At 58.2% G+C, this 57,671-nt stretch carries 47 protein-coding genes and 4 pseudogenes (2 of these 51 running past the window's edge); 30 read left to right on the top strand and 21 right to left on the bottom strand.

The genetic code is table 11. The features are described 5' to 3' along the window. On the bottom strand, nt 1–694 hold the 5' portion of the coding sequence (locus R1T40_RS03600; RefSeq protein WP_317385902.1) for an ABC transporter substrate-binding protein. It extends 560 nt beyond the left edge of the window; only the first 694 of its 1,254 coding nucleotides appear in the window; the start codon lies at nt 692–694; the stop codon falls past the left edge of the window. A 140-nt stretch (nt 695–834) separates the two neighbouring features. Between R1T40_RS03600 and R1T40_RS03595 the strand changes: the two genes are divergently transcribed. Beyond that, nucleotides 835–1,626 (top strand): IclR family transcriptional regulator, encoded by a 792-nt coding sequence (locus R1T40_RS03595; RefSeq protein ID WP_317385901.1) that lies wholly within the window; start codon nt 835–837, stop codon nt 1,624–1,626. Nucleotides 1,627–1,681: 55 nt separating this feature from the next. After that, nucleotides 1,682–2,740: an ABC transporter ATP-binding protein gene (locus tag R1T40_RS03590; RefSeq protein ID WP_317385900.1), complete on the top strand. Its 1,059-nt coding sequence runs from the start codon at nt 1,682–1,684 to the stop codon at nt 2,738–2,740. Between the two features lie 365 nt (nt 2,741–3,105). Here the strand turns inward: R1T40_RS03590 and R1T40_RS03585 are convergent, their stop codons facing one another. Further along, complete coding sequence (locus R1T40_RS03585; protein ID WP_106164468.1) at nt 3,106–3,765, bottom strand: GntR family transcriptional regulator; 660 nt, start codon at nt 3,763–3,765, stop codon at nt 3,106–3,108. A gap of 185 nt (nt 3,766–3,950) precedes the next feature. Between R1T40_RS03585 and R1T40_RS03580 the strand changes: the two genes are divergently transcribed. From R1T40_RS03580 to R1T40_RS03570, 3 genes are all read left to right on the top strand, one after another. Continuing rightward, complete coding sequence (locus R1T40_RS03580; RefSeq protein ID WP_317385899.1) at nt 3,951–4,760, top strand: substrate-binding periplasmic protein; 810 nt, start codon at nt 3,951–3,953, stop codon at nt 4,758–4,760. A gap of 83 nt (nt 4,761–4,843) precedes the next feature. Next, nucleotides 4,844–5,515: an amino acid ABC transporter permease gene (locus tag R1T40_RS03575; protein WP_317385898.1), complete on the top strand. Its 672-nt coding sequence runs from the start codon at nt 4,844–4,846 to the stop codon at nt 5,513–5,515. Between the two features lie 67 nt (nt 5,516–5,582). Then, nucleotides 5,583–6,722, top strand: a complete 1,140-nt coding sequence (locus R1T40_RS03570) for an aminotransferase class V-fold PLP-dependent enzyme (protein WP_317385897.1) — start codon at nt 5,583–5,585, stop codon at nt 6,720–6,722. Between the two features lie 549 nt (nt 6,723–7,271). Here R1T40_RS03570 and R1T40_RS03565 read toward each other — a convergent pair. The 5 genes and pseudogenes from R1T40_RS03565 to R1T40_RS03545 all read right to left on the bottom strand — a co-directional run bounded on the left by R1T40_RS03565 (nt 7,272) and on the right by R1T40_RS03545 (nt 13,004). Next, nucleotides 7,272–8,030 (bottom strand): annotated as a pseudogene (locus R1T40_RS03565) (IS5 family transposase). A gap of 88 nt (nt 8,031–8,118) precedes the next feature. Then, nucleotides 8,119–8,887 (bottom strand): IS5 family transposase gene (locus R1T40_RS03560; RefSeq protein WP_394805034.1). Its coding sequence is split into 2 segments (ribosomal slippage): nt 8,119–8,568 and nt 8,570–8,887, totalling 768 coding nucleotides; the frame shifts between segments, so codons are not numbered across the junction. Between the two features lie 305 nt (nt 8,888–9,192). After that, nucleotides 9,193–10,716: an aldehyde dehydrogenase gene (adh, locus tag R1T40_RS03555; RefSeq protein ID WP_317385896.1), complete on the bottom strand. Its 1,524-nt coding sequence runs from the start codon at nt 10,714–10,716 to the stop codon at nt 9,193–9,195. Nucleotides 10,717–10,845: 129 nt separating this feature from the next. Further along, nucleotides 10,846–11,805, bottom strand: coding sequence for a GAF domain-containing protein (locus tag R1T40_RS03550; protein WP_317385895.1), 960 nt, complete (start codon nt 11,803–11,805; stop codon nt 10,846–10,848). A gap of 229 nt (nt 11,806–12,034) precedes the next feature. Beyond that, nucleotides 12,035–13,004: pseudogene (locus tag R1T40_RS03545) on the bottom strand (IS5 family transposase). Between the two features lie 61 nt (nt 13,005–13,065). Between R1T40_RS03545 and R1T40_RS03540 the strand changes: the two are divergent. Next, nucleotides 13,066–13,537 (top strand): annotated as a pseudogene (locus tag R1T40_RS03540) (IS110 family RNA-guided transposase); the annotation flags it as partial. Between the two features lie 885 nt (nt 13,538–14,422). Here R1T40_RS03540 and R1T40_RS03535 read toward each other — a convergent pair. Next, nucleotides 14,423–15,295, bottom strand: a complete 873-nt coding sequence (locus R1T40_RS03535) for a LysR substrate-binding domain-containing protein (protein WP_317385894.1) — start codon at nt 15,293–15,295, stop codon at nt 14,423–14,425. A gap of 105 nt (nt 15,296–15,400) precedes the next feature. Between R1T40_RS03535 and R1T40_RS03530 the strand changes: the two genes are divergently transcribed. The 7 genes from R1T40_RS03530 to R1T40_RS03500 are packed head-to-tail and all read left to right on the top strand — an operon-like array spanning nt 15,401 to nt 22,260. Then, complete coding sequence (locus R1T40_RS03530; RefSeq protein WP_317385893.1) at nt 15,401–16,516, top strand: polyamine ABC transporter substrate-binding protein; 1,116 nt, start codon at nt 15,401–15,403, stop codon at nt 16,514–16,516. 57 nt (nt 16,517–16,573) lie between these two features. After that, nucleotides 16,574–17,461 (top strand): ABC transporter permease, encoded by an 888-nt coding sequence (locus R1T40_RS03525; RefSeq protein ID WP_317385892.1) that lies wholly within the window; start codon nt 16,574–16,576, stop codon nt 17,459–17,461. 3 nt (nt 17,462–17,464) lie between these two features. Next, nucleotides 17,465–18,286, top strand: a complete 822-nt coding sequence (locus tag R1T40_RS03520; RefSeq protein ID WP_106165570.1) for an ABC transporter permease — start codon at nt 17,465–17,467, stop codon at nt 18,284–18,286. Beyond that, nucleotides 18,283–19,401 carry an ABC transporter ATP-binding protein gene (locus tag R1T40_RS03515; RefSeq protein WP_317385891.1) on the top strand — a complete coding sequence of 373 codons (1,119 nt, stop codon included), beginning with the start codon at nt 18,283–18,285 and terminating at the stop codon, nt 19,399–19,401. Before R1T40_RS03520 ends, R1T40_RS03515 begins: the two co-directional genes overlap by 4 nt. Further along, complete coding sequence (locus tag R1T40_RS03510) at nt 19,398–20,666, top strand: amidase family protein (RefSeq protein WP_317385890.1); 1,269 nt, start codon at nt 19,398–19,400, stop codon at nt 20,664–20,666. The genes R1T40_RS03515 and R1T40_RS03510 overlap by 4 nt, the downstream gene beginning before the upstream one ends. Next, complete coding sequence (locus R1T40_RS03505) at nt 20,663–21,556, top strand: polysaccharide deacetylase family protein (RefSeq protein ID WP_317385889.1); 894 nt, start codon at nt 20,663–20,665, stop codon at nt 21,554–21,556. The genes R1T40_RS03510 and R1T40_RS03505 overlap by 4 nt, the downstream gene beginning before the upstream one ends. 2 nt (nt 21,557–21,558) lie before the next feature. Next, on the top strand, nt 21,559–22,260 hold the full coding sequence (locus tag R1T40_RS03500; RefSeq protein ID WP_317385888.1) for an urea carboxylase-associated family protein: 702 nt from the start codon (nt 21,559–21,561) through the stop codon (nt 22,258–22,260). Nucleotides 22,261–22,334: 74 nt separating this feature from the next. On the opposite strand, the gene R1T40_RS03495 is transcribed toward R1T40_RS03500, so the two are convergent. Then, nucleotides 22,335–23,003, bottom strand: a complete 669-nt coding sequence (locus R1T40_RS03495) for an FMN-dependent NADH-azoreductase (protein ID WP_317385887.1) — start codon at nt 23,001–23,003, stop codon at nt 22,335–22,337. Between the two features lie 133 nt (nt 23,004–23,136). Between R1T40_RS03495 and R1T40_RS03490 the strand changes: the two genes are divergently transcribed. Further along, nucleotides 23,137–24,021, top strand: coding sequence for a LysR substrate-binding domain-containing protein (locus R1T40_RS03490; protein WP_317385886.1), 885 nt, complete (start codon nt 23,137–23,139; stop codon nt 24,019–24,021). A 241-nt stretch (nt 24,022–24,262) separates the two neighbouring features. Here the strand turns inward: R1T40_RS03490 and R1T40_RS03485 are convergent, their stop codons facing one another. Further along, nucleotides 24,263–25,231, bottom strand: a complete 969-nt coding sequence (locus tag R1T40_RS03485) for an IS5 family transposase (protein WP_317385885.1) — start codon at nt 25,229–25,231, stop codon at nt 24,263–24,265. A gap of 284 nt (nt 25,232–25,515) precedes the next feature. On the opposite strand from R1T40_RS03485, the gene R1T40_RS03480 reads away from it, so the two are divergent. The 5 genes from R1T40_RS03480 to R1T40_RS03460 all read left to right on the top strand — a co-directional run bounded on the left by R1T40_RS03480 (nt 25,516) and on the right by R1T40_RS03460 (nt 30,966). Continuing rightward, nucleotides 25,516–27,564 carry a type VI secretion system Vgr family protein gene (locus R1T40_RS03480; RefSeq protein ID WP_317385884.1) on the top strand — a complete coding sequence of 683 codons (2,049 nt, stop codon included), beginning with the start codon at nt 25,516–25,518 and terminating at the stop codon, nt 27,562–27,564. 46 nt (nt 27,565–27,610) lie between these two features. Then, nucleotides 27,611–27,868: a PAAR domain-containing protein gene (locus tag R1T40_RS03475; RefSeq protein ID WP_317385883.1), complete on the top strand. Its 258-nt coding sequence runs from the start codon at nt 27,611–27,613 to the stop codon at nt 27,866–27,868. Nucleotides 27,869–28,220: 352 nt separating this feature from the next. After that, nucleotides 28,221–28,976 (top strand): GAD-like domain-containing protein, encoded by a 756-nt coding sequence (locus R1T40_RS03470; RefSeq protein WP_317385882.1) that lies wholly within the window; start codon nt 28,221–28,223, stop codon nt 28,974–28,976. After that, nucleotides 28,973–29,554, top strand: coding sequence for a hypothetical protein (locus R1T40_RS03465; RefSeq protein ID WP_317385881.1), 582 nt, complete (start codon nt 28,973–28,975; stop codon nt 29,552–29,554). Before R1T40_RS03470 ends, R1T40_RS03465 begins: the two co-directional genes overlap by 4 nt. Before the next feature lie 8 nt (nt 29,555–29,562). Further along, on the top strand, nt 29,563–30,966 hold the full coding sequence (locus R1T40_RS03460; RefSeq protein ID WP_317385880.1) for a T6SS phospholipase effector Tle1-like catalytic domain-containing protein: 1,404 nt from the start codon (nt 29,563–29,565) through the stop codon (nt 30,964–30,966). Nucleotides 30,967–30,968: 2 nt separating this feature from the next. Here R1T40_RS03460 and R1T40_RS03455 read toward each other — a convergent pair whose 3' ends face one another. Continuing rightward, complete coding sequence (locus tag R1T40_RS03455; RefSeq protein ID WP_317385879.1) at nt 30,969–32,066, bottom strand: DUF4123 domain-containing protein; 1,098 nt, start codon at nt 32,064–32,066, stop codon at nt 30,969–30,971. A gap of 334 nt (nt 32,067–32,400) precedes the next feature. Here R1T40_RS03455 and R1T40_RS03450 point away from each other — a divergent pair. Both R1T40_RS03450 and R1T40_RS03445 read left to right on the top strand, forming a co-directional pair. After that, nucleotides 32,401–33,370, top strand: a pseudogene (locus R1T40_RS03450) (IS5 family transposase). 432 nt (nt 33,371–33,802) lie between these two features. After that, a complete protein-coding gene (locus R1T40_RS03445; protein WP_317385878.1) occupies nt 33,803–33,952 on the top strand; it encodes a hypothetical protein in 150 nt (49 codons plus the stop codon). Nucleotides 33,953–34,198: 246 nt separating this feature from the next. Here the strand turns inward: R1T40_RS03445 and R1T40_RS03440 are convergent, their stop codons facing one another. Then, nucleotides 34,199–35,530, bottom strand: coding sequence for an aminotransferase-like domain-containing protein (locus tag R1T40_RS03440; RefSeq protein ID WP_317385877.1), 1,332 nt, complete (start codon nt 35,528–35,530; stop codon nt 34,199–34,201). A 91-nt stretch (nt 35,531–35,621) separates the two neighbouring features. Between R1T40_RS03440 and R1T40_RS03435 the strand changes: the two genes are divergently transcribed. The 3 genes from R1T40_RS03435 (at nt 35,622) to R1T40_RS03425 (ending at nt 38,531) form a co-directional block, all read left to right on the top strand. Further along, nucleotides 35,622–36,827, top strand: a complete 1,206-nt coding sequence (locus R1T40_RS03435; RefSeq protein WP_317385876.1) for an MFS transporter — start codon at nt 35,622–35,624, stop codon at nt 36,825–36,827. Between the two features lie 363 nt (nt 36,828–37,190). After that, nucleotides 37,191–37,865: a hypothetical protein gene (locus tag R1T40_RS03430; RefSeq protein WP_133166787.1), complete on the top strand. Its 675-nt coding sequence runs from the start codon at nt 37,191–37,193 to the stop codon at nt 37,863–37,865. A 402-nt stretch (nt 37,866–38,267) separates the two neighbouring features. Beyond that, nucleotides 38,268–38,531 carry an ASCH domain-containing protein gene (locus tag R1T40_RS03425; RefSeq protein WP_317385875.1) on the top strand — a complete coding sequence of 88 codons (264 nt, stop codon included), beginning with the start codon at nt 38,268–38,270 and terminating at the stop codon, nt 38,529–38,531. A gap of 668 nt (nt 38,532–39,199) precedes the next feature. Here R1T40_RS03425 and R1T40_RS03420 read toward each other — a convergent pair. Continuing rightward, nucleotides 39,200–39,805: a hypothetical protein gene (locus tag R1T40_RS03420; RefSeq protein WP_317385874.1), complete on the bottom strand. Its 606-nt coding sequence runs from the start codon at nt 39,803–39,805 to the stop codon at nt 39,200–39,202. A gap of 829 nt (nt 39,806–40,634) precedes the next feature. Between R1T40_RS03420 and R1T40_RS03415 the strand changes: the two genes are divergently transcribed. Next, the gene (locus R1T40_RS03415) at nt 40,635–40,868 is read left to right on the top strand and encodes a hypothetical protein (RefSeq protein WP_133166738.1); all 234 of its coding nucleotides are present in this window, start codon (nt 40,635–40,637) and stop codon (nt 40,866–40,868) included. Between the two features lie 27 nt (nt 40,869–40,895). Here the strand turns inward: R1T40_RS03415 and R1T40_RS03410 are convergent, their stop codons facing one another. Together R1T40_RS03410 and R1T40_RS03405 are read right to left on the bottom strand one after the other, a co-directional pair. Further along, on the bottom strand, nt 40,896–42,641 hold the full coding sequence (locus R1T40_RS03410) for a type I secretion protein (RefSeq protein WP_317385873.1): 1,746 nt from the start codon (nt 42,639–42,641) through the stop codon (nt 40,896–40,898). Between the two features lie 1,089 nt (nt 42,642–43,730). Then, nucleotides 43,731–44,500, bottom strand: a protein-coding gene (locus R1T40_RS03405) for an IS5 family transposase (protein WP_317385872.1) whose coding sequence is annotated in 2 segments (ribosomal slippage) — nt 43,731–44,164 and nt 44,164–44,500 — 771 coding nt in all. Because the reading frame shifts where the segments join, the coding sequence is not laid out codon by codon here. A 392-nt stretch (nt 44,501–44,892) separates the two neighbouring features. On the opposite strand from R1T40_RS03405, the gene R1T40_RS03400 reads away from it, so the two are divergent. After that, nucleotides 44,893–45,303, top strand: a complete 411-nt coding sequence (locus tag R1T40_RS03400; RefSeq protein ID WP_317385871.1) for a GFA family protein — start codon at nt 44,893–44,895, stop codon at nt 45,301–45,303. A gap of 501 nt (nt 45,304–45,804) precedes the next feature. Here R1T40_RS03400 and R1T40_RS03395 read toward each other — a convergent pair. Continuing rightward, complete coding sequence (locus tag R1T40_RS03395; RefSeq protein WP_317385870.1) at nt 45,805–46,368, bottom strand: dihydrofolate reductase family protein; 564 nt, start codon at nt 46,366–46,368, stop codon at nt 45,805–45,807. A 770-nt stretch (nt 46,369–47,138) separates the two neighbouring features. Here R1T40_RS03395 and R1T40_RS03390 point away from each other — a divergent pair. The 3 genes from R1T40_RS03390 (at nt 47,139) to R1T40_RS03380 (ending at nt 50,619) form a co-directional block, all read left to right on the top strand. Then, complete coding sequence (locus R1T40_RS03390) at nt 47,139–48,362, top strand: DUF4123 domain-containing protein (protein WP_317385869.1); 1,224 nt, start codon at nt 47,139–47,141, stop codon at nt 48,360–48,362. A gap of 134 nt (nt 48,363–48,496) precedes the next feature. Further along, nucleotides 48,497–49,831, top strand: a complete 1,335-nt coding sequence (locus R1T40_RS03385) for a hypothetical protein (RefSeq protein ID WP_317385868.1) — start codon at nt 48,497–48,499, stop codon at nt 49,829–49,831. Further along, on the top strand, nt 49,831–50,619 hold the full coding sequence (locus R1T40_RS03380) for a hypothetical protein (protein WP_317385867.1): 789 nt from the start codon (nt 49,831–49,833) through the stop codon (nt 50,617–50,619). Before R1T40_RS03385 ends, R1T40_RS03380 begins: the two co-directional genes overlap by 1 nt. Nucleotides 50,620–51,048: 429 nt before the next feature. On the opposite strand, the gene R1T40_RS03375 is transcribed toward R1T40_RS03380, so the two are convergent. Both R1T40_RS03375 and R1T40_RS03370 read right to left on the bottom strand, forming a co-directional pair. Next, a complete protein-coding gene (locus R1T40_RS03375; protein ID WP_317385866.1) occupies nt 51,049–51,174 on the bottom strand; it encodes a hypothetical protein in 126 nt (41 codons plus the stop codon). A gap of 388 nt (nt 51,175–51,562) precedes the next feature. Beyond that, nucleotides 51,563–53,860 carry an adenosylcobalamin-dependent ribonucleoside-diphosphate reductase gene (locus R1T40_RS03370; RefSeq protein WP_317385865.1) on the bottom strand — a complete coding sequence of 766 codons (2,298 nt, stop codon included), beginning with the start codon at nt 53,858–53,860 and terminating at the stop codon, nt 51,563–51,565. Nucleotides 53,861–54,047: 187 nt separating this feature from the next. On the opposite strand from R1T40_RS03370, the gene R1T40_RS03365 reads away from it, so the two are divergent. Further along, nucleotides 54,048–54,479: a DUF1489 family protein gene (locus R1T40_RS03365; RefSeq protein WP_317385864.1), complete on the top strand. Its 432-nt coding sequence runs from the start codon at nt 54,048–54,050 to the stop codon at nt 54,477–54,479. 141 nt (nt 54,480–54,620) lie between these two features. Here R1T40_RS03365 and hisG read toward each other — a convergent pair whose 3' ends face one another. The 3 genes in view from hisG to hisS are tightly spaced (at most 2 nt apart) and all read right to left on the bottom strand, a layout consistent with a single transcriptional unit that may run on beyond the window. Beyond that, a complete protein-coding gene (hisG, locus tag R1T40_RS03360; protein WP_106165150.1) occupies nt 54,621–55,313 on the bottom strand; it encodes an ATP phosphoribosyltransferase in 693 nt (230 codons plus the stop codon). Continuing rightward, nucleotides 55,310–56,401: an ATP phosphoribosyltransferase regulatory subunit gene (locus R1T40_RS03355; RefSeq protein ID WP_317385863.1), complete on the bottom strand. Its 1,092-nt coding sequence runs from the start codon at nt 56,399–56,401 to the stop codon at nt 55,310–55,312. The genes hisG and R1T40_RS03355 overlap by 4 nt, the downstream gene beginning before the upstream one ends. 2 nt (nt 56,402–56,403) lie before the next feature. Continuing rightward, on the bottom strand, nt 56,404–57,671 hold the 3' portion of the coding sequence (gene hisS, locus R1T40_RS03350) for a histidine--tRNA ligase (RefSeq protein ID WP_317385862.1). 247 nt of this gene lie beyond the right edge of the window; 1,268 of the gene's 1,515 nt are visible here — the last part of the coding sequence; the start codon falls outside the window, past its right edge; its stop codon occupies nt 56,404–56,406.

Here is a 57,671-nt window from a genome sequence, read left to right as displayed (position 1 = left end):
CGCGCCAATTTGCGAAGGTCTGCTTCACACGATCATCGGTCCATTCAACGTCACCGTTGGTCAGCGCCATATGGAAGTCATATCCATTGGTGCGCATGTTCAGATAATCAAACCAGCCACCAGCGGTCCAAAGAAACTTGCTGCCGATGGTGAAGCACTTGCGGCCCGAGTCGAGGATCTTCTGGCAATTCGACTTGAAGGATTCCCAGTCCTTGGGCTCTTCCAGCCCCAGCTCGTCATAGATATCTTCGCGGTAGTAAACGCCCCACTGATAGTAGGTATACGGCACGCCCCACTGCTTCCCATCGAGCGTCATCGCGCCCTTGGTGGAGGCAAGATTGTCAGCAATCGCAGGCTCCGCCCAGAGATCAGAGACATCCTCGAACAGACCGGCCGACACATAGGGGCGCATACGGTTTGCCGCATACCAATTGGCCACGTCCGGCGCATTCGCGGTCAGGAAGTTACGGATCTGTGTCTTATAGGCCTCGCGGTCGATCACGGTCAGTTCGACCGACAGATCCGGATGCAGCGCGTCGAAATCAGATGCCAGCTTCTCCATCACCGCGCGTGGTGCCGGGTTCGACATATCCGAGAAAATCTTGAGCGTCCCGCTCAACTCCGAGGCCTGAGCAGACGCGGTCAAACCAACGACCATCGCAAGTCCTGCGGCCGTTCCCTTCAGCAAGTTCATGGTATCCTCCCTTATTGACTGTCGGTCTTCGGTCTCACATAGTGGAACCCGTTTCCAACTATTGAAACCATGAGAGATTCTAGCTATGAATGTCAACAGTCTCTTCACCCCAGGGTCCTGAGACGTAAGGGAGGACAGCAATGGCAACGCCGGATGCGCCGCAGCGCGGCAACGACGGAACCGTCGGAAAAGCCTTGGAAGTTTTGGATCAGGTCGCGGAATATGGACGTCCAGTGCGCTTTGGAGAATTGCTCGCAGCCTCGCCCCACCCCAAGGCCACGCTCTACCGTCTAATCCAGACGCTGACGAATCAGGGCATGCTGCGCTTCGATGAAGTTCAGCAGACCTATTCACCCGGCCTGCGCTTGGTGCGGCTCGCGCACGCAGCATGGCGGCAAAGCTCGCTCGCGCCGGTCGCCCGCCCGTATCTCGATGCGCTATCGGCCGAAGTCGGAGAGACCATTCACCTCGCGCAACTGGATCATGGTCAGGTGCTGTATGTGGACAAGCGCAACGCCCGCACCCCGATCGAGATGTTCAGCCAGGCGGGCAAAATCGGCCCCGGCTATTGTACCGGTGTCGGCAAGGCGATGATCGCACATCTCGACGAAGACGCCCGCGAGGATGCCATCCGGCGGCAAGCGTTTTTCCAGCACACGCCTCACACCTTGGGTAAGGAGACCGATTTTCGCGCCGACCTCGACAACATTCGCGCGCAGGGGATCGCCTTTGACCGCGAAGAGCATGAGCCTGGCATCATTTGTATCGCCGCCCCGATCCTTTCTTCCAAGGGTCGGGTCATGGGCGGGCTTTCCATCACCTCATCCACCGAACGGCAATCGCTGGAAGGGCTCACCAAGCTGAAGCCACGGCTGCTTACGACCGCAAACGAGATCGCGGAGGCTGCTGAAAGCTGGCAGTTCCCCACCTGAAGGAGGAGTGGCGTCGGGCCAGGAAACACCGGCGCCCATAGAGAGGACAACATCCATGACAGGCGTAACACTATCCAATGCCGTGAAGAAATACGGCGAAGTACAAACCATCTTTGATGTGAACCTCGACATCGAGGACGGTGAATTCTGTGTCTTTGTCGGACCGTCGGGCTGCGGCAAATCTACCTTGTTGCGCATGGTTGCAGGCCTCGAGGAAACGACTTCAGGCAAGATCCATATTGGCAGTCGAGACGTGACCAACGTCGAAGCGGCAGAGCGCGGCGTCGCAATGGTGTTCCAGTCCTACGCGCTCTATCCCCACATGAGTGTTGAAGAAAACATGGGGTTTGGCCTCAAAATGACCGGCCATCCCAAAGAGGAAATCAAGGAAAAAGTCTCTGAGGCCTCCCGCATCCTGCAACTTGACGCATATCTGAAGCGCAAACCCAAGGCTCTGTCTGGCGGTCAGCGCCAGCGCGTCGCCATTGGCCGCGCAATCGTGCGTGGGCCCGATGTCTTTCTGTTTGACGAACCACTCTCCAATCTTGACGCGGAACTGCGCGTCGATATGCGAGTGGAAATCGCCCGCCTGCACAAGGAGATCGGCGCGACCATGATCTATGTGACGCACGATCAGGTTGAGGCGATGACACTCGCGGATAAAATCGTCGTCCTACGCGCGGGCCGGGTGGAACAAGTCGGAAAACCGATGGACCTCTATAACAACCCCGATAATCGCTTCGTCGCGGGATTTATCGGCTCTCCCAGCATGAATTTTGTCGAAGGCAAGGTGTGCGGTGGCAAGGTCGCGGTCGACGCATTTGGCGGTCGTGAGATCACCACCTCTGTGACGCTTCCCCCAGAAGGATCCAAAGTCATTGTAGGTTTGCGCCCTCAGCAAATCACTGTCAGCGCAGGAGGACCCGCGACACTGGACCTGCGCGAGCGGTTGGGCGCGGTTGCCTATGATCACCTGATCTGTGCTGAGGGCTCCAAGATCATTGTGGAAACGCGTGGCGAAGATGCGCTTGATGAAGGCGCCTCCATCAGCCTCGATTTTTCGGACGATGATGCCTTCCTATTCGACGCAAAGACAGAAATGCGGCTTCGCTAGCGCCCTGACCCGCTAATTTCGGCTGTTAGCCTCAGCAGCCGAAACCCGCCAGCACCCGGGTTATATATAGTGGGTAGAAAACGAACTGGATCGCCCCGGGCCTGTCGGAGGCCTAGCTTCTTTTCATGTGCGCATATCAAGCACGTCGAACTGTGCATACGGGTTCCCGTCAGCCTGTGCTGGCGGGATGTTTCCGATTGGGCCAAGCAGGCGTCTGTTGTTAAACCAGCTCGTCGTGCGATCACGGGCGGGAGGGACCTTGCGCATGCGGCGCGTGTAACCACATGAATTCGCAAGTAGAATCCTCCATCGGAAGACTCGTGCAACAACGCGGTCGAGCCTCCATTAAGGGCCAATGCTTGACTTCAACCGTGAGGCCCCTCCCCCTTTATGCGCAGGAAGCTGGCCTCCCCGGCAAAGACATAGCGCAGCAACAAAAGCTCGACATGCGCAGCGTTGCGACTGCAAAAAGCCTGCAGCATCTGGCGATGCAGGTCGACCAGCGTGTGATGTGCCTCCTCATCCCGCAGCGTCACCAGCCGGACAGACTGAATTTGCGCCATGTAGCGCAGAATGGTCTCCCGCAGCTCAACGTTCGGCACTGCCATGATCCAGGTGCGGCGAATGTCCTCTGAAGCGGCGTAAAGACTCTCGACATCGCCCGTCTCCAGAGTTCGTTCTGAACGGGCGACGGCCTCGGTCAGCGTTTCCAGGTCGGCCTCGGTCAGGTTGGCTGTGGCCAGCGCAGCCGCACGTGGCTCCAGCAGACGGCGCAACTCAAACATGTCGAGTATCTGGTCATACTGCAGGGTGGGCAAGGTGAAGCCTCTCGTCGTGCTTTCCAGGTAGCCCTCATGCGTCAGGCGCATCAACGCATCACGCACCGGCATCCGCGATACGTGAAACTCCTCCGCGATCGCGGTGTCAACGAGGCGATCATCATATGTGATCTCGCCCCGCTGGATACGCCCCAGATAGGTTTCGTAAATCTTGTCCTTCATGTGGCGCTTGGGTGTGTCCGCCATGATCGCCCCTAACTGTATACTAAAGTTCGGTCCTAAGTTGCAGACAACCTTAGACTTAACCCTTCTATAGCGCCAATATAAACTTTAAGCTTAAACAAAATGTTTGTATCCGTATACGAAACATGCCAACGATATCGACAACAAGACGCGAAAACGCGCTTCACCACTCAACAAGGGAAACCACAATGTCATCCACACGAAATCTGCTCACCGGCCTCGCAGTTGCGGCGCTGACTACGTTCTCCGGCGCCAGCACCATGGCTCAGGAGGCCCTTAAGATCGGAGCCTACCCGGCGAACCCGCCTTGGGAATTCAAGAACGAAGCGGGTGACTTTGAGGGGTTCGAAGTCGACATCATCAATGAGATCGCAACCCGCCTCGGCACGACGACTGAGATCGACGGCCTCGATTTTCGTGCCCTTTTCGTGGCGACAGCCTCGGGCCGTGTGGATGCCGTGATTTCCTCGCTGACGATCACCGATGAACGTCTTGAGGCGCAGTCCTTCACGCAGCCCTATTTCTCCGGCGCGCTTGGCGTGGGCACCAAGAAGGATGCAGACATCAACAGCATCGACGACATCAAGGGAAAGCGCATCGGGTCGATCGCCACGTCTTTTCCGGAAAACTGGCTGAAAGAGCGTCAGGATGAACTGGGCTACAACGCTTATTCCAGCTACGACACCACCGCGAATATGCTGACCGACCTGCGCAGTGGACGGATCGAAGCGGCGGTAAACGACATCGTCAGCCTGCGCTACGCTTTTGCGCAGCCACAGATGGATATGCTTCAGGTGTCCGCAGAGATCCCAACCGGCGACAAGTTTGCGATCATGCTTCCAAAAGACTCAGAACACTTACAAGCATTCAACGATGCCATCTCCGCCATGAAAGAAGACGGAACAATGGCCTCCCTTTATGAGAAATGGCTTGGCGTTGCCCCGGCTGCCGGCAGCGTGACCGTGAAGCCGCTGCCGATCCCCACCTCCGCCGACTGAGCTTCGCTTGAACGTGCAGGCGGTGACCATTTCCGCCTGCACGCGCAGCTGTCGACACGACCGCGACCTGATCGGAGCACACCATGGAAATCTTCGACATCTTCTTCAATCTCGACGTTATGCGCCGTGCCTTTCCCATTCTGATGCGCGGGATGTTGAACACGCTTCTCCTTGGCGCGGCAGCGATCCTGTTTGGCGGCGTGCTCGGCGTGCTGGTCTGCCTCATGCGGCTCTATGGGCCGAAGTGGCTACGCCTGCTGGCAGTGTTCTACATCGATATTTTTCGCGCCATCCCGGTCCTAGTGGTGCTGATACTTGTTTACTACGCGCTCCCCTTTGCAGGAATTGTATTTTCGTCTTTCGTGGCCGCGACCATTGCACTGGCGCTGGTCCTGGCGGCCTATACAGCCGAGGTGGTGCGCGCCGGCATCGAAGCGGTCCCGAAAGGGCAATTCGAAGCCTGCGATGCGCTTGGCCTGTCCTTCGCAACAACAATGTACAAAGTTGTCTTGCCACAGGCGTTTCGCATGATGATCCCGCCACTGGCTTCATACGGCGTTGCCATCATGAAGGACACCTCGCTGGCCTCGGTCGTGGCGATGGAAGACCTGCTAAAGCAGGCCACCGATGCCCAAGCGCTCTTCGCCAACCCGACACCGCTAGTTCTGGCAGCGCTGCTCTATGTTGCGATCCTGTGGCCGCTGGTGCGCCTGACCGGCTGGCTCGAACAACATTTCAAGCGGGGCTATCGCTGAAAAGCCCCCCTTTCGCGCGCCACCAACGGGCGCAGGCCTTTCGCCGCAAATATGAACGGAGACGACCATGTCCACACTAACGGGGAAGGGCGACGCCTATCTCCTCTACCACTCCATCGGTCAGTACGAGGGTAAGCGCGCCGATATGACCGCGGGCCTCGCGGACTTTGCAGATGTCTGGTCTGCGTCAAACGGCGATCAATGGGGCGATGTACTGGGCAAGCGCCAGCAGTTCATCGACCTTTGGGGCCAGCTGATCCATGCGCCCAAAGGCACCGTCACTACAACCGAAAGTGTCACCACGGGCCTGATGGCCGTGATTGGCGCGCTGCCTGAGGGCACACTGCGTGGCAAGAAAGTACTGGTGGCCGAGGATGGCTTTCCGTCACTGCACTTTCTGCTGACCGGGCTGTCGAAGCGCTTCGGTTTCACCCTCGCCACCGTGCCATTTCGGCAAGGAGGCCAATGGGTTGAGGCTGAGGACATCATGACGGAATGGGATGAAGATGTGGCTCTGGCGCTGCTGACCTGGATCAGTTCGACAAGTTCGCATCGCCTCGACATTCCACAGCTCGTAGCGCATGGACGATCCATGGGATCACTGATCGGGGTGGACCTTACGCAAGGTGCTGGCCTCCTGCCCTATGATGTCACCACTCCTAAAATAGATTTCGCCCTGTCGACCAGCCTGAAGTGGATGTGCGGAACCCCCGGCGCGGGTATCATCTACATGGACGAAGACCTCCTGGCGCGCAGCGAACCTGAAATGCGCGGCTGGTTCTCGCAAGAAAACCCATTCTCTTGGGCGTTGGATGCCTTCGCGTTTGCCGATGATGCGCGCCGCCTCGACAGTGGCACACCATCAAGCGTTCCAGCGATCGCGAGCCTGCCTGCGATGCAGTGGCGCATGGCACAGGACAGCGCCGTGATCGCAGAGGAGAACCGCGCGCTGACGACCCTGCTGCAAGCCGGATTGGAGGATATGGGGTTACGGCTGGCCAGCCCGTCAGACCCCGACCAGCGCGGCGGCAGCCTGATGGTCACCCTGCCCGATCACATACAGGCTTCTGGTGTGGTAGCCGCCCTGTCTGAACGGCAGATCTACGTCGACAACCGCAGCCAGATCCTTCGGATGTCTCCCGGCGTTTTGACGACGGAGGCAGGCACTGCACGTACAATCACCGCACTGCGCGAGCTAGTGAACTAAGCGACCGTGACCCAAAGCAGATCAGGCACGCAGCAACGAAGGGCTGCGTGCCCGACAGAGAGACAGAAGACCTAGCAACGACGTCGACTGGTCGGCTGAGACTGCTAGGACAACCGGTACAACAACACGCTTGGCAACATCGAGGATCGCGGCCACGCCGGGCTGTCCATTCCGGATTTAGCCCGTGGCGAGGCAATCTTGCTGACTGACAAGGCCGGGATCGGTTGTGACGAATGCCATCCGAAAGCGACACAAACCTATGGATTTTCTGAAATCTTGGCGCAAGGCCGCGCCAAGCAATCCCGACTCGAATGCCAAGCATTCCCCACCCAAACCGGGCCTTCGGTACGAGACACGCGAGGGTTCGCTGTGCGGGACGAAGGGTGAATTCTCTTCAGCAGCGCGAACGACCGCTCTGGCCCTTCCAAAGCACAAGAGCACCATGAGGAAATTAAAGCTTAAAACAAGAGCAGTTCGACCGCCCAGTATTCGAATGTCGCGACTACTTATCAGACTTCATTACAGTTCCAATCGCCTTAGGGTCAGGACTCATAGCCAGTAAATGACGAGAGCTGCGAGGGCGATGGCTGACAGGAATACCTTTGGGCACCTGCCATATCGGGTCGCCACGCGTCGCCAATCCTTCAGCCTGCCGAACATGATCTCAATACGGTTGCGACGTTTGTAGCGGTGCTTGTCGTATTTGACGGCTTTCTTTCGCTGCTTTCGACCCGGTATGCAGGCGCGTATCCCTTTGCCTTCCAATGCTTCTCTGAACCAGTCGGCATCATAACCACGGTCTCCGAGAAGCCAATCAACATCAGGCAAGCTGCTCAATAATGCCCGTGCGCCGATGTAATCGCTGACCTGCCCAGCCGTCACGAACAGGTTTAGCGGGCCGCCTTGACTGTCGCAGATAGCGTGCAGCTTTGTGTTCATGCCGTCCTTCGTCCGACCAATCAGGCGGCCGCGCCCCCCTTTTTGACGCCCAAACTGGTCGCTGTGCGGTGGGCCTTCAGGTACGTGGCATCGATCATCACAGTCTTCTCTTCGCAGTGTTCGGCGGCCAAGCCGACCATCATCCGGGCGAAAATGCCCTTGTCACTCCACCGTTTCCAACGGTTGTACAGCGTCTTGTGTGGCCCATAGACCGCGGGAGCATCGCGCCATCGTAAGGCATTGCGATTGATGAAGATCAATCCCGCTAAGGACCCGCCTATCATCCACCCTTGGCTTGCCGTGAGACTTGGGAAAGAAAGGCTCCAGACGCGCCATCTGCGCGTCGCTCAACCAGAAAAGATCAGACATGTTCACCGCTTGTTTTTTCGAACCGTGAATCACGACGCCAACAGGAAATCAATGGGTCCTGACCCTAGGGTCAGGAACTCGTTATCCTTCATAGCCAGAAGATGACGAGAGCGGCGAGAGCGATAGCTGCCAGGAACACTGTTGGTGATCTGTCGTATCGTGTTGCGACCCTTCTCCAGTCTTTCAGCCTGCCGAACATGATCTCGATCTGGTTGCGGCGTTTGTAACGGCGCTTATCGTACTTGACAGGGGTTTTACGCTGTTTGCGCCCAGGGATGCACGCCTTTATCCCCTTGTCTTCCAACGCTTCTCTGAACCAGTCAGCGTCATAGCCCCGGTCGCCCAGCAGCCATCCGACCGTCGGCAGGCTGCTGCACAGAGCCCGTGCTCCGACGTAATCGCTGACTTGGCCGGCAGTGATGAACAAGTTGAGCGGGCGACCACGGCTGTCGCAGATCGCATGCAGCTTCGTGTTCATCCCGCCTTTTGTGCGACCGATCACCCGCCCGCGCTTGTCTCCAGGTCCCCTTTTTCGCCCGTAGGCTGGAAGCCGTACGGTGCGCTTTGAGATACGTCGCATCGATCATGACAGTTTGTTCTTCGCGATGATCTGCGGCCAGACCGACCAGCATTTGTGCGAAAATGCCCTTATCGCTCCACCGCTTCCAGCGGTTGTACAACGTTTTGTGTGGGCCGTATTCCTTCGGTGCATCACGCCACCGCAAGCCATTGCGATTGATGAAGATAATGCCACTTAGGACCCGCCGGTCATCAACTCGCGGCTTGCCGTGAGACTTGGGAAAGAAGCGCTCAAGACGCGCCATCTGCGCATCGCTCAACCAGAAAAGATCAGACATCGTCACCGCCCATTTTTGATGCGGTGAATCACGCAGCCAACCGAAAATCAATGGGTCCTGAGCCTAGCTGACTTTTGATTCATTCGGTCCAACAGTCGGTATCAACTCGTAACTGTGTATTCGGCGAAATTCGTTCGAAAACACGCAATGCAGCGAAAATCGGTAACGAGTTTTTTGGGGCGCCGTCGGCGGTATTGAGATCGCTATGGTATTTCGACGAACACAGACCTTTGGGTTATGTCTGGTTTGATTATCGCGGTCTTGGTTGGCTCCCGCGCACAAGCACGGGAGCCTTCTTCGTTAACCTAGAAGAACCCAAGTTTGTTGGGGTTGTAGCTGACCAGCATGTTCTTGGTCTGCTGATAGTGGTCCAACATCATCTTGTGGTTTTCGCGTCCGATGCCGGATTGTTTGTAACCCCCAAAGGCCGCATGCGCTGGATAAGCGTGATAGTTATTCACCCAAACACGGCCTGCTTCGATTGCACGGCCCATACGGTAGCAGATATTCATATCCCGCGACCAAACGCCAGCACCAAGGCCGTACATCGTATCGTTCGCAATTGCCAAGGCTTCTGCTTCGTCCTTGAAGGTTGTAACCGAAACGACCGGGCCAAAGATTTCTTCCTGAAAGACGCGCATGGAATTGTCGCCTTTAAGAATCGTCGGCTGGATGTAGTTACCGCCTGACAATTCGCCACCAAACTCCGCAGCTGCACCGCCAATAAGAACTTCAGCGCCTTCTTCACGGCCAATGGTGAAGTAAGACAGGATTTTCTCTTGCTGGGCGGTACTGGCTTGGGCGCCAACCATCGTTTCAGGGTCACGTGGATCACCGTGCTTGATCGCTTTCACACGTTCGATGACGCGCTCCATGAAGGCCTCGTAGATGTCTTCCTGCACCAAGGCGCGTGACGGGCAGGTGCAAACTTCGCCCTGATTGAAGGCGAACAGAACGAAGCCCTCGATCGCCTTATCAAAGAACGCATCGTCTTCGCGCATGATATCGGAGAAGAAGACGTTGGGGCTTTTGCCGCCCAGCTCAAGCGTGACGGGGATCAAGTTCTCGGTCGCGGCTTGCATGATAGTGCGACCTGTTGCCGTGGACCCTGTGAACGCGATCTTCGCGATACGCTTTGACGTGGCCAATGCCGCGCCAACTTCCGCGCCATAACCGTTGACGATGTTCAGCACACCCGCCGGAAGCAGGTCATTGATCAGCTCTGCCAAGACCATAATCGCAGCTGGTGTTTGTTCCGCCGGTTTCATCAACACGCAGTTGCCCGCAGCCAGTGCTGGCGCGAGTTTCCACGCGGCCATCAGAATTGAGAAGTTCCATGGAATGATCTGGCCGACGACGCCCAGCGGTTCATGGTAGTGATAGGCCACAGTATCGGCATCAATTTCGCTCATTGAGCCTTCTTGCCCACGCAGCACACTCGCAAAATAGCGGAAATGGTCTGCGGCAAGCGGAATGTCCGCGGCCATCGTTTCGCGGATCGGCTTGCCGTTGTCCCATGTTTCGGCTTGAGCCAGCAGCTCGAGGTTGTCCTCAATCGCGTCTGCGACCTTCAGCAAAATGTTTGCACGCTCGGTTGTCGACGTCGCGCCCCACGCGGCTTTCGCCTCATGTGCAGCGTCCAATGCCAGATTGACGTCATCGGCATCGGAGCGGGCGATGTCGTTGATTTTTTCGCCGGTAATCGGTGTCACGTTTTCAAAGTAGCGTCCGTTCACAGGTGGCACGAATTTGCCGCCGATAAAGTTGTCATACTTTGTTTTGAACGGAGACGTGTATGTCCCAAACTCAGTATGTGCAAGATCTTTCATTATTTTTTCCTCCTGAATGCCCAAGCCCTCCACCTGGGCTGAGGCATAACCTGACGAGGGCTTTCGCATCCGTCAGTAGGGCACAACAGAAAGAGTGGGGGATGTGTCTCATCCCTGAGACAGATTCAGTCAGGTTTCGTGCAAGCCCAGCCGCTTCATGCGCCGATAGAGCGTCGCGCGGCCCACACCAAGCTGGCGCGCGGCCTGTGACACGTTGCCGTCGGCCCGCGCAAGCGCACGCACCACGGCGGCGCGTTCAGCGCGCTGGAACCCTGTGGGGCCGTCTTCCTGGCCCAAAATATCAGCGGCAGGACGCGCGGCAAGCGGCCCCGTTCCGGCCAATCCAAACGCGCGGCGTGCCTCGCGGGTTGCGCCAATGACAAGGTCGTGGCTGTCCACGGCCAGCAGCGTAGCAGAATCCGCTTCACTGCTTTCGGCCACGATAATGCGCGCCGCGCTGAACGCCGCCCGAAAGTTGGCCTCTTCAATCGCGCGGGCGGTTTGCGCTACTTGCGCCCCGATCAGTCGATTAAAGGCCTCGGTTTGATCCGCCCGCGCCGAGGACACATCAAGCGCGGCCACGATCTGCCCGTTCTCGTCAAAAATCGGCGCATCAATACAGCTCATCCCGGTGTTCCGGGCATGAAAATGTTCGTCCTGATGAATGATCACACGGCGACGCTCGGTCAGGCAGGTGCCAATCCCGTTGGTTCCCTCACGCTCCTCACTCCAGTTCGCGCCCGCGCTCAGGCCCCAGTTTTCAAAGGCAGGTGTGTCAGCATCCGACATGCGCTGGTCGAGGATAACGCCCTCGGTGTCCGTCATCAGAACCGCACACCCCGATTGCCCGACGAGCGAATACAACGCGTCCAATCGCGGTGCGGCGACCATCATGAACTTCTCGTAGACCTCCAACCGTTCCCGCAACGCAGCGTGTTCAATCTTGTCCGGTGCGCGTCGGTTGTTGGGGTCCAACCCGTGTTTCTGCACGGATCGATGCCAGCTCGCCGCGATTTGCGAACGTGCGGCAGCAGAAGCGGAACGTGTCGCTTCGAGAACTCGATCAGCGTGCGAAGTCTTAGGGTCCATCGGCCTTCCTATTATCGTGAAGGTGATCCTACCTTATGGCAATCGGTGCATCTGGCAAGATGATTGCAATTCCAACAAGCAGCATCAGCACAATCTGTTTGATATTGGCCGCGAAGTTGAAGGGATATTCTATTCGCGTATTGAACTGTGTTTAGTTTGTGTTTCGCCCAGAGATGGCGCTGTTGCACAAATCAGCTAACAGCCAGAGTTCCGCTTTCCCCGGACACACTTATCCTAGGGCCACGGTGACAGGTATGCCGAGGGCGGTGAAGCGGTTCATGACCGCCCCACGGATCTGAACTTCGGCGACCTGGCGGTCGAAGTCCCGTGACACTAACCTCTGGCCGAGCAGCTTCACGCAGTTCATTTTCGTCTCCACCCTGCTGCGGCGGTGATACCCGCTCCAGTTTCGCCACAGCGCCCGACCCAAGTGCTTCGATGCTCGCAGGATCTCGTTTCGCGCCCGGGCTCCGGCCGTGTCCGGCTTCCAAGGCCTCGCAGTCCGCCTCGGCGGAATGACCGCCGCCGCGCCGCGGGCCGCGATGGCATCATGGCAAGCGCGGGTGTCATTGGCACCGTCGGCGGTGACGGTGGCGATCTCCTCCTCCGCCGGGAGCTGGGCAAGCAGGTCCGGCAGCATCGGCGCGTCGCCGACGTTGCTGGAGGTGACCTCGACCGCCCGGATCTCCAATGTTTCCTCGTCGATCCCGAGGTGGATCTTGCGCCAAACCCTGCGTCGCGAGCCACCCATTGCCCGGCAACATATGCTTGCATGTGTGAGAGGGATGCTTGCGCGTGTGCCACTCGCCTTCACCTTCCACCTTGATGCCGGTACTGTCGACGAGCAGGTGAAGCGCGCCCTTGGAGCCCCGATACGGGATGCTGACGTCCAAGGCCTTTTGGCGACGCGACAGGGTGCTGAAGTTAGGCACGGACCAGCCAAGGCCGGACAGTTCCAGCAGGCTCGCAACTAACCCTGTCGCCTGGCGGAGTGGCAGCCCGAGGAGGACCTTCAGGGTCAGGCAGGCCTGGATCGCGGCGTCGCTATAGGACTGCTGGCGTCCGCGCCGCCCGGACGGCACCGCCTCCCACTGCATAGAGGGATCGAACCAGACGGTCAGCGAACCGCGCTGCCTCAGCGCCTGATTGTAGCTCTTCCAGTTGGTCGTCTTGTATGTCGTCTTCGGAGGTCTGCTCATGCTGCACAGCTAGCATGCTGGATCCACGAGATGAATCCCCAGGGATTTGCGCAACAACGCCGATGAGAGGATCAAAGCAATCTCGGCAGAGATTGAAGAGATCAGTAAGTCAGAGGAAAACAGCACGAACATAATGACCATTCCAGGGATAGGTCCACTGATCTCGACAGCTATCGTGGCTGCCATTGGCAAGGGTGAGGTCTTCGACAGAGATCGTGATTTTGCGGCCTGGCTCGGCCTCGTTCCGCGTCAGTTCAGCACCGGAGGGCGGACAATCCTTGGTCGGATCAGCAAGCGCGGCAACGGCTACCTCAGGATGCTTTTGGTGCAGGCCGCCAATGTCATATTGATGCGCCCACACCGCTGGGATGCTCTGAGCATTGGGGCCATGGCTGAGAGGCGTCAAGGCACGCATGCCCCACAACAAGGCCGCAGTCGCATTGACCAACAACAAGGCCCGCACCGCGTGGAGCATTCTGCACCACGGAACGAAGTATACGGTTCAAGGAGATGAGGCCTTGGGCGGCATCTGAAGTCCCCAAAGCCCCAAAGGTGTTCGCAAAAGAGAAAAGCATGGAACGGAGACACTACGCCCCCAGAATCTGAGAGCCCAAATGGTCGCCATCGACCTGGTCACTAATGAGATCAAGGCGCGCGCGTAACCCAAAATGGCCACGGCCCCCGAGCCGATAAACATGCCGGATACATATCAGCGACTAACGCTAGCCACGCAAATATCTCAGTTGCGAACAGCAGCCGGTACATACAGATGGGCTCGTTCCCGCCGTTGGAGGCAATTTCCACGAACGACCGCTTGGCCCCTGCCCCGCCCTACGGACGTAGCGCGGCGCTCTGGGTCAGCGATGTGACACAAAAGTCGGTTTTGCTTGGCATCTGACAGCTTGGTCCCCAGCTAGGGGCCGCGGGGTTCGAGTGGGCCGGGCGGCGCCTTCGCCGATGACCTAGATGTGCAACCCAACGTGCCCCCTGCTGCTGTCAGAGGTCCCGCACCTCGGGTAGACACAAACGCCAGTTCGGCGGCGTGCATCGCAGCATGCTCTCCCAACCGCCGCACATTGCGGCAAGCTGAGGAGTTCATATGCCGGCAGGAACGGACTCCCGCCATGGAAATCACGACAGAGGGCTTGCATCTCAGCAAGTGGATATCTTTTAGGTTCATAGGATTACGGCCAGCGGTACTGTTCTATTCAATCGTTCGAGCCAGCGCAGACGATTGCTTAAATTCTTCGAAGCTCGTCCAAGTTGTTTGATCACTACTGAACCATGTGGATCAGCGCACAATGGGGTGCGCGAACTGATTGCTATCGGGCGCGATTGTGCGCCAAATGCCCAGATCTGTGTCTAGGCATATTTGAAACCTGGAAAGATGAATGCTGTCGATGCAGAGACGATTGGGCTCATATCTGTTTGGCAGCTTGCCTAACCCAATCGGCGAATGTCTTAACGCCGTGCTTGTTGCGCGACAGCGGATTGAGCACAAGGCAATAGGCAAATCCGCGCAGCTCAGGACCAGGGATTTGCTGGTAGCGACCTGTTTGCAGACCTTTTTCGACTAACGCACTGCTGGACAAAAGCGGCCCCAGCCCCTGATCCAGCGCGTTAAAAGCCGCACTTTCATCGCTGAAACGGATAATGCGGTCCGACGGAAACGGCTCCCCAGCTTCCTTGAACCATTCTTCCCAGGTCGGGCCGCCCATATCCGGGTTGCGCCAGCGGAATCCCAGCAACCGGCTGTCCTGCAAGCCAGTTTCCGGGCGGTCAGCCAGACTGACTGGGATGTAACGATCCGAGAACAAAACCTCGACGTCCTCATTCACCGAGGCCTCCGGGCCATATCGGATCGCCAGGTCCAGCCGGTCAACCCGCAAGTCCAGAACGTCGTCATCGGTTTCGACTTCAACCCTGATCTCGCCGTGCTTTTCGAAAAACTCTGGCAGGCGCGGAACCAGCCAGCGTTCCGCGAAGGCATATGTGGTTGTGACCCGGACCAGCGATTGCTCGACGTCCTTGTCAAGCATGGCGAAGGCTTCGCCCAAGATATCAAACGCGGTCTGCAGCTTGGGGAACAACTCTTGCCCGGCGGGAGTGAGGGCGATCTGACGGGGGCGGCGCTCTACCACCTGGTAGCCAAGATAGGCTTCCAAATGTCTGATCTGGTGGCTGATGGCGGTGGCGGTGACGCTCAGCTCTTCCGCCGCCTCGGCAAAACTAAGCCTGCGGGCGACCGCTTCGAAGGCTCGAATTGCGTTTAACGGCGGTAGTTTACGCATGACGTCGCCCACTTGCGCAAAGAAAACTCAGCTTGGCCTGACGAATGGTCATTTGTTTTTGGGCCTCCTCTTTCTGAAGCTTGTGGAATGAAAAGGGAGGGAAAAATGACACATAATATTATCACCACCAGGCGGCGGTTGATCAAGGGGGCGCTTGCGGGCGCGGCCGTCATCGCCACCCCGGCCGTCCTGCGCGCACAGGGTCGCCGCGACTTGTCGATGCTCACATGGGCAGGCCATGCCGACCCCGATGTGATCGGCGCATTCGAAGAAACGCACAATGTTCGCATCCGTGCCAAGGAGTATGTTGGCGGCGATCAAATGCTTGCTCAAATGGCGCAGTCTCCGGCCGGAACCTACGATGTAATCCTGTCGGATGCGGAATACGTCGTGCAATTGCAGCAAGCGGGCTTCATTGAGCCGCTAGCGCCTGCGGACTACCCGTTCGACGACTTCTTTCCGGAGTTTCAGAATTTCCGCGGCCACTGGTTCGACGGTCAGCCCTATGCGGTCTTCCTGCGGTTCGGCTTCCTCGGGCTGTCCCATAACCGCGCCGCGATGAGCGAGGCAGAAGCCCGCAGCTATCGCACCATGTGGGGTCCGCAACACGAGGGACGCATCGGCCATTTTGACTGGCATCTACCCAACCTGGGCGCGTTGAGCCTCCTCAATGGCAACGCGTCGCCGTTTGACCTTGATGAGGCGCACTGGGCGGAACTGACCGAGACGATGATGTCGCTCCGGCCTCAGGTGCGCGGTTTTTATGATTACGGCGGGATGCTGTCGGCGCTGCGTTCGGGCGAGGTTTCCGCAATCCCCGGCATCGGCGACTGGATCACCGGCGTGCTGGCCCGCGATGGTGCGGATGTCACCACGACCATCCCCGAGGAAGGCGGCCTGCAATGGACCGAGTCGCTGTCGATCGGTGCGCAATCAGAAAACCAGGATCTGGCTCGGACATTCATCCAATACATGCTGTCGCCAGAGGGGCAGATAAAGACCGCCACGCTCAAGGCCTATCCGGCGATGATCCCGACGCGGGCGGGCTGGGCTCGGCTGAATGATGAACTGCCGGGAGAGGCGCAGCGCCAGAACATGGTGCTGAACGGACCCAATGCGCTCGATGAGATCCGCGCCGGGCGCATCCGGTTGCGGGAACTTCCGGTACAGCAATCGCTGGAAACCTGGAACGACGCCTGGACGCGTTACAAAAACGCCTGATGTCCGGTCCGGCCCCGGCGCAATCGTCGAGGCCGCAGCCTTATCGGAGATATCGACATGACTTCCTCTGCTTTCCCGGCCCGTACTTCGGGGCGCCGGCTCCACTTTCTCTTTAATCGTGCCTGGCAGGCGCTTTGGGTCCTGCCGCTGCCTGCCTGGCTGCTGCTGTTCTTTGCAGTGCCGCTTGGCTTGCTGGTGGCGATTTCATTCTGGTCCGTGGTGAACTACCGGCTGACGCCGGACGCCACGCTGTCGGCCTGGCGGTATGTTCTTGGCCTCGATTTTCTCTGGGCCAGTTTCTGGCGCAGCTACCGTCTGTCGATGGCCAGCGCGGTCGCGATTTCGCTGCTGGCCTTCCCGGCCTCCTACGCGATGGCCTTTGTCGCTGCCCCGCGCCAGCGGCTGATCCTGCTGGGGCTTGCGATTGCGCCGTTTTTCACAAGCTATCTCGTGCGCATCTATTCCTGGCAGGTCTTCCTGACAGAAGGCGGCGTGATCTCCTCCGTTGTTCAGGCGTTTGGAGGCAAGGGGGAAAGCCTTCTCAACACCTATTTCGCGCTGTTTCTCGGCCATGCAACGCTGGCGCTGCCGGTGGTCCTGATCCTGCAGACCATCGCCCTTGCCAATGTCGACCGGACCGGGATTTCGGCTGCCGCCAACCTTGGCGCCCGTCCCGGAGCCATCCTGTTCCGCATCATCCTGCCCGCAGCCCGGCCCGGGCTGACGCTGGGGCTGCTGTTTGCCTTCCTGCTGTCCTACGCGGAGTTCGTCAGCGCCTCCTATCTGGGCGGCGGCACCTTCCAAACCCTGCCGATCCTCGTGACGGACCTTGTTCGGGCCGGTCAGCAATGGCCGCGCGCCGCAGTCGTGTCGCTGCTGATGATCGCCAGCCTGTTGATCACCGCCTTTGTAACCGTCCTCTGGGCCTATCGCGAGAAAGGATAAGACATGCCTCCGCATCTGAAACACGCCTTGCCAAAAGCCTTCTGGGTTGCCGGACTCGCATTGGTTTTCCTGCTGCTCTACGCACCGATCCTGTCGGCAGTCCTGTTTTCCTTCAGCGCTGACCGCTTCCCAAGCCTCAGTATGTCTGGGTTCAGCACCAAGTGGTACGCGCAGGTCCTGACCGACCGCGCCATGCTAGAGGCCCTCAGTAACAGCCTGACGGTGGCCGGGATCACCGCGCTGATTGCCACAGCCCTAGGATTTGCCGCAGCCTATGCGGACTATCGTTTTCGGTTCTTTGGCCAGAAAGCCGTGCTGGCGCTGGCCTTGCTGCCGCCGACGGTGCCGCTGGTCATCCTGGGTTTGGCGATGCTGGCCTTCTTCTCCCGCATCGGCATTGCCGGCACGCTTGCCGCAGTGGTTGCCGCGCATGTCGTGATCGCCGCACCCTTTGCGATGGCGGTCTGCCGTCTGCGTCTGGCGCAACTGGATGAGACGCTGGAAACCGCAGCCCAGAACCTCGGTGCCCTGCCCCATTCCGCGCTCGCCCGCATCGTGCTGCCGCATACGTTGCCGGCCATCCTTGCCGCTTTCCTGATCACCTTTGCCGTGTCATTCGACGAATATGTGATCTCCTGGTTCACGGGCGGCTTGAACCAAACCATTCCCGTTGCGGTTCTGACCACGCTTCAAGGGCAGGTCGACCCCACCATCCACGTCATAGGCACATTGAGTTTTTCCGTCACCCTGACGCTGGTTCTGATCGCGCTTGCCGTGGTCCTGCGCCAGAGCGGCGGCGCCATGTCCAAGGAGGAGACATCATGACCAACACACATCTGAAACTGGCGGGGCTTGCCAAGTCCTATGGTACCTTCATCGCCGTCGAAGAATTTTCGCTGGATATTGCGCAAGGGGAGTTCATCGCAATCATGGGGCCGTCCGGCTGTGGCAAGACCACAAGCCTGCGCATGCTTGCCGGTCTTGAAACCGCAGACCGCGGAGAGATCACCCTTGCAGGCAACCGGATCGACCAACTGCCGGTCTGGGAGCGGGAAACCCCCATGGTCTGGCAAAGCCTGGCGCTGTTCCCTTTCATGACCGTGCGGGAAAACGTCGAGTTCGGACTGAAGATGCGCGGCGTTGCCGGGCCAGAACGCCGCCGCCGCGCTGACGACTGGCTGGAACGGTTGGGCATTACCACCTACGCAGACCGTAATGTCGCGCGTCTGTCAGGCGGTCAGCGCCAGCGCGTTGCCCTTGCCCGCAGCCTGGTGCTGGAACCCAAAGTGCTGCTTTTGGACGAGCCGCTTTCGGCGCTCGACGCCCATATGGCAATCAAGATGCAGGGCGAACTGAAGAAGCTCCAGCGCGAGCTCGGCATCACCTTTGTCTATGTCACCCACAGCCATTCAGAGGCGTTTTCGCTCGCTGACCGGGTTGTCATCATGAACGCCGGCAGAGTCGAACAAATTGGCAGCCCGCAGGACATCTTTCTGCGACCGCGCAGCAAATTTGTTGCTCAGTTTGTCGGCGGGATCAGCCTGCTGGAAGGAAAGGTTTCGGGCAGCGAGGGCAGCAAGCGCTTCTTGGACACACGCGACGGCAAAGTCCGGCTTTCCCACAGCAGCGGGTTGGCCGAAGGCGCAGCCGCAGACCTGGCTGTACGGGCGGACCGGATCTCCGTGACGGTTGAGCCGGGTTGGGGCGAAAACGAAATCGCCTGCACACTGGTATCAGAGGAGTTTGCCGGGGCCGTCGTCAATTTGCATCTTGAAACCGCGTCAGGTCACAGCCTTGTGGCGCAGCTTCAACAGCGGGATCTAGAGCAGTTGGACGCAAGCATCGGCGCGCGGGTCTATGCGTCCTGGCACTCCGATGACGGATTTCTTCTGGAGAGTGCGCAACAGTCGGAACCGGGCCCCAAGGTGAGAGCTGCATGAGGTCTGTTCTCGACAATACCACGGAGGCTCTGCGTCGAGCCGGGCGGGAGGGGGAGGTTTTTCTGTCCCTTTTGCCGGACCGGGCCCCCGCGGAAGCACGTCAAAGCGATGGTCGCACCGCAAGATTGGGCCCCCTCGATGGGAGCACGGTCTCTTGGAAGGATATGATCGCGATCAAGGATGTCACCCCGCGTGCCGGTTCCGCCCACTGGCGCCCCGAGGCCCCTGCCCCAGCGGATGCTGAGGTGGTAGCGCGCGCCCGCAAGGCCGGTCTGGTCAGCATCGGTGTCACCAATCAATCGGAACTGGCGTTCTCCGGCATCGGCTACAATCCACACCACGGCACTCCGCTCCTCGACGGGCGGGTGCCGGGCGGGTCCTCCTCGGGGGCTGCGGCCTCTGTCGCACGTGGGATCACCCGCCTCGCGGTCGGTACCGATACTGCGGGCTCCTGCCGGGTGCCAGCAGCGTTTCAGGGCGTGGTGGGCTTTCGGTCCACGCGCGGACGGTATCCGATGCGCGGCGTGATGCCACTCGCGCCCAGCTATGACACGGTCGGCAGCTTTGCCCGCTCGGTTGCCGATATCATCGAGTTGGATGCGATCCTGTCCGGCGACAACGCCCACCCGGACATCGCCAGCGGCCTTGCGGTGCTCAGCGACGTGCTCGACGCGAGCGATGTCTCCGCGCCGATCTCCCAGCGCTGCAAGGAGGCGGTGATAGCACTCGGACAGGCGGGTGTCCTGTTGGAGCACACCAGACAGTCGCCTTTGGATGAGGCGCTGGCGCTGATCCGCGCGGGCGGCTGGCCGGGCGCCATTGAGGCGGTCGAAACCTATGGGCATCTGCTGGAGACCGAGAACGCTCATCACATTGACCCGTTTGTCGCCGCGCGGCTGCGTGCGTCGGCCGGTCTGAACCCGGACAAGATCACGCGCGTCAAACAGGGTGCCAGAGCGTTGCGCGAAACCGTCCGGGCCTCCGGTACCATCTACCTCCTGCCGACGGTTGCCATCGAAGCCCCGCACCTGGCGCCGCTGCTGGAAGATCCCAAAACCTTTGCCGCAACAAATACTGCGGCTCTACGCCTGACCATGCCTGCGAGCCTGCTGGATTTGCCCGCCATTTCTCTACCCGTCGGGAAAACGAATGCGGGGGCTTGGGTGGGCGTGCAGCTGGTCGGTCCGCCAGACAGCGACCGCACCCTGCTTGCCACTGCGGCAATGGTCGAAACGCTGCTGATGCAAAAGGAACCCCTGACATGATACTTAATCCGATAAAATGGCCAAACGGTGCCCGCTGTGCCTGTGCGATCACGTTTGACGTGGATGCCGACAGCCTGATCCACATCGCCCGTCCGGAGGACGGGCACCGTCGCCTCTACCCGATAAGCATGGGCCGCTATGGTCCGAATTCCGGTGTGCCGCGTATTCTGGACACCTACCGGCGGTTGGGACTCAAACAGTCCTTTTTCATGCCCGGCTGGGTGATGGAACAATACCCCGAAACGGTCGAGGCGATCCTTGCCGGCGGCCATGAGATCGGCCACCACGGATACCTGCACGAAGACCCCGCCGAACAGAGCGCCGAGGAGCAGACCTATTGGTTCGAACGCGCGCTTGCGGTTCACCGGCAGATGACCGGCAGCACCCCGCGCGGCTATCGCGCCCCGGTCTATAACGTCACCCCCGAGGTGCTGTCGCTCGCGGTGAAACACGGGTTGACCTATGAAAGCTCGATGATGGCCGACGACCTGCCCTATCGGATCGATACCGCAGCCGGCTCTCTTTATGAGCTGCCGGTGCATTGGGGCAGCGATGACTGGCCGCCTTTCGCGCATTTCGACGAGATCGGCTACAAGATGCCGGTGATGTCGCCGCGCCGCGGGCTGGAGGCCTCCTTTGAGGAGTTCGAGGCGCAATACGAGGCTGGCGGGCTCTGGATCGGGATATGGCACCCCTTCCTGACCGGGCGGCTGGCCCGCTGGCGGGTGGTGGAGCAGTGGCTCGAAGAGGTGCTGTCGCGCGGCGATGTCTGGTTCGCACCGCTGGAAGAGATCGCCGCCTATGCCGCAAGCCAGGAGGCCGAAGGCGCCTGGCAGCCGCACCGTGAGCCCGCGGCGCCCTACATGCATCCCGTCCTGATGGAGAAATAAAGATGGATACCCGCGATACCCCCTTTGATGCCGCACGGCCCGACGGTGAAAACCCGAGCGCACATCAGACGCTTGCAGAGGATGGCCGCCTCAGCCCCAATACGACGTACACTATTCCCGCCCGTCAGGGCCGGGCGATGCGCGTAAAGAAGGGAGAGCTGCTGTCGGTTATCAACCGCGACGGCAGCCAGATCGGCGATTTCTGGGCCTTTGTCGAAGGTGACTGCAACGAATATCTGTCGATGGAGCACCTGCGCCCGACGCTGCGTCGCATTTCGCCACGTCCCGGCGACGCGCTGGTGACCAACCGGCGGCGCCCGATCCTGACACTGGTTGAGGACAGCTCGCCCGGCGTTCACGACACGCTTGTCGCGTCCTGCGATATTCATCGGTATGCCCAACTTGGATATCAGGGGTATCACGACAATTGCACAGACAACCTGCGCATGGCGCTGCGGGCCATCGGCCTGCGCCCGACATCGGTGCCCTGCCCGCTGAACCTCTGGATGAACACGCCTGTCATCGAAGGTGGCGCAATGGAGTGGCGGCCCCCTGTCTCGACCAAAGGGGATCATGTGCTGTTCCGCGCTGAAATGGATGCTGTGGTGGTGATTTCCTGCTGCCCGATGGACCTTCTGCCGATCAATGGCGAAGATGCTGAGCCAAGCGCGCTGGAGGTCAAGCTGCACCGGGAACCCGAATGAACCTGACCGCAAAACGAATTGGTGGCGCGGTTTTAAATCCGCGCCACCTAGTTTTACCGTTTCAAAGGGTTGTTTCAGGCCGCTTGCGCCGCCCCACCGGCCAGTTTCGCGGCCAGGTCGCGGGTACGGGCCTCAGCCGTTTCAACCGACGCCTCGTGACGCGCATCTTTGAATTCCTGATATTCGATCGCAATCGTCTCGATATCTGCCTGCGCCACGCCGAAGTAATGCGCACAGGCCGCCAGAGCCGGGTCAAGCGCGTTGAGATGCGCGCGCGGCCCACCGGGGGCAAACCCGAATTCACCACGCGACGACAGCACCACCAGCCGTTTTCCCGACAGGATCGGCTCGATCGGCGTGTCGCCGCGGGCCAGGTCAAAGGAAAAGGTCCGACCGATCCGCGCGATGTGGTCGATCCAGCCCTTCAGGGCGGTCGGCATTCCGTAGTTGTACATCGGCGCGCCCAGGACGACGATATCCGCCGCGATTACCTCGTCAACCAACTCGTCGGACAGCGCCAGACGCTCGGTCATCCACGGCTCACGCGCGTCGGACGGGGTAAAGGCCGCATGGATGAATTTGTGGTCGATCGCAGGAATCGGGTTCAGGCCGACATCCCGGGTGATCACTTTCGTGTCCGGTGCTTGCGCCAGAAAGGTCTGTGTGAACAGCCCGGTCAGATGACGTGTGAGGGAGCGTTCTTCAAGCTGGGCGCTTGCATCAATTCGCAACAGAGTGGGCATGGGCAATCTCCTGAGTATATGCACTGCGCATTGTGCCTACCAAGCGGCCAAGCCTCTGGCGAAAGCGAATTTTTCATGGTCAAGGTGAATGAAATTCACCCTAGCTCCACCCCGAACGGAAAGGATTGAACCGATGCGGCGCTTGCCTCCGCTCCACGCGCTACGTGCTTTTGAAGCCGCCGCGCGGCATCTTCATTTCGCTCGAGCCGCGGCCGAGCTTCACCTGACGCCAACCGCGATCAGCCACCAGATCCGCCAGCTGGAAGAGATCCTGGAGGTGAAACTCTTCCACCGCTACCCGCGCCCAATCCGCCTGTCGGCAGAAGGCGCGGCATTATACCCGGTACTGCGCGAGAGTTTCGACCGCATGAGCAGCGCCATCGCAGGAATTTCGCAGCAGGAGACGAACCGCCCGCTGACGGTTTCCGTCACGGTCGCGTTTGCCAGTCTCTGGCTCATGCAGCGCCTGCCCGCGTTGCGCAGTCAGACCGGATTGAACCTGAAGGTCGAGGCCGACAACCAGCCGGTAGACCTGTCCGGTAGCGATGTCGACTTTGCGGTTCGTTACGCAGTCCAGCCGCAGCCAGAAGACCATTGGCTGCCGCTGTTCGAAGACAGCCTGGTCCCGCTCTGCGCGCCGGAACTGCTGCGCCGGTCTCAGATCAACGACGACGCTGGTATTTTGCGCCTGCCGCTGATCCAGTACCGCTGGAATTGCGGCGCGGAAGCGTCGCCAAGCTGGCAGCGCTGGTCTCACGCAGCCGGGCTCGGGGCTGCGGTGCCCGAGATCGCACAGCACTTTTCCGAGGAAATCAATGCCATAGACTCGGCGCTTGCCGGTCAAGGCGTGGTACTGGCTTCCAGCGTGTTGGCTCGCGCCGCTGTCGCAGCCGGGCACTTGGTGCGCCTGTCTGACGTGGGTTTGCCTGGCAGAACTTTTTGGGCGGTGAGCCGCAGCGATCATCCGCGTTTTGCAGAAGTTGAGCACTTTGCTTCATGGGCGCGTGCTTCCGGGTAGCCGCTGCACGCGCGCAATTCCCGAATGTCCTGCCGTACCGACCGCTCCGAGGCCTCTGCTTGCGCATAGAAGTAGACGGTGTTCTCAGGCTCTGTTGACATATGAGATGACTGTCAGAACTAACGCGATTTAAAAGTACGTAATGCGATGTACCGGCTGCTTCACCCAGCAGGTTAGGCTCTGGACCGGCGCTGTTGCACAAATCAGCTAACAGCCAGAGTTCCCCTTTCCCCGAACACACTTATCCTAGGGCCACGGTGACAGGTATGCCGAGGGCGGTGAAGCGGTTCATGACCGCCGCACGGATCTGAACTTCGGCGACCTGGCGGTCGAAGTCCCGTGACACTAACCTCTGGCCGAGCAGCTTCACGCAGTTCATTTTCGTCTCCACCCTGCTGCGGCGGTGATACCCGCTCCAGTTTCGCCACAGCGCCCGACCCAAGTGCTTCGATGCTCGCAGGATCTCGTTTCGCGCCCGGGCTCCGGCCGTGTCCGGCTTCCAAGGCCTCGCAGTCCGCCTCGGCGGAATGACCGCCGCCGCGCCGCGGGCCGCGATGGCATCATGGCAAGCGCGAGTGTCATTGGCACCGTCGGCGGTGACGGTGGCGATCTCCTCCTCCGCCGGGACCTGGGCAAGCAGGTCCGGCAGCATCGGCACGTCGCCGACGTTGCTGGAGGTGACCTCGACCGCCCGGATCTCCAATGTTTCCTCGTCGATCCCGAGGTGGATCTTGCGCCAACCCTGCGTCGCGAGCCACCCATTGCCCGGCAACATATGCTTGCATGTGTGAGAGGGATGCTTGCGCGTGTGCCACTCGCCTTCACCTTCCACATTGATGCCGGTACTGTCGACGAGCAGGTGAAGCGCGCCCTTGGAGCCCCGATACGGGATGGTGACGTCCAAGGCCTTTTGGCGACGCGACAGGGTGCTGAAGTCAGGCACGGACCAGCCAAGGCCGGACAGTTCCAGCAGGCTCGCAACGAACCCTGTCGCCTGGCGGAGTGGCAGCCCGAGGAGGACCTTCAGGGTCAGGCAGGGCTGGATCGCGGCGTCGCTATAGGACTGCTGGCGTCCGCGCCGCCCGGACGGCAGCGCCTCCCACTGCATAGAGGGATCGAACCAGACGGTCAGCGAACCGCGCTGCCTCAGCGCCTGATTGTAGCTCTTCCAGTGGGTCGTCTTGTATGTCGTCTTCGGAGGTCTGCTCATGCTGCACAGCTAGCATGCTGGATCCACGAGATGAATCCCCAGGGATTTGCGCAACAACGCCATGCAGCTCGCACAATGGCTGAGTGTATGACTTTGCGGCGTCAGTCGCTACGGGTGGCTCGGTCGGAATTTTGACTCCCGTAGTCTGACCCTGACACGGTTGCAGCTATGATTTCCCTCCTGCCGCAGTTACCTAGGAATTCCCCCTCGCTTCTGCCCGCCGATCTCTTGACCCTTGTGTGGAAACCCGTAGTCTCTGGCACAACCATTAGAGGTTTTGATTGATGAACGCATTTGTACAGGACTCCCGGCTGGGGCGGCTTTCCACCGTGCTGGGGCTGGAAGCGCTGGCGCTTATGCGCTTTGACGGCACCGAGGCGTTGAATGGGCTTTTTGACTATTCAGTCGAGGCTCTGGCACCGCGCGATGATCTTGATTTCGACGCGCTGTTGGGCACCCATGCCACCGTCAGTATCAGCGGGGCCGAGGGCCTGGCGCAGTTCGACGGCATTATCACCGAGGCCCGCTGGAAAGGCCCGGGCGAGAACGGCTGGCGATATGATCTGCGCCTTAGGCCTTGGTTCTGGCTGGCCGGAAAACGGCGCAACCAGCGGATCTTTCATAACAAAACCGTAGTAGAGATTCTGCAGGAGCTGCTGGCGGACTACGGCCATCTGGGAAACCCGCATCTGGAGGTTGCTCTCAGCAACGACTACCCGGAGCTGGAATACACGGTGCAGTACCGCGAAAGCGACCTGGACTTCGCCCGCCGCCTGATGGAGCGTTTCGGGATCTCATTTCACATCCGACACGCAGAGGGCAGCCACACGCTTGTGCTGACAGATGACGTGCTGAACCACGCGGAAATCCCGCCCCGGCCCTATCACGGCGCAGCCCAGAACCACGACGTACAGGGCGAGCATTTCTGGGCCTGGGGGCCCGAGCGACGGCTGACGACAGGCGCAACCCGCCTCACTGATTACAACTTCAAGACGCCGATGGCGGCGATGGAGAGCGACCGCTTGGGCGATGCGGCCTATGCTGAGGGGCAGCTGGAGGCCTATGATTATCCCGGTGATTATCTGGATCAGGGCCGCGGCAAGACGGTGGCGCAGCTGCGCTGCGAAGAGGAGCGCGGCCATGACGCCCGCCAGTTCGCCAGCGGCGACATCACCGGCCTGCGGCCGGGCGGCGTGGTGCCGCTGGCGGCGGGCGATGCAGTACCTGGCGAGGGCGCCAAACACCTCTGCCTCTGGGCGCGTTACTCATTCGTCAGCCAGAGCTACGGCTCCAATAGTGAAAGCACCTCTCCCGACCGCCCCTTCACCGCGGATTACCGGCTGATGCCAATCACCGCTCCGATGGTGCCGCCGCGGGTAACGCAAGTGCCCGTGGTGCAGGGCCCGCAGACTGCGGTGGTGGTCGGCGAAGGCGAGATCGATTGCGACGAGCATGGTCGCATTCTAGTGCATTTCCACTGGGACCTGGAGAAGGCATACTCCATGCGCTGCCGGGTCAGCCAGAACTGGGCCAGCCAGGGCTGGGGCGGAATGGTGATCCCGCGTATAGGCATGGAAGTGGTGGTCGAGTTCTTGGAGGGCGACCCGGACAAACCGCTGGTGACCGGCTGTGTCTACAACGGACGCAACAAGCCGCCCTATCCGCTGCCCGAGCACAAGACCAAATCGGTGTTCAAGACCGACACCCACAAGGGCGGCGGTTTCAATGAGCTGACCTTCGAGGACGAGCGTGATCAGGAAAAGATCTATATGCACGGCCAGAAGGATCAGGAAATCGTCATCGAGAATGACCGCTCCAAGACCATAGGTCGCGATGAGGCCAACGCCATCGGTCGCGACCGCACCCAAAGTGTTGGGCAGGATGAAACCATGTCCGTGGGCCGCGACCAGCGCGAAACAGTAGCCCGGGACGTGCTCTACAAGGTCGGTCGCAACCAGCAGGAAGAATACGGCAAGGACCATGTGCATGTGGTGGGCAATATACACAAACAGGATATCTTTGCCGACCATCTGGTGCAGATCGGCCGCAACCACGAGGAAACGGTGTTCGGCAAATCCACCCTCAACGTGACCGAGTCGATCACCAACAACACCCGCAGCCACACTCTGATGGCATTTGAAAAATTCACCATCAAGGGACCGGGCGGCAAGATTACCATTGATTCAGGCGGGATCACGCTAGAGGCCGCCAGCATCAACCTGAAAGGTGCGGTCAGCATGGGCGGTGGCGGCAGCGCTCAGGTTCCCACCCTGCAGAACGCCGCTCGCGAGGCCCTGCCGCTGGTCGAAGAATGCGTGAAGCAAAAGGAATGAAGCAGATGGCGTGCCGGATCACAAACTTGCAACAGGAGACCGCCTCATGCAGCCTGTAGCCCGTATCGGAGACACCCACGCCTGCCCCAAATGCCGTCGATGCCAGATCGTCAGCGGCGGCAGCGCTACCGTTGACGGTCGCATTGTCGCGCGAGTCGGCGATAAAACCAGCTGCGGCGCGGTCATCACCGCCGGGTCGTCCATGTCAACCGACGACGGCCGCCCGATCGCCTACGTCGGCTCTCCCACCTCTGTCGGCGGCACAATCGCTACAGGATCGCCAAACCACAAGGTCATGCCGTGAGGGGCCCCGCTCTCCGCACCGCATCCAGCACCTCAATGAACCCGCTTGGAAGCCTGCAATGACTGGATGTAATTCTCGCCATGCTTGCAACACTTGCAGAATGGAGGCGCGGAAGAAAAACGGGAACTGGTTCGTGCCTGCAATTGATGCTCATTGCAGAAGACCCGTTTCGGACCGCTGCGGCTTAATGATCGCAATCAAACACGGCTTCAATGAAGCAACACACTGGGCACCAAGGTTAAGCCGAAAACCGCGTTTTTTGCAGCTTCACACAGCTACTTTCAAATGAGGTGTGGAGCTGGATAAGAATGCCGCGTGAGTTGCATTTCAACTACTTAAGTTAGGGAATTCATTGCGTTTCAACGGTAAAATTGATGGCCTGTCAGGCCCAGCACTGATAGCGGAAATGCTCAAGGTAAGCGGCCCGCTCAACCATGCTAACCCAATCCCGGAAGACGTCCTGGAGACCTTCAATGACCGACTGCCAGCCTTGCTTCTGGATTTTTGGGCAACGCATGGCGTGGGAATTCTAGAGACGCAGCGCTTGCAACATTGCCTGCCAGGAGAACTCGCGCCGGTGATATCTGCTTTGTTTGCCCATGACCCTGACTTCGGCGGGATCGTGCCGAAAGGTGCTGGTAATGCTACTTTGCCTGTCACTGATTGCCATGCGATCGCCTATGGGCCATTTGGAAAGCTGATCGTTTGGAGTGAGCGTCATCATCTTGTGCTGGTTGATATGAAGCTTGGCCTGGTAGACGCGCCTTTCTTCTCCCACCCGGATTGGAAGATTGAGGCTAACGAGACTCTTTTCAAATTTCTTTGGGGCCTGCCGGCCGACGCACTGGATCTGGATGACGACACTGGGCAGCCAATGTTTCTGCGCGCCAAGGAAAGGTTTGGCGCTTTGGGTCCTGGAGAGATTTACGGCACGCAACCGGCAATCTCCTTCGGCGATCCTGTCGATTTGGATCACTTGGCCCCGGTTCCTGCAAGGGACTGGATCAGTGAGCGTGCATCAGGAATGCACTTCATGCTGGCGGACATCGCAACAGGCCAGTTTGATATCCGCCCCATAGGACTGTGGAATCCAGGGGTTAAGCCATGATGAAAGTACTTCGCTTGATTTGGATAACTGGCCTCCTGCTTCTAGGCGCTTGCTTCCCGGATAAACCAGAAGGCCTTGCCATGTCCTATTCCACCTATGTGCAAAGCCCGGTCGTGATTGAAGAGTTCAAGGTAGACGGCCGACACACGCTTCAAGGGAAAAAGGTCGTACAGGGGCTTGCCGATCTACGACGCCCCCATGATCACTCGGGATGGTACATGTTGCCCAGGGATATTGATGCGAATGGTACCCTGCAAATTGAAGCGGTCTGGGTCGAGTTGCTGACCCATGAGGCTTTCCGTGCAGAAATCGTAGTGCCAGTCTTGGAACTGCAGCGCAGCGCCTCAAATTTTGCAGAAATGAAACCTGTGTTTGGCCCGGACGGGCTGATGTTGATTACTTCGGACCCGCTCCCGGAAACAGCGGTCTCAACATTAATCCACGATGTGGGGCGAGTTTGCGGCACACGGATTCCGGAACTGGATCAGGATTATACATTGGAGCCTCTGGCATTGCCGGCATTGAAAGAAACTCTGGAGTACGACCGCCCCGCTGGAGTCGGAAAAGGCTGTAAGTAGAGCAAGATATGACAACAACATCGGACTTAACGAAAGGCGCCGAAGCTGCTTCTGCGGATATGAGCGGCACCGCAGGGAACACAGTGCAAACCTGCCCGCGTGTTACCCTGGAAATCGGCGTATTTTTTGATGGAACCGGGAACAACACGGCGAATTCCATCGAGGGCGGTGACAGTGGCAGCTATGGTAATGCGCGCTCCAACGTGTCGCTTTTACATGAAATTTACAAGATTGGCGACCGCTGGACAGAACTGGCTGATTGCGGATCTCCGAAAACAAAATTTTCTCACATCTACAAAGAAGGAATCGGAACAACCTCCGGCGGCTGGGACTATAACCCCTTCACATTAACCGGTGCGGCCACAGGGATGGGGCCTGAAGGGGTAGAAGCCCGCGTCTATCAGGCCTGCCTGGACGTTGGAAAGGAGATCGATCGACTTTCACCTTTGGAAGAACCCGAGGAAATTGTGCTGGATGTTTTTGGGTTCAGCCGCGGGGCGGCAGCGGCGCGCTATTTCGTGAACTGCTTCCGGCAGGGCTACGTGGAATATGACGCCTATTATGCCAACCGAAAGCGGGCCAGGCTGCCGGAAGACCGCAATGTCCGCATTCGCTATATCGGTATCTTTGATACGGTCGCAGCCGTCGGCGACGGTAAAGATGACGACAACGGCGCTGTGAATGTGCATGTATCATCAGCGCAATGCGAGCGCATCTACCACCTGACCGCGCAGAATGAATACCGCGAGAATTTCCGCTTGAACGACAACCAGCCAGGCGGCGGAGAGGTACGGAGGCTGCCAGGGGCGCATTCCGATGTCGGTGGCGGCTACCGTGATCCGGGAGACAGAACCGTTGTTGCCCCCACCCGAACCCGAGTTTTTGGGAGCCGGGAGCAGGCAGAAACCGCGCGGTCCACTGCAATCCAGACTGCCGAATTGGCACGCAGCAGCCGTGAAGCCTTTTGGGTGTCTGAGGGGTGGATTCGCCCCAATGAGCCGCGTGGCGGCTTTGTAAACACACCCGGGCCTGTGACCATGCAAAGGGCGCATGGTGTCTTGGGAAGCAGTTTGCGGACCTATACCTTTGAAGAGGGCGAGCGGCTTGACCGCCCTTGGGTACAACCCGGCCTCTCTCGGATCCCGCTGCGCATTATGTATGAAGATGCAAAAAAAGCTGGTGTACCGCTTCTTGCTTTTCCAGCCACTGCTGCCGAATACACTGTCCCCCCTGAACTCGAAGCTCTGGCCCCAGGAATGGCGCAGGGCGGGCCAACACCACCGCCTGCGCAGACCCGCGAAATACTGCGCAACTTTGGCCATGTTTCGTCGAATTATGGCAAGATCGGCATGAGCCCCGACAAAAACTTTGAACGGGTTGTCTATCCGAACGAACCCGGGAAAGCGAAGTAAGCCTACGCCAGTTCCGTAATCTGGTCCCTGAGAACTTGCATGCGCTCGGTTTCCCCGCCCGGGGCAAGAAGTATAGCCTTTAAGCGCCCCTCGGAATCTATGGTGGAGAAGTCCGGGCCGTAAGCCAGTTCCCAAACCAGAAGCAGCAAGAGATTTGATTTCTGCCGAAAACCAAACTCCATCATGCGCGACAGGCAGCGCCGGGCAGTTTGCGGATATTGCTCCTTGTCCTCTGGCCGGATCAACTCCGCAAAATCGATTTCGACCCGGGCAACAATTTCGTCCACATCTGCATTGAGCCGTGAGCGCTGCAATAATGCAAAGTCCTGCGGTTCAAGCCTAAACGGTGCATCTATTTGGGTGGGTTGCACCAGACCTTGCGCAGGCCTGAAGATATCAAGCCCGATCCCCTCAGGCGTGCTCCATGGCACGATCACCGCAGACAATGCTTGATGTGCCCGCCTGTAAAACCATTGTGCTACCGTCTCTGGCCGTTCGGCGAGGTCTGAAAAATAACTCCGCGCTACCGCCGGTTCCCAGTAGCGGAAATAATACCATTTCCCGCTACTGTTTTGAACACGGGTGAATCTCCGCAGGTGTTGCCAGAGCGTTTCGAGCGGCAGTGGAGACCGCAGAAATAGTCCCGGTTCCGAATGCCAGAGACCGTGGCATCCTTTCGGTCCAGTAAACAAAGTGCGTGTCAGATTGTCGTCTTCTCTCAGACTGACAAGATATGGCGCAACTTCTGACAGTTCCTGTTCAGCCTGCCCTTTGAACAAACAGCGGAACTCCAGCCCTGATGCGTTAAGCCTGTCGACGAGGTTGGTGGCTTTTGCCCCGTCAAGCAGCGCGTAACTCTGCTCTGTGCCGGAATGGCCTTCTTCTTTGCTTATGGGGGATAAGCGTTTCGTTTCGAGTGGATCGAATAAGGAGGCTCGAAACGAGGGTGGAATGTTAACCTGTGGAAAAACACCCAACTGATCACCCAATGGTTCTGGCGCCACTACGGTCTCTGCAAGTAGCCCCGCCTGTTTCACCAGAGGAGTAGCGGAATTTGAAACAGTAAGTGTTTCCCAAAAATCACTATCAATATCTTGCATAGCGCCTGCAAACTGCATTTCTGAAATGCCTCACTCTTCTCACAGCCTGTGGCTTCTTACAAGTAACCTATTTTTCACAACATCTACGGCAGCACCGAAACCAACGACAGCTTTATCCTGACGCTGGGGGCGAAACAGGGAACTACCGAAGATGATGTCTGACAGATGTCAGATCAGTGGTATGCCTTCGGCGCGCGAGATCACGACACTGATGATAAGTCCGACGTGCCGCCTGGGGAGCGCGGCATTCACCCATCTTCTTAGGGTCAGGATGGCGTTGTTGCGCAAATCCCTAGGGATTCATCTCGTGGATCCAGCATGCTAGCTGTGCAGCATGAGCAGACCTCCGAAGACGACATACAAGACGACCAACTGGAAGAGCTACAATCAGGCGCTGAGGCAGCGCGGATCGCTGACCGTCTGGTTCGACCCCTCGATGCAATGGGAGGCGGTACCGTCCGGGCGGCGCGGACGCCAGCAGTCCTATAGCGACGCCGCGATCCAGGCCTGCCTGACCCTGAAGGTCCTCCTCGGGCTGCCACTCCGCCAGGCGACAGGGTTAGTTGCGAGCCTGCTGGAACTGTCCGGCCTTGGCTGGTCCGTGCCTAACTTCAGCACCCTGTCGCGTCGCCAAAAGGCCTTGGACGTCAGCATCCCGTATCGGGGCTCCAAGGGCGCGCTTCACCTGCTCGTCGACAGTACCGGCATCAAGGTGGAAGGTGAAGGCGAGTGGCACACGCGCAAGCATCCCTCTCACACATGCAAGCATATGTTGCCGGGCAATGGGTGGCTCGCGACGCAGGGTTTGGCGCAAGATCCACCTCGGGATCGACGAGGAAACATTGGAGATCCGGGCGGTCGAGGTCACCTCCAGCAACGTCGGCGACGCGCCGATGCTGCCGGACCTGCTTGCCCAGCTCCCGGCGGAGGAGGAGATCGCCACCGTCACCGCCGACGGTGCCAATGACACCCGCGCTTGCCATGATGCCATCGCGGCCCGCGGCGCGGCGGCGGTCATTCCGCCGAGGCGGACTGCGAGGCCTTGGAAGCCGGACACGGCCGGAGCCCGGGCGCGAAACGAGATCCTGCGAGCATCGAAGCACTTGGGTCGGGCGCTGTGGCGAAACTGGAGCGGGTATCACCGCCGCAGCAGGGTGGAGACGAAAATGAACTGCGTGAAGCTGCTCGGCCAGAGGTTAGTGTCACGGGACTTCGACCGCCAGGTCGCCGAAGTTCAGATCCGTGGGGCGGTCATGAACCGCTTCACCGCCCTCGGCATACCTGTCACCGTGGCCCTAGGATAAGTGTGTCCGGGGAAAGCGGAACTCTGGCTGTTAGCTGATTTGTGCAACAGCGCCCATGACAACTGTAGCTTCCCACTTCACCAGAATAGTCGGAAGTTATTCGCTTCCATCTCTTTGACTGCCCATTATTTTCGCAATAAAATCAATGACCGGTGGTTTTTGAGGTGTTGGTGTCCGGCTTTCCACTTTCACACACCCAAAGTCGCCTGTTTTCGGATAGCCGTTTGAATGTCTGGATTGGGGAAACCATGGCAACGTCGTGCAGCTATCGATGCGGATACAAGCGATTTCTGCAACATCGATTGCCGTAACTGCATAGGACCGGTTTGTCCGCTCAGCCAACCTTCAAGCCGAAATCAACCCGCGACGTTCGATGAACGTCCGCTTTTCATGCGGAGGTGCAGAGCGGTTTGTTTCAATGGTGGATACCGCATGTCGCGCATCATGGCGTCTGGCCTGGAAGAGCTGATGCGCCAGCCGACCGTTGTCGATGCAGAGGTTCTGGAAGACCGGAATTGGCTTGAACCAGGGCTCCTTGACGCACTCCTCTCGCAAGCGGCTGACGACACCGCGGCGAGGTGACTTTGCCTCGAGACCTGCGTGCGTCAGCGAAAGTCTGATTGATGCGCAGGTGGGAGACCTCAGCCGGAAGTGCCGCTGCTTCCGGCCCAGAGCTGCCTTCCACCCGCCAGGCCGCTGCCGCGCCGCAGCTTCACCAGACCGGCCATTCGTCCATCGTGCAGCATTTTCGAGGGGCGAAGGTCGGCAGAGCGGACAGAGCTGGCTTTCGCTGCGTTCGCTCGAAGGGCTACTATCGGAATTTTCCAACTATATTAAAGCCTCCTCGACGGCTTCTCGAACTGTCTGGAAAACACCCTTCAGTTCATCTTTTGGAACGCCACCGAAGGCGAGACGCAAAGCCTGAGGGACTGCAATAGTCGTTGCAAATGGCTCTGCTCCTGACGCCAAAACGCCCTGCTCCTTCAGGCGTGTGACAATGGGTTCGGATCGAACACCCTTGTCGAGAGGCAACCAAGCGAAGCCTGCGTAGCGATGCGAAAGAACGGACGATCCACCAAGAACGGTTCGGCAAAGCCGCTGGCGTTCTGCGCCGTCCCGCCGCCGGGTCTCTTCGGAACCGGCAAGCGTGCCGTCCTCCACCCAGCCCGTGACCAGACCGGAGATCAGCGCCGGGGCGTTCCAGGTTGTCGCCCTGATCGCTTCAAGCAATCTGTCTGTGTGGGTCGCGGCCGCGATCAAGTAGCCCAGGCGCAAGCCTGTCGCGAGGCTCTTGGAAAAGCCCCCAACATAGACCGTTCGCTCCGGCGCGAGAGCGATGAGGCTTGGCGGCGGATCTGGCTCCAGAAACGTGTAGGCCGCGTCTTCGATGAGTAACAGGTCGTGCGTGCGCGCGATTTCGATCAGACGCAGGCGAGTCGCCTCATTCATGACCGCACCCAATGGATTGTGGACAGTCGGCATCAGATAGACCGCCCGCAACTTGCGCGCGCGACACTGTCGTTCCAGATCGTCGGGGTCCATCACGCCGCCCCGTCCCTCAACCGGAACAATTTCGAGGCCCTGCAACGCCGCAACGGATTTGAAGCCAGGATAAGTCAGGGTGTCGGTTGCGATCCTCTCGCCGCGTTGAAAGAGGCCGAGGGCGATGGTCGCCAACCCATGCTGGCCGCCTGACGTGACCAGAAGGCATTCGGGGTCGATAGGACCAAGGGTCGAGGCAAGGCTTGCCGCAATGATCCGTCGTTCGTGCGTTCGCCCGCCGTGAGGCTGGTAACGCAGCATCGCCTCAAGGTCGCCCGCCGCCGCAAGCCGCCGCAGGCCGGCCCGCAACATATCCGCATCGGCGGCGTCCCCCGGCATGTTGAAAACCAGGTCAATGAGGCCATCGCTGGCGGTCTGTCGGACCCCTAGCGTGGGGGGTAATCCGAGATCGCGCACAAAGGTGCCACGCCCGGCTTCGCCGACGATCAAGCCCCTGCGCTCCAGCTCGCCGTAGGCACGAGTCGCCGTGGCAAGGGCTACGTTAAACTGTTCCGCAAACGCGCGGTGCGTTGGCAGCTTTGTGCCCGGAGTCAGCTTGCCCTCCTGAATCGCCGTCGAGAGCATGTCGGCAAGGCGTATGTATCGGGCTTTTCCCATGTTCTCACTGTATCTAGTACAATAGAAAAATTGTCCTGCAGACTACCTCGTGACATTCCGAACTCAAGTCAATCTTAAAGGTTCGCGCTCCATGTCCAAACTGATCCCGGTTTCACTGCTCGCCCTTGGTCTGTTCACGGTGACGTTCGCCGTAAACCTTCAGGCTCCGCTCTACGATGCCTATGCGGTCGAAAGTGATGTCGGGGCAACGGCGGTGACGGTCGCGTTCGCGGCCTATGTTGGGGGTCTCATGCCGACGCTGTTGCTGCTCGGCGGGCTTTCGGACCGGATCGGGCGACGTGTTCCGATTGCACTGGCGTTGATCCTCGGCGCCGTTGCGACGGCGCTTCTCGTACAGGTGCCAAGCTGGACAAGTCTTGTCGTCGCGCGCTCCCTGCTAGGGATCGGAACCGGTCTGGCGACGACCGCCGGGACGGCTTACATGACGGAAATTCTTGGCTCGAATCGCGCTAAGAATGCCGCCCTTATCGTTACCTCTGCCACATCGCTCGGCTTTGGCAGCGGCGCTCTGGCGACCGGTATCAGCCTCGGGGTGCAGGGGCCGACACTCTTGCCTGCCAGCTACATCGCCCTGTTCGTGGCGGCTCCGCTCATTGCGGTGATTACCCTCGGACTGCCCCGAATGGACAAGCCCCGGAGCGCGTCCCTTTTGCGCCTGCCGGTCTTTCCTTCCGGGACATGGATGTTCGGGGCCGCAATGGCGCTGGCCTGGTCCACGACCGGCATGACCATCGCGGTCGTTCCGCTGGAGCTTGCCGCGAACGACCTCGGTGGATGGACCGGACTCGTCATCTTCTTGGCAATCTTCGTGGGGTTTCTCTGCCAACCGATTGCCCGACGGATGACCAATGACCGCGCGCTCGCCCTCGGGTTCGTTCTGATCCCGCTCGGCTTCCTCGTCCTTCTGGCTGGTGTGTGGCTGAAGATTCTTGCATTCGTTCTCGTCGGCACCTGCATCACCAGCGCGGCAAGCTACGGCTTCACCTATCTCGCTTCATTGGCGGAAGTTTCGTTGCGTGCGCCGGACGACCGGGCGCGGGCGACGGCGGGTCTGTTGGCCTATGCGTATTTCGGGTTCTCACTTCCCGTGATAGCCAGCGGCGCACTGGCCGATATGCTCGGTCTCCGCTCGGCGATGGTGGTATTCGCAGCGGTCCAGATCACAGTCACGGCGATCATAGTTCTGACGTGGCTACAAAGGACCGTTACGCCCGCCGCAGCCTTCGATGCCGGAAAGTGCCGTGACGGACGCAGAGAACAGAATGCAATTACCTGACTAACGAAGTTGCCATTCGCACGGGACGCAGCATTCGGTAGAATGGGCTCACTGCCGACATTGAAGGCACGAAGCCGCGTTTGACAGCTTGAATGTCAGGTTCCGGGAAGTAGAGGCGCGGTTTGTGCATGTGCGGCAACAACAACCAACCTCACTTCGCACCGGTCACTTTGGGCTGACTGGGGGCATCTAGTAGCCGGCGCAAGCATCTGCCATGCCAAGATCTGGGTGCCGCATCGCCGCAAGGCGGCTCTGAGCCCAGTTTGACCGGATGCTGCAAAGATGCGGAATGTCCGGTATGGGTATTTCCACGGAAGAACCACTTGGTTAGAACTTTCAGCAAACAGTATAGGACCTAGGCCTGTGGACGACATACCCATCTTGATACCTGAAAGCTGCGTTAAGGAAATAAGTTCGCTGGCCGATGTATCATGGTATTTCGGTGTTTTCTTCTCGGACTTAGAAGAGCGCGGTGCAGTCTGGTCGAAATTACCGGCTGAACTGAAAGAAATCAGTGCATTGAATACTTTCTGTGGCGGGCGCCGTTCGAACGGATCAAGGACCAGTTTGCGCAACCTAGTCATGCTCGAAGGTTTGGACTTCACCCGTGCCTTCTTAACGGCGGTCAAGCGCGGCGCATCGCGTCTTGGGTGGAACATGAGCCCGAGTGTGTTTGACGCCGAACTGAATTGGTTGGACGAAGTCGGCGAAGATGCACCCCGGATACTGGACGATTACGACGTGAAAATCCCCGCTCTAGAGAGTGCAGACGACAGGTTCTTTGACGCCTTGAAGTTAGATCCAGAAGACCGGACGACATTATTAGCACCCTTGTCCAACGAGCTAAAAGAACGTTACGCCCAAGCTGAAAATAATTACAGAAACGGAGCAGACGGTCACTATAGCCGCATTTACTTGTACATTATGGCTCATCCCGCTTTGTCGATAGTACCCATGAGCGACGAACCAAACCGGATGATGAACTGGTACTCTGAAGTCGAGAAATGCGCAAAATTGATAAAGCAGACCTCTAGTTAACTTGTCCCAACGGCAGTTAAGTCCGCTTTGCCGACCTTCGTCCTCCGAAAATGCTGCGCCATGGACGAATGGCCGGTCTGGTGAAGCTGCGGCGCGGAAGCCGCGTGGTGGGTAGAAGGCGGCTCTGGGCCGGTGAGCGGCGAAGGACGGTGTGTGACCAAGCGCCATCCTGCCGCATGTCCGGTTCGCACTCTTCTCTATCATTCAGGAAACCGGTATGCCGCTCGGCAATGCTATCAAAGCGGAGGAATAAGCAGTGTCTGCCATCGAAGCCCTGAAGGATCGCTCCCGGTGCTGTGACGTTCAAGTTCGGCGATAGCTCGGCTCTGAGCAGTGCCCTCGTTTCTCTTGTTCGGTCAGGCCGAAAAGTGGCGAGTTGCGGCGCGCTCAGTGACTACGAGAATGGCGAGCCTCGTCCCCCGACGGGATATCGTTCTTGCATGGGACGGATCACCGGAGCTTGTCATTGAAACTGTAGAAGTAGTTCAGTGCAGATTCGAGGAAGTGACTGAGGCGATGGCACTTGCGGAAGGTGAGAACGACGACCTTGAAGGTTGGCGCAAGGATCACCGCGACTATTTTGAGAGGAACGGGGGCTTTTCTTCTGAGATGCAACTGCTGTGGGAACGGTTCGTCCTCTTAGAAGATTTGGCACCGAAAGGCTGATCGGCCGCTGGGTCCCGCCCTGCTTACCTTCATACTCCGAAACTGCCGCACGATTGGAGAATGTCCAGTCTCGTGAAGTTGCTCCGCAGCGCTCGGCCGGGAATCGAACGGCCGCAATGGGCCGGATGTAGCTTGCATCGGGAAGGCGATTTCCCAGTTCGCAAGGTCGACGCTCTTGACTTGCCGAAAGCAGCGTCTTTCATGCCGAGCATGAATGATCTCTCAACACATTCGCTGGATGAACTAACAATTGACGAGTCCTCGCGGCCCAAAGCTCCGAAGGCTCCAGCAGCGACAGACATGCACTGCCGCCAAGGTCGACAGCTGGCCGTCATCCACCGTCACTATCTGATGGAGATGCCCCAAATTGAAGCGGTGTTGGCGCGGATCGAGGCGGCTGGTGGAGGGATGTTGAGAGGTCGTACGCTCCCATTTTGGCTATGAGGAGACTGAATTGGCAGAGGCCATCGGATATTCCCTCGGATCGATTTGAAACCGCATCCGGATCAGCTAAGCATCGCCTGACTTAAATGCAGTGTCGGAGCGCGTTCGTCCACGCTGCAGCCGTTCGCCGGTCAAGAGCCTGGAACTTTGTTCCGGGCTCTTCCGCTTTCTTCAGGTGGATGAGCTCTCAGTCCTATCATAGTTATAGATAGTAACTTCGGAGACTAGAACTTTCTACATCCGCTTGAAGCAATCTCACCAGGTTCGACAGGGTGCCCAGGCTGCGGGTTGAGAATAACTGGCTGGATACCGGTAATATGTCGCATGCAGGCGTCGACAGAAGCCTCTGCCATCCTTCGTCCACCAACGTAGATGTCGATCCAATCGTGTCCTTGGTGCCCGGAATGGCAGGGGCCATCCTGCGGTCGATGCCCATCTCCGCAAAGATCTTCTACGATGGCATACTTTCGCAATCTTTTAATGTAGAAGCGAGTTCCGGCTGGATAATCCATGATACTACGCCCACCCTTTTTTACGTGTCCAACGGCGAGAGTAACTGGATCGGAATAGGTTCCGGCTCCTCCTGCTGAACGGTGTATCACCGGACGAGCGATCTGGGCCGAACCGCGTGGCGTGTTGTCCCAGTAGCTATAGCCCGTCAGATAGGCGTTCATCGGCGTCTCCACAGGAAGCCTTGATATGTCTCGATACCCGAGAGATGTGCTAGCTCGATTAACAACATCGAGACCGTGCGAGCGAGGTGTGCCGCAAGCAGCCAAAAGCGCCAAGCTCAAGATCGGTGCAAATTTTAATTTACGAAATGTGTTCATTGTTTACTCCTAACCGGAAGGAATGGAACTTGTGCCGTTAGCTTGATGAAGACTGCAGGCACCTCTATCGGTAAACATTCCTGGTTTCTGAGGAGCTAAGTTTCCAAATTAGATACAATGTAATTAATTTAAATTATTGAATTCGTGCATTCCATCGACTTAGCAGAAGTAGTGGCCGATGGGTTATTGAATGCGTGAAAAAAACAAAAATTCAAAATCTGGAACAATTAAAGAAGCTTGCGTATATGTGGTGCCGCCAACAACAACGCACCCCAAATGTAGAGTCACTCCATCGGTGGCATCGGTATTTGGAATGGTGATCTGATAGATAGCGCACTCGTGCCACGCAATACGTGTTTATGCGTGGCATTGGTTATTGTTTTATTTACCAGTTTCTCAAATCCTAGGCTGTGCGCTTACAGACCTGGGGACATTGATATGTGTGCAAAAACTGCCTCTGAAACCGCGAAAAAATTCTTTAGAAAAATTCTTTGGACGGGATCTAGCAGACCTACATCCGAGAGAAGTAGGCACCCTCCTCACAGAATGCGAGATCGGCGAACGCTGTTCACACTAAAGTCCGAGACACTGCAAGATCCCGAAGCCGCCAGTTCTACAAGCTCGGCTATTCTGAACTATGAGCAAGTGCTCGCTTACACTTTTCTTTACGCATCAGAACAGCTTACAGACTTTGACAAGCGACATGACCTCTCGAATGCCGTGGCCAGAGCGGACCGGCAGTCAGTGCTTCATGCTCTACTTGAAGCCTCCCTGCCCATCGGAAGCACGCAAGATCAGCAAGCCTTGTTTAATCAAGGGGTCCGTTGCGATGTATAAGTTCTATTCTGCGAGCGGAGTGATTGGCCTTTCTCGCTACGAGGATGGCCGGGATCTTCCTGAACGCTTCAATGATGGCAGTCGTGAAACCATACCTTCTGGAGGCTGGTCTTCGGAAGAATGGTTGGCAACCATGCTCACACAGCTAGTAGAAGAAGAGAATATGAACCTTGAGCAACTCATGTCACATCTAGCGACTATGGGTGTAGCCGATGATCGAGGTTAGCGGTAGCGTCGAACCTATTGAGTCCTACTAGAGCAGTAGCGCCAACAATGGCAGCAAGCCCAAAGCGATTGCAGCGATCCCCAAGCCACCATCATCATCAAAATCCTCATCTGGTTCGGGTGATGGCTCATCCACAGGTGGTACATCACCAGGACCAGACGTTAACGACTCAATGAGTGCTTCGGCGTCGTAGACCCCGTCAATCTCCCCAACCTCATCTTCGACTATACCTACGGCTTCCCAGTAGACCTCCATCTCTTCAGTCCAAGTAGGTTGAGAGACCACCACGCGCATGACTTCTAAGCTATCGAGATCGGCGTGAAGAATACCGTTATTGAATATTTCGTTCTCAATCTCTTCAGAGGTCGCCTCTTCAACGTTCGCGTTTGCATTTCTACTACCGGGTGAGTCTCCCTCGTCAACTCCGAGGTAGGTTACTGAAATGTTCTCGCCACCGCTCAACAACCCCGAAAGATCGAAGTCGTTTGACGTAACCTCTTCAGATTTCGAAGTTAAGAAGAGCACCAGTTCGTCTGGGTTTCCGAATGCATGCACATCGATTGTAGGGGAAGAGTATTCGGTTTCTGAGTTCTCCGAACCCACTAGGTCTATGGATCGATTTCCGGGCAAGCTCTCTTCCATCATCCGAAACATCTCACCGCCGACGGTGAGCTCATCGTGTTCGAATCCGGAACTTAATGCGTTTCGAGTGTTTTGAAGTAGAGGCCAAGCGTGAGCAGTGTCGACACCATGCTCAGGGAACTGCTCTAGGATTTCCAGCATTTCATGCGCTTGTCGCAACCCATAGTCGGTGTCAGGGTCAAGTGAAGGAGTGGATTTCAAATTCCACTCAGTGACATATGTGTCGAGGTCTTCGTTCCTCTCAAGCCACGTACTTTCCACAAGCCTGGTAGAAAAGTCACGCATCTCGGGGTTGAGTTCGCCTCTTGTGTAGATATGGGACGATACTCCGTCGATCTGGTCAATTTCCTGATCGTCGAACTCATTCATGATGAGCGCATTGTTAATCTTTGACCAGTTGATCTCACCGCTTGAAAAAGTGAAACCTTCGCTAAAGTCTTGACTGTATTCTTCAGACAACGCGCTCAAGACTGCCTCAGGTGTATCTAAATCGTCGTAGGAACTATCCAATCTTGCAAAGTCGAAGTTAGTTCCTGCCTGTACGACAACATCTATGTCTCCTGTGTCGAAACCCATGTCTTGAGAGTCTGACAAAGCTTGATCAATAACCGAAGACATCTCGCTAGACAGCCGGCCATACTCGACGGATGACATTTGCCCCGATCCCCAGTACTCGTTGCCGATCTCGAACGCTGCAATTTCACCGTTGCCGTGCACTCCACGTACGACATCGCGAACGAAACCATAGAGCTCCTCATGTTCAAAATCTGGTTCTCGGTCCCCATTTTCGTCAGTGGCTTCAGATAGATAAGTTCTTGTCGGGATGACAACGGTCGTCGATATTCCGAGTTCCCCTGCAGTGGTTAGCCAATCATTGAGTGGGATCAGATTCACCGGTTCGCCGTTCTCAGGATCTATGCCAGAGGAGCTATTGGGGTTCGAGATATCGAAGTACTCTTCAGTAACTGACCCTCCAGGAAAACGTACCGTTTCCACCCCCAAATCCTGGACTAACTCCCGATAAGACTGATCACCGTCTAAGGTATCCCTATGGAACAGAAAATTCCCACCAAAATTATCTTGTGTGAAATTTGATCGAAATTCTGGGTTTGCACCAAGGGCAGTCGACATTACAGTTCTCCAAGTGTGGGCATTGCTGAACCTGCGCCAAAATTGCCAACAAAATGGAAACGATAAAACTTTACTGTAATTCGGCTGCTTTAGGTTAATTAACCAGGCCTGAGGGGGTTTTTTTGTTTTTATTTGACGAGATTCGCATTCTTGAAATATAGTCGGGTTGGAAAATCTTGCCCTGACACCTGATACAATGGATATCTGAGATCAAAGGATCGCTGAAGATAAACTCAATGGAGAGTGCTCCGTACGATGGAACTGAGATACTCATCTATGTGCACAGCACCTTCAGGAGAGCCAAGTTCTTCGGTATTGGTTCCTCCAGCTCGGTTAGCATAGGGGCCCAGCATCTGACTCAATTCAATGAGGGATGCTGGGTTCTAATTGATGACACAGGCAACGTGATTGCGGGTTGCACTGTATCCAAACAGGAGCCTAGCGGATGGTTACCCTGGACAGACTGACAACTTTCGGATGTTTTGCGATATAGAATAGTGAAGCGAGCATGTCGCGTATTTGCTGAGCGGTGTGCAGCATTGCTATGGCAGAACTTGCAGTCTTGAATGTACGTACTTGGGAGATCTGCTGATTTCCTTCACGCTTGCAGCGAAGGCTTCACTGCGCCTTGTCTGAATGTCGAGTTGGAGCTGCGGACCGGTCATCCCGCTGGCCGGACTGAAGCTTGAAAGCTCAAGTTTCCGGTGGCCGCTCCGCCGCAAGTCCGGTTTGAGCCCATTGCGACTGATGCTGCACAAAGCATGGATGTCCGCTATCATGAGAGAGCCAGAAACCTTCGACAACTGGTCTGGTTTTGAACGGGGGGGGGCTGGCAGCGTCAATCGGTGTGGTTTACTGCTGTGCCAAAAACGAGGGTTGTCGGAGAGTCTGCATACCTTCTCTGCTTGAGGGCAGACTTAAATCAACGCAATGTGTCCGTCGTAAGGTTCCGCTGATCTGACGTAATTATGCTTTATGGTGGCGAACTGGCAGATCAATGGTCTTCCAAATGCACTTCAAACCTGCATATTCTCCGGTGCGAAGTACTTTAATTTTGCAAGCCTCGCTAGGGTCAGGACTCGTTATCCTTCATAGCCAGAAGATGACGAGAGCGGCGAGAGCGATAGCTGACAGGAACACTGTTGGTGATCTGTCGTATCGTGTTGCGACCCTTCTCCAGTCTTTCAGCCTGCCGAACATGATCTCGATCTGGTTGCGGCGTTTGTAACGGCGCTTGTCGTATTTGACAGGGGTTTTACGCTGTTTGCGGCCAGGGATGCACGCCTTTATCCCCTTGCCTTCCAACGCTTCTCTGAACCAGTCAGCGTCATAGCCCCGGTCACCCAGCAGCCATCCGACCGTCGGCAGGCTGCTGCACAGAGCCCGTGCTCCGACGTAATCGCTGACTTGGCCGGCAGTGATGAACAAGTTGAGCGGGCGACCACGGCTGTCGCAGATCGCATGTAGCTTCGTGTTCATCCCGCCTTTAGTGCGACCGATCACCCGCCCGCGCTTGTCTCCAGGCCCCCTTTTTTCGCCCGTAGGCTGGAAGCCGTACGGTGCGCTTTGAGATACGTCGCATCGATCATGACAGTTTGTTCTTCGCGATGATCTGCGGCCAGACCGACCAGCATTTGTGCGAAAATGCCCTTATCGCTCCACCGCTTCCAGCGGTTGTACAACGTTTTGTGTGGGCCGTATTCATTGGGTGCATCACACCACCGCAAGCCATTGCGATTGATGAAGATAATGCCACTTAGGACCCGCCGGTCATCAACTCGCGGCTTACCGTGAGACTTGGGAAAGAAGCGCTCAAGACGCGCCATCTGCGCATCGCTCAACCAGAAAAGATCAGACATCGTCACCGCCCATTTTTGATGCGGTGAATCACGCAGCCAACCGAAAATCAATGGGTCCTGACCCTAAAGGCTGGGGCAAATTACCAGTTGCCCAATGGGGCGGTTTTGGCGGTGGACGCATATTACGATGGGATCGGCGCGGCCGGTTATGAAAGCTATGGGATACAGTTCGGATTCAATCTGACGTTCTGAACGACCCACTTCCACAGCGCATTGATGGCTGGCTTGAACCGATCACTGCTGACCTGGGGCAGGTTGGTGCTGGTTTCTCGGTGCTGTGCCGCCGCATGACGGCAGTGAGTCCTTTTGACTGAGATTCAACAGCGGCTACATGAGGTTAATAAGAATGAATTTGGCTGGCGATAGGGGCTTGCCTGTTGAGAGGAGGATGAATGGCTGACAATCTGATCGCCGGAGAATGCCCTTGTGGTGCTGTGAAATTCCACATATCGGGAGCTTTCGAGAGCTTTTTCCTGTGCCACTGCTCTCGATGCCGCAAAGACAGCGGTTCGGCCCATTCTGCAAACTTGTTTTCGTCCACTGCAACACTCACCTGGGCATCAGGTGAAGAAAGCGTCAAGACGTTCCGGCTCTCCGGTTCGCGCCACACAAAGAGCTTTTGCTCTGAATGTGGGTCAGAGCTGCCTATTGCGCAGCCTGAGGTTGGTTTGCTTGTGGTTCCGGCAGGCTCTCTTGACAGCCGGATTTACATACGACCCAACGCGCACATCTGTTATTCCAGTCGCGCAAAGTGGGACAACAACCTGACCTCCATCGAAAAGATCGACGAGCTTCCCGGCTGAAGGAGCAAGCCACTGATTTAACTCGGGAGTCAGCTAGACTGCACGGATGTGAACGGCACATCCGTCCCGCATTGTGTAGGTTCACCGGCCCCGGAACCTCGCGGCCGCAACGAACGGCAGAACCGGCGGGCTGCGCCGCAGCAAAAAACCTCGGCTGGCTATGTCACATGACTGAGTTTGCAAAGGCTGCTTTCTGCGCATAGCCGACCTTGGTGCGCGGTGCAGCATGTGGGTTTCGGTTGCGAGCGCTTGAATGGCCGCTTTAGCAATGCCGAGTTCAGGACAGAGCATTTGCAGAGAAAGACCGCTGTCCGCCCCTTGGTGTCGACCGACGCGAACGGCCCCAGAGCCGCCGTTGCCCGAAGAACCAAACGCTGCGTTGCAGCTTTCCTAAAGCTGCCTTTCGACAACTGTCGCAGCAAATCCGACGGCCCAAAGTCGGCTGTGCGGACGAAGCGGACAGTCGCACTTCATGAAAGACTGTCCGCTTCTTGAGCTCGATCAGGCTTCGAACTCTTCCAGAAGATACCCATTCTGATATGTCTCAGTCCTGATCCGAGACATGCTTATGGGCCGAGCGCACGCCCCAAAGAGAGGTGTGCCGCTCCCTAGGACACACGGCGCGCGCTTGAGGATGAGCCGGTCGATCAATCCGTGGTCCAGCATCCACCCTGCGAAATCGCCACCTCCGCAAAGATACACGGGGCCACTCGCGTTGCGCGCCAATGACAAAATCGCCTCAGGTGTAGGACTGCGAAGAACTGAGATTTCGGCCTGTTCAGGTAACTCCAAAGTGTCGGAGAAAACGACTGTCCTCATATGTGGATAGGGGTTTTGACCGGGTTTAAGGCCAAAATCGTACCCGAACTCGTAGGTGTTTCGGCCCATGATTGCCGTTTTGTAGGTCTCAAGGCGCTTTAAGTAGTCGTCTACCACAGGCCCTTCAGGTGCGAATTTCGATATGTCTCCAGACAAGCCGGAGATAAAACCGTCCAGCGAAACGGCAACGTCATAAATTATGGGATGCATGAGATGCTCCTGATAAATAATTTCCCTAAAAGCCATTCGGCTTCTGAATGAGTTGGGAATTATTTGATCATTGGCAGAGCACTCCTCGGTTGAAGGTATTTTTAGAGGAAGCTGTTTGGCTGGTCAACACGCAGCCACATGTAAGCTGACCTTCGAACTCAGCGCAGCATTTGGAAGTATGGGCTCACTGCCGACTTGCGGCGGCGCGGCACCGGGTTGCTGGGATACTGCACCTGGTCTCCGCCGCCAGATGACGCCAGCCAGCGCCAATCACGACATTCGTGCAAGGCACAGTGACTGCTCCGCTGCGAGTGCGAAGCAATTTGACCCATTTCCCGAAAGCGGACTTAGAGCCAGCCGTTCAGTTCTAAGGAGTGCCATTATCCAGCCGAGCCGCCGGAAGGCATGCTATAGCGCGGCTTTCTTAAAGTTCGGAAAATCGCGGAAAAGGCTCCGAAAACTGAGTGTGAAGGGGCTCGACCCAGCCGACTTCGGTCCGGGTAGATGCGTTCCTCGCGCCTTCAAGACGAATGTGAAGTTGCTGCGGTAAGCAGCATGGCTCTCCATATCTATAGGGTACCTTGCTTGACTTCTGAGTTGAGGTTAATAGCGTGCTGCTCAACCCTTAGGTGCAGGTTAACGATTGCCCTCATGAAGGGCGCCAGTTCAGAGAGGTGATCGGCTTTCCAAAGCTCCAGTTGGTTGAAGCTTCCAGGGCAATGGCCGGCGCAAGCCGAACCTCTTTTGATGGCTCAGGCGACCGGGCGCAGGGAGATCGCTTTGTTTTTTACGGAAAGTGCCATTCAATGGACCTCTATTTAGGAATTTTCTTTTGCCTGATGTCGAACGGCTCGACCCGCAGGATCGTTGCCGGTGTACGTTCTTCAAATGCTGAGGCCGCGCAGGAATCTATATCGACACGGCTGGGAGTGCATGGCCTCGGCCCCATAACTTGCGAGACTGTGCTTGCCGAAAGCCATTGGCAACAACGTTACCCAGACGACAGGCATGCAATTCGCATGAGTGCCGCTTGCTGTGTCAAAGATCGGGTCAGTTTCCTTGAACATGCACTCGTCCTTCCTGGTCAACCAATCGGCGGTCCTGAAGCACCGGATTCACCGGCTATCCTGACGAAGCCTTTTGAAATCGAACCTCTTCGAACAGGTGACAAACGGGATTTGGACGAGCTGCTGGACCCATACTTCAAGCCAGTCGAGGGATCCGCCTACTATGCGCTGCTCGATGCAGCAATGGTTCCGAATTTACCCGACATGATTGAGGCCTCTGGCCTGGAATACCGGTGCCTGTTCAAAGGTGACGCCAGCCTTGAACTTCGCGATGTAGCGCCTTGGCTGATAAGGCTTGAGCCAGAAACAGCTTTTGCGCGCGACCTCTTCACCAAAGGCGACGCGCCCTGGATGCTCTGGGGACGTACAACAATGTTGGCTCTCCGCACGACGCATGGGATCGATCAGGTTGCCAGCCATTTCCGCCGCCTGACACGGATTCGCACCGAAACGGACGAACGGTGGCTTTTCTTTCGGTTCTATGACCCCGAAACGCTCGAAGACCTGCGTCCACTGCTTGCTGAAGATGATGCCCGCGCGCTTCTCGGATGCTATCAAATTGCCACGTTGGCGGGCTCCAGTGCTAGGCTTTATAAACTCCGTGAACCGCCGGTCCAAGGCACGAACCTGCAGCGTTCGCCATTTTTGCTGCGCGCGAATTATATGGAGGCTATGGCATCGCGCCAGAAACGCCGTTTTGCGGAAGATCTGCTGCGCGACGTGCAGGACTATGCCCGGTCGCTCTCACTGGAAGAGGCAAGGCAATTGGTGCAAGTCGCACTTGAATTCTGTGCGGGGGTCGGGCTTGAACAGAAGGACAGTATCGCCGGTTATACTATGCTGTCGGCGCGATATGGCGTTGATTTCGTGTTGAGGATGGCGACGTTTCAGCCCCTCGCAGATCCAAGGCGTTCGGAGCGTGAACGCAAGACAATTATTCACAGTGCATTGAACGAGATTTGAATATGCAGGATTTTCCTCCCTATCAGCACCCAAGATCCATGATGTCGCGGTACCCAGCCGAACCCGCGAACCAGGCGACTTGCGCCTGTGACCAAGGCAATCGGCTCTGGCTTGAGAACCATTCAGGTCAGGACATGTCCGTTGCGGTCACTGTTGGCAGCGAAACCAGCAGCATCCTGCCCCAGACGGCCAGCCAGCCAACACGTCTGGGCAACACGGTTGCGGGCAGCGGTGGTCCGCTTGATCTCACGGTCAATGGAGTCAACGCTCGCCTGTTGGATAACATCGATCCAGCCTTGTTGACGCGGCCCGAGGAGGTGCAAGTTGGCCTCATCGCCGGCAAGCGCCGCGAGCCCACACCAACCGGAACGCAAGGTCGGGGCATCCCAGTCTTGTCCGAAGGCAACGAGGCTGATCTTTCGGCGTTCCTGTCAGAGGGCGTGACGGAGGACAATACCGACATCGACATGATCATGGTTGCAGAAGCGGCAAGCGGTCCTGGCGCGGTGAGCCCCGGGCACCACACGGTTGACGCACTTTCAAGCCAGTCGCTCAATTGGCTTTCAGCGTCGCTGGCTCAGAACACAGTTGCCAGTTCGGCAAACGAGGCCGGCAATATCGCTCTCTTTGCGAGGCAAGTTAGTCAGAATAATCGCGGGCAGGTCATCGCAGCGCTAAAGGAGATCATTTTCCAGGGGAAATTTTACGTGAAGGCTATCTCTTCCTGGGGTGGGAAACACGCGATCATTTTCAAAGGCGCGCATCGGTCTCGGTCATTCCTGACCGCCATCTCCTATGGGCTGCGCAACAACAAGATGACCTATATCTCCAGCTATGCCGATGTCATGGCGGCGCCGACACATCTTGAACGTATTGGCTCGGCAGCACGTACAGCAGCGAAGGGGAATTTCATCGGCTTTGCCATCTCAGCCTCCTTTGATGTCGGCGACTTTATAACCAGCGAAGACCCGGAAAAGAACTGGGGCGATCTTTTAGGCGCGCTTGGTGCCACCTTTATCAAGGTCTGGATTGCGGGGTTTGCCGGGGTGATTTTTGCTGCGACCATTGCTGCATCCGTTGCAGCGGCTCCTGTAGCTCTTGTCGTCACGCTGGGCGTCGGAGCCTCGATAGCCGTGGGCTGGGGGCTCGATCAGCTCGACGATTACTTAGGTTTTAAAAATTGGCTTAAAGAGCTTTTCCATGATTTTGCCGCGGTCATCGGAAGACTTGCTGCAGTCACTGGAAGAGCTGCTCGCATCGCTGCTATTATGGTCGTTGAGTTTGTAGAAAAAATCGTTGTCACTGGAAAAGGCCTCATCGATTCCTGGTTTGACGAGTTTGAAAGAAGCCTGCGCAGCGACGATCCGAATGGATGGTGTGCCCTCTTTTGCTCAAATCCGCTTGATCAGGCAGATGCCTGGTCCAGAGGGCTTGGTGGTCGCGGATTTTCGCTACCGGGGAGATATTGATGAAGAACCCTGATACTGCAAAAGCACCGCATGATGTCACCAATTTTCGCGCCGGTGGATTGATGTGGCTAATATTGCCAAATCTCGTTTCCTTCTTTGCCTTGTTCGGAGGAACGACGCGCGGAGTGGTGTTTGGGTTACTGTTCTGGCTACCGGTGATACAATTCCTTCCGACTTATGTAGGTTTGGCTCGGGTAGAGAGATTCCGCCGCTCACTTGCTGTGCGTGTGTGCCTGACTGGCCTCGCTCTCCTAATTCTGGCATTTTTGTCCCTCCCGCCCTCTTATCTCGGGGCATTCGATGGTCTTTTATGGGGCATATGGTGTGCGCAGCTACTCGCCCTGGGGGCTGGTGTCGGCGTTGGGCTCATGAAACATGACACCGCCGCTCTCGCGGTGAACCTGTGCAAGCGCCACAAGATTGAGCCCGGAAGGATTGTCGAAAGAAGGAGTCCGGATGCGGTACTGGGTTACAGAAAAGCAACCGGTTTCTTGCTTTTTGACTGGCTCATGCGGATTGTCTTTTATGTCTATGCTGGCTTGTTGTTGCTGGGCATGGCACTGGGCGGTGGCGCGCCGTTGATCATCCTGAGGCTGATCGATCCCTATTTCGTAGCCGATGCGGCTCTCAGTAAGCATGTTTCCGGCATGCTTGGGCTTGGCATGGTGTTCCTGCCTCTGATTGGATACTACCTTCCCGGCCTCTGGCGGTACTGGCAAGGCATCAGGAGGATCGAACGCCAGGCCGAGGACGAGAACGGACATATGGTTTATGTTTGGAAGGAGTGATGCCCGACTGGCAGCTGACGCCGGCCTGGTTCAGGCGATGATCTGAAATCGTACCTTACAACTTAACAATGCTCTGCACCAAGACGGTCTTGACCAACGTCTGCCTTCTAGTTGCCGCACATACAAAATGATGCAACACGCTGTCCTGTGGAAATCCTGACTTTGCAAAGCTCACTATCTGCGCATCGCTGCCGTTCATCCAGGACGCAGAGAATGTCGGCTCCCCGCCCTTCGAGCCGGGGCAGATCGCCTTCCTGCGTCGGACGTGCGCGGTATCTATGGGCCGCTTGACGCCACCATTCCCTTCCCAGAGGTGCGACACTAAGTGTCTTCGCAGGTAGCGTTGAACCCACTAGCCCAGAAAGCCATCGCGACGCGTCACTCAGGTCTCAGCTCACGCTGGTGGCGGGCGAGAAGGGTGAGCAGTCTTCAGCCGGAAATCACCTTCTGGCGCTTGAGGTGGATGAGGCCCCGTTCGACCGGGTCGAGGTCAACGTCGTCTCCACAGACGCGAGCAATGGTGTCGGCGTAGACATCCGTTGCTGTGACGGGCACCTGACAATTTCTCCGGCGCTGATATCGGCTCTAGATCGTAGCGGCAGCTTGCGTCGGCTTCATGGTCTTCATCGGAGTTCTCACCGCTTCCAAGCGACCTCGTGTCCAGGGTCGCACAATCGCAAGCCAGCCCCACTGCGCCATGCTCAGGTTCATATAGGGAGGGCACAAAGGCCCTCCACCGGATCCGCGGCTTCATGCCACGAACCGCCCCCCTCCATACGGGAAAGGCGCCGGAGCAGCTGCCCCGGCGCCTCTATCACCGTTTGTCAGAGATCAGCCTAAGGGCTCCAGGCGATACGTTTCCCCCTTGACACCCCTTGCGCAGACTTATGCTTCCGTTTGCGCATTCATTTGCTTTCTCTGACTAATATCTCCCGCGGATAAATCACCCGCACTTAGAATGGCCGCAGCTGCGGCAGGTCATGCAGCCCTCAACCATCTGCATGTCATATTGACCACAACTCGGGCAGGCCTTGCCGCGCGGCTGGTTCAGGTTCACCACCTGCGCCGTCGGGTCGGTCTTCAGCCCCATGCCCTCGCCTTCGATAAAGCCCGTCTTGATCATATGCGTCTCGATCACGCCACCGATCGCAGCCAGCATGGAGGGGATGTACTTGCCCTGCATCCAGGCACCGCCCCGCGGATCAAACACGGCCTTCAGCTCCTCGACCACAAAGGACACATCGCCCCCGCGACGGAACACGGCCGAGATCATCCGGGTCAGGGCCAGCGTCCAAGCGTAGTGCTCCATGTTCTTTGAGTTGATGAAGACCTCAAACGGACGGCGGTGACCGTTGATGAGAATATCGTTGATGGTCAGATAGATCGCGTGTTCGCTGTCAGGCCACTTGAGCTTGTAGGTATGGCCTTCTAGGCTCTGCGGCCGGTCCAGCGGCTCCGACATGTAGACCACTTCAGCGCCATTGCCATCCAGACCACTTTCATGCGGCGCATCGACGCTCTCGCCCGGCGCGGTATCGGCGCTTTCGGAGACCGACAGGACAGAACCGGTGACATCATTGGGACGATAGGTGGTGCAGCCCTTGCAGCCCTGATCCCAGGCCTGCATGTAGACGTCCTTGAAGGCCTCGAAGTCGATATCCTCCGGGCAATTGATGGTCTTGGAGATGGAACTGTCGATCCATTTCTGCGCCGCCGCCTGCATCTTCACGTGATCTGCAGGCGCCAATGTCTGCGCGTTCACGAAATAGTCGGGCAGTTCGGCATCATCACCGAATTTCTCGCGATACATCTGCACCGCGTAATCCACCACTTCCTCTTCGGTGCGCGAGCCGTCCTTCTGCAGCACCTTGCGGGTGTAGGCATAGGCAAACACCGGCTCGATCCCCGAGGAGACATTGCCGGCATAGAGGCTAATGGTGCCGGTGGGCGCGATCGACGTCAACAGCGCGTTGCGGATGCCGTGCTCGCGAATGGCCTCGCGCACGTCATCGTCCATGTTCATCATGTTGCCCGACGCCAGATAGGCCTCGGCATCGAACAGCGGAAAGGCGCCTTTTTCCTTCGCGAGGTCCACCGAGGCCAGATAGGCGGCGCGGGCGATCTGGTGCAGCCAGCGCTCGGTCTGACGCGCCGCCTCGTCGGAGCCATAGCGCAGCCCCAGCATCAGGAGCGCATCCGCGAGGCCAGTCACCCCGAGGCCGATGCGACGCTTGTTCTGCGCTTCCTGTGCCTGCGCCTCCAGCGGGAACTTGGAGACATCGACCACATTGTCCATCATCCGCACGGCGGTGGCGACCAGGTCGTTCAATCCCTCCGGGTCAAGCTCGGCATTCTTGTCGAATGGGTTGGTCACCAGCCGCGCGAGGTTGATCGAGCCCAGCAGACAGGCGCCATAGGGCGGCAGCGGTTGCTCGCCACAGGGGTTGGTGGCGGCGATCTGCTCGACGTAGTTCAGGTTGTTGGCGGCGTTGATCCGGTCGATGAAGATCACCCCCGGCTCGGCATAATCATAGGTCGCCTGCATGATCTTGTTCCACAGATCCCGCGCCTGCACCGTATGATAGACCTTGCCGCCAAAGGTCAGCTCCCAGGGGCCGTCGGCCTTCACCGCATCCATAAACGGATCGGTGACCAGCACCGACATGTTGAACATGCGCAGGCGGGCGGGGTCGGACTTGGCGGTGATGAAGCTCTCGATATCCGGGTGGTCACAGCGCATGGTGGCCATCATCGCCCCGCGGCGCGAGCCCGCCGACATGATGGTACGGCACATGGCGTCCCAGACATCCATAAAGGACAATGGTCCGGACGCATCCGCCGCCACACCCTTCACATCGGCGCCGCGCGGCCGGATGGTGGAGAAATCATAGCCGATGCCGCCGCCCTGCTGCATGGTCAGGGCCGCCTCTTTCAACATGTCGAAGATGCCGCCCATGCTGTCTGGCACGGTGCCCATCACAAAGCAGTTGAACAATGTCACCTGCCGTGCAGTACCAGCCCCGGCGGTGATCCGTCCTGCGGGCAGATATTGGAAATCCTCAAGTGCGGCATAGAATTTCTCCTCCCACACGTCCGGCTTGGCCTCGGCCCGTGCCAGATCGCGGGCAATCCGCCGCCAGCTGTCCTCGACAGTGGCGTCGATCGGCGTGCCCTCAGCATCCTTGAAACGATATTTCATGTCCCAGATCTGCTCGGCGATGGGGGCGGCAAAGCGGCTCATATGGCGAATCCCTGTGGTCGGTCGGTGTGCAAACAAGCAGTGTAGATAGCCCGAGAGAGGCCCGCTCTCAACGGTGATTTCCGGACAGTTTAGCATTTTATTCACGAATACACCACAAGACCTTGCCGCCAACACTACGGGAGCTACTATATGCAGCTGAAACACTGGACGACTCTGGGGACAAGCTGTGGATAAGCATGTAAACCTCCTGAAGCTTTCGGTCGGCACCGAAAGCGTCGAGGGGCTGATGGATTGGCAGGCGAGCTATGCGCAACGCTGGGCTGACGGATTGCCGCGCCATGTCACGCGCATGTGGCCGAAACGCGAAGACGAGATCCTCAACGGCGGCTCGATCTACTGGGTTATCAAGGGGATGATCCAGTGCCGCCAGCGTATCCTGCGTATGGATGAGGCGCGTGGCGAGGACGAGATCCGCCGCTGCGCCATCGTGCTCGCCCCAGAGGTGCACCGCACCAACACCGCCCCCAAGCGCCCCTTTCAGGGCTGGCGCTACCTGAAACCCGAGGACACCCCGGCAGACCTGCCCGAGGGGCGCGACCAGGAAGAGGCCCTGCCTGTTGAACTGTCGCAGGCTCTGGCCGAAATTGGGGTGCTCTGAGCCCAAGATCTGAACGCCGCCACTCCGGACCTGCCGTACTTCCCCCATTAGACTTTCGTGCCAAAAGAAAAGGACTGCGAGAACGCAGCCCTTCATCTTTTCACAAATATCTCGGAGCGCGAGGCAGAGCCTCGCATCCCCCTACCCGTCGAAACGATCCAGCAGAGCCTTCAGCACCGCCTTGTCCTCGGGCGAACATTTAGCCACCCGGCTGCGCCACAGGGTGGCCTGGCTGCGCAACACCAGACCGTCCGACAGGATCTTCAGGTGGTTGGCACGCAGGGTCTCGCCGGTGGAGGTGATATCAGCCACCATCTCGGCGGTCTCGTTCTTCACCGTGCCTTCGGTGGCGCCCTGGCTGTCCACCAACTGGTAATCCGCAACCCCAGCATCGGCGAGGAACTCACGGATCAGCCGGTGATATTTGGTGGCAATCCGCAACCTGTGGCCATGGGTGCGGCGGAAGGCGGCAGAGACCGCGTCCAGATCCTCCAGCGTGTCCACATCGATCCAGAACTGCGGCACCGCCAGGATCAGGTCCGCTTCACCAAAGCCCATTGGCTCCAGCTCCTCGACCTGCTGTTCCCAGCGCGGCAGCTTCTCATGCACCAGGTCGGTACCAGTCACCCCGAGGTGGATGCGCCCGGCGGCCAGTTCGCGCGGAATCTCGCCCGCCGAGAGCAGCACCAGATCGACGCCCTCCACACCCTCGACCGCGCCTGCGTATTCACGATCAGACCCGGTCCGCGACAGGGTGATGCCGCGCTTGGCAAACCAGTCGAAGGTCTTCTCCATCAGCCGTCCCTTGGACGGCACGCCCAGCTTGATGCTCATGTCCGGGCCTCCCCTTCCAGCGTCAGGATCAGATCGGGTCGGATCACGCCGCCCACAGCCGGGATCTCGTCCCCCTGCCCCAACAGCCGCGTCAGCGCGTCATAGCGCCCGCCAGTGGCGATCGGCGGCAGATCCGGGCGGCGCTCGGCGTAAAAGCCAAAGACAAACCCGTCGTAATATTCCATCGAGGTGCGCCCATAGGCCGCCTCGAAATCAAGCCGGTCGACATCGATGCCCCGGGCCCGCAGCGCCGAGGCCCGCGCCTCCAGCCGGTCCAGCGCCGGCAGGATCGACGGTAGGTCCACCGCGATGTCGCGCATTTGCTCCAGCGCATAGGGAATGGTTTCGCGCACCGCCAGCAAGGCTTCGAGTGCGGCCATTTCATGCTCAGCGATCGGCGGCGCAGCGGCATCCCCCCGCAGGGTCTCGATACGGGTGTCGATCTCCGCCGCCCGGCGTTTTCCTATTTCCGGCGCAGAGCCGGTCAATGGGCCGGAGGTCGACAGCAGTTTCTTGCGGCTCTCGGAGATCGGTGTGCGGCCTGCAAACCGGTCCAGCAGCGCGCGGAACCGGCGTGGTCGCCAGATGTGACGTCGCAACGCCGCCTTGCGCACCTCGGTGGTTTTGAGCCCTTCGACCGCCGCCATCAGGATACCGATGTCGCCGGTCGCCACGCGCAGCTCAAGACCACGTAGCTGCAGGTGAAACAGCGCAAAGACCTCCGCATCCGCATCCGCCGGATCGGTGCGGTCGAAGACCTCATAGCCGACTTGGACAAATTCATTGGCGCGATCCGGGTCATGCTCCTGCCGGCGGAACACTTCGCCAGCGTAGGTGTAGCGCGCGGGTTCCGCACCGCCTTTCATGTGCATCTCGACCACCGGCAGCGTGTAGTCAGGCCGCAGCATCTGCTCGCCGCGCAGCGCGTCCGAGGTCACATAGGCGCGAGCGCGGATGTCCTCGCCATAAAGGTCGAGCAGCGTGTTGGCGTTTTGCAGCAGGGGCGGGTCCACGACAACGCCCCCCGCCACCTCAAAGCGCTGACGCAACAGCGCCGCGCGGGCTTCGATCTGGGAACGGTTGGGCATAGTCAGCCCTCCTGATCTGTGGCTTGGCTGGCGAGGATGTCACGCACCTTGGCAACCAGCTCCGTGCGGGGCACTTCAAACTGGCTCGGGCGTTCTTTCCACTCTTCCAAGGTGGCGCTTTCGGCGAGTTTGGCCCCGAGGATCAGATCTTTGATCTGGATCACACCGCGTTCCTTCTCATCGCCGCCTTCGATCACCGCCACCGGCGAATGACGCTTGTCCGCGTATTTCAGCTGGTTGCCAAAGTTCTTCGGATTGCCGAGGTAGACCTCTGCCCGAATGCCCTCAGCGCGCAGTTCGGCAACCATGGACTGATAATTCGCCATCCGGTCGCGATCCATCACCGTGACCACCACCGGGCCGGTCGGCGTGGCCGACAGACGGCCCTTTTCACGCAGCGCCGCCAGCAGGCGATCAACCCCGATGGACAGACCCACCGCAGGGACTTCCTGACCTGTGAAGCGTTTGACCAACCCGTCATAGCGCCCGCCGCCCGCAACCGAGCCGAACTGGCGTTTGCGGCCCTTCTCATCGAAGATCGCGAAAGTCAGCTCCGCCTCGAACACCGGGCCGGTATAATAGCCAAGCCCGCGCACGATCGAGGGGTCGATCAGGATGCGATCATCGCCATAACCAGCAGCGGCAAACAGCGCGCCCATCTGCTCAAGCTCTGTAATGCCCTCCTGCCCCACCTTGCTGTCGCCGACGGCGGCGCGCAGGTTGGTCATGGTCTCGGCCACGGTGTCGCCCTTCGATGTCAGGAAGGCCAGCACCGGTTCTGCCTGCTGCGGTTCAAGCCCCACGCCATCGATATAGGCGCCAGAGGCATCCAGCCGCCCCTTGCCCAACAGCTCGCGCACGCCGGTCTCACCGACCTTGTCGAACTTGTCGATGGTGCGCAGCACGTCGTCGCGCTTTGGATCGTCCTCAGCTAGGCCCATGGCCTCCAGCACACCGTTCAGCACTTTGCGGTTGTTGACGCGCACCAAATAGTCACCACGCGGAATGCCGACCCGTTCCAGCGTGTCCGACAGCATCATGCAGATCTCTGCATCCGCCGCCATCGACGCGGTGCCAACCGTATCGGCATCGCATTGATAGAACTGGCGATAGCGGCCCGGACCGGGCTTTTCATTGCGCCAAACGGGCCCCATAGCATAGCGCCGATAGGGGTTGGGCAGCTCGTTGCGGTGCTGCGCATAAACACGCGCGAGGGGCGCGGTCAGGTCATAGCGCAACGCCATCCAGTCGCCCGGCTTGCCCTCTGGGT

Origin of the sequence: Tritonibacter scottomollicae (assembly GCF_032924845.1) — a bacterium.
Taxonomy (GTDB): domain Bacteria; phylum Pseudomonadota; class Alphaproteobacteria; order Rhodobacterales; family Rhodobacteraceae; genus Epibacterium; species Epibacterium scottomollicae.
Note: the sequence above shows the minus strand (reverse complement) of the source record. Positions and strands in the feature narration are given on the sequence as shown.

Bases quoted from the DNA above. Each gene is read 5' to 3' on its own strand.
- R1T40_RS03595 (WP_317385901.1), top strand. From the start codon at position 835: ATGGCAACGCCGGATGCGCCGCAGCGCGGCAACGACGGAACCGTCGGA.
- R1T40_RS03515 (WP_317385891.1), top strand. From the start codon at position 18,283: ATGACCAACACACATCTGAAACTGGCGGGGCTTGCCAAGTCCTATGGT.
- R1T40_RS03440 (WP_317385877.1), bottom strand. From the start codon at position 35,530: ATGGGAAAAGCCCGATACATACGCCTTGCCGACATGCTCTCGACGGCG.
- hisG (WP_106165150.1), bottom strand. From the start codon at position 55,313: ATGAGCATCAAGCTGGGCGTGCCGTCCAAGGGACGGCTGATGGAGAAG.
- R1T40_RS03520 (WP_106165570.1), top strand. From the start codon at position 17,465: ATGCCTCCGCATCTGAAACACGCCTTGCCAAAAGCCTTCTGGGTTGCC.
- R1T40_RS03420 (WP_317385874.1), bottom strand. From the start codon at position 39,805: ATGAACACATTTCGTAAATTAAAATTTGCACCGATCTTGAGCTTGGCG.
- R1T40_RS03460 (WP_317385880.1), top strand. From the start codon at position 29,563: ATGACAACAACATCGGACTTAACGAAAGGCGCCGAAGCTGCTTCTGCG.
- R1T40_RS03400 (WP_317385871.1), top strand. From the start codon at position 44,893: ATGGCTGACAATCTGATCGCCGGAGAATGCCCTTGTGGTGCTGTGAAA.
- R1T40_RS03485 (WP_317385885.1), bottom strand. From the start codon at position 25,231: ATGAGCAGACCTCCGAAGACGACATACAAGACGACCCACTGGAAGAGC.
- R1T40_RS03475 (WP_317385883.1), top strand. From the start codon at position 27,611: ATGCAGCCTGTAGCCCGTATCGGAGACACCCACGCCTGCCCCAAATGC.
- R1T40_RS03570 (WP_317385897.1), top strand. From the start codon at position 5,583: ATGTCCACACTAACGGGGAAGGGCGACGCCTATCTCCTCTACCACTCC.
- R1T40_RS03495 (WP_317385887.1), bottom strand. From the start codon at position 23,003: ATGCCCACTCTGTTGCGAATTGATGCAAGCGCCCAGCTTGAAGAACGC.
- R1T40_RS03505 (WP_317385889.1), top strand. From the start codon at position 20,663: ATGATACTTAATCCGATAAAATGGCCAAACGGTGCCCGCTGTGCCTGT.
- R1T40_RS03480 (WP_317385884.1), top strand. From the start codon at position 25,516: ATGAACGCATTTGTACAGGACTCCCGGCTGGGGCGGCTTTCCACCGTG.
- R1T40_RS03585 (WP_106164468.1), bottom strand. From the start codon at position 3,765: ATGGCGGACACACCCAAGCGCCACATGAAGGACAAGATTTACGAAACC.
- R1T40_RS03435 (WP_317385876.1), top strand. From the start codon at position 35,622: ATGTCCAAACTGATCCCGGTTTCACTGCTCGCCCTTGGTCTGTTCACG.
- R1T40_RS03425 (WP_317385875.1), top strand. From the start codon at position 38,268: ATGGCGAGCCTCGTCCCCCGACGGGATATCGTTCTTGCATGGGACGGA.
- R1T40_RS03395 (WP_317385870.1), bottom strand. From the start codon at position 46,368: ATGGCTTTTAGGGAAATTATTTATCAGGAGCATCTCATGCATCCCATA.
- R1T40_RS03530 (WP_317385893.1), top strand. From the start codon at position 15,401: ATGACACATAATATTATCACCACCAGGCGGCGGTTGATCAAGGGGGCG.
- R1T40_RS03445 (WP_317385878.1), top strand. From the start codon at position 33,803: ATGTCGCGCATCATGGCGTCTGGCCTGGAAGAGCTGATGCGCCAGCCG.
- R1T40_RS03410 (WP_317385873.1), bottom strand. From the start codon at position 42,641: ATGTCGACTGCCCTTGGTGCAAACCCAGAATTTCGATCAAATTTCACA.
- R1T40_RS03465 (WP_317385881.1), top strand. From the start codon at position 28,973: ATGATGAAAGTACTTCGCTTGATTTGGATAACTGGCCTCCTGCTTCTA.
- R1T40_RS03590 (WP_317385900.1), top strand. From the start codon at position 1,682: ATGACAGGCGTAACACTATCCAATGCCGTGAAGAAATACGGCGAAGTA.
- R1T40_RS03370 (WP_317385865.1), bottom strand. From the start codon at position 53,860: ATGAGCCGCTTTGCCGCCCCCATCGCCGAGCAGATCTGGGACATGAAA.
- R1T40_RS03415 (WP_133166738.1), top strand. From the start codon at position 40,635: ATGTATAAGTTCTATTCTGCGAGCGGAGTGATTGGCCTTTCTCGCTAC.
- R1T40_RS03510 (WP_317385890.1), top strand. From the start codon at position 19,398: ATGAGGTCTGTTCTCGACAATACCACGGAGGCTCTGCGTCGAGCCGGG.
- R1T40_RS03490 (WP_317385886.1), top strand. From the start codon at position 23,137: ATGCGGCGCTTGCCTCCGCTCCACGCGCTACGTGCTTTTGAAGCCGCC.
- R1T40_RS03525 (WP_317385892.1), top strand. From the start codon at position 16,574: ATGACTTCCTCTGCTTTCCCGGCCCGTACTTCGGGGCGCCGGCTCCAC.
- R1T40_RS03380 (WP_317385867.1), top strand. From the start codon at position 49,831: ATGAAGAACCCTGATACTGCAAAAGCACCGCATGATGTCACCAATTTT.
- R1T40_RS03385 (WP_317385868.1), top strand. From the start codon at position 48,497: ATGTCCGTTGCGGTCACTGTTGGCAGCGAAACCAGCAGCATCCTGCCC.
- R1T40_RS03355 (WP_317385863.1), bottom strand. From the start codon at position 56,401: ATGCCCAACCGTTCCCAGATCGAAGCCCGCGCGGCGCTGTTGCGTCAG.
- R1T40_RS03580 (WP_317385899.1), top strand. From the start codon at position 3,951: ATGTCATCCACACGAAATCTGCTCACCGGCCTCGCAGTTGCGGCGCTG.
- adh (WP_317385896.1), bottom strand. From the start codon at position 10,716: ATGAAAGATCTTGCACATACTGAGTTTGGGACATACACGTCTCCGTTC.
- R1T40_RS03535 (WP_317385894.1), bottom strand. From the start codon at position 15,295: ATGCGTAAACTACCGCCGTTAAACGCAATTCGAGCCTTCGAAGCGGTC.
- R1T40_RS03455 (WP_317385879.1), bottom strand. From the start codon at position 32,066: ATGCAAGATATTGATAGTGATTTTTGGGAAACACTTACTGTTTCAAAT.
- R1T40_RS03390 (WP_317385869.1), top strand. From the start codon at position 47,139: ATGGACCTCTATTTAGGAATTTTCTTTTGCCTGATGTCGAACGGCTCG.
- R1T40_RS03575 (WP_317385898.1), top strand. From the start codon at position 4,844: ATGGAAATCTTCGACATCTTCTTCAATCTCGACGTTATGCGCCGTGCC.
- R1T40_RS03550 (WP_317385895.1), bottom strand. From the start codon at position 11,805: ATGGACCCTAAGACTTCGCACGCTGATCGAGTTCTCGAAGCGACACGT.
- R1T40_RS03500 (WP_317385888.1), top strand. From the start codon at position 21,559: ATGGATACCCGCGATACCCCCTTTGATGCCGCACGGCCCGACGGTGAA.